Source organism: Pseudomonas sp. PH1b (genome assembly GCF_000633395.1).
Classification (GTDB): Bacteria; Pseudomonadota; Gammaproteobacteria; order Pseudomonadales; family Pseudomonadaceae; genus Aquipseudomonas.
Window position 1 is genome coordinate 1 of record NZ_AYMU01000016.1, and the last position, 56,030, is coordinate 56,030.

The 56,030-nt window shown below is 65.8% G+C and carries 51 protein-coding genes and 1 riboswitch (1 of these 52 running past the window's edge); of the genes, 23 read left to right on the forward strand and 28 right to left on the reverse strand.

Annotation, left to right across the window (positions count from 1 at the left end):
* Positions 1-295: 295 nt before the first annotated feature.
* From U873_RS0123805 to U873_RS0123825, 6 genes are all read left to right on the forward strand, one after another.
* Positions 296-1,816: an aldehyde dehydrogenase family protein gene (locus tag U873_RS0123805; protein ID WP_025130629.1), complete on the forward strand. Its 1,521-nt coding sequence runs from the start codon at positions 296-298 to the stop codon at positions 1,814-1,816.
* Positions 1,817-2,418: 602 nt separating this feature from the next.
* Positions 2,419-2,490, forward strand: a complete 72-nt coding sequence (gene pqqA / locus U873_RS35410) for a pyrroloquinoline quinone precursor peptide PqqA (RefSeq protein ID WP_011060521.1) — start codon at positions 2,419-2,421, stop codon at positions 2,488-2,490.
* 61 nt (positions 2,491-2,551) lie between these two features.
* Positions 2,552-3,466 (forward strand): pyrroloquinoline quinone biosynthesis protein PqqB, encoded by a 915-nt coding sequence (gene pqqB, locus U873_RS0123810; protein ID WP_025130630.1) that lies wholly within the window; start codon positions 2,552-2,554, stop codon positions 3,464-3,466.
* Between the two features lie 195 nt (positions 3,467-3,661).
* Positions 3,662-4,825, forward strand: coding sequence for an alcohol dehydrogenase-like regulatory protein ErcA (gene ercA, locus U873_RS0123815; RefSeq protein ID WP_025130631.1), 1,164 nt, complete (start codon positions 3,662-3,664; stop codon positions 4,823-4,825).
* Entirely contained in the window at positions 4,809-6,536 is a 1,728-nt protein-coding gene (locus U873_RS0123820; RefSeq protein WP_025130632.1) for a NahK/ErcS family hybrid sensor histidine kinase/response regulator, read from the forward strand. The genes ercA and U873_RS0123820 overlap by 17 nt, the downstream gene beginning before the upstream one ends.
* Before the next feature lie 88 nt (positions 6,537-6,624).
* A complete protein-coding gene (locus U873_RS0123825; protein ID WP_025130633.1) occupies positions 6,625-7,476 on the forward strand; it encodes a VanW family protein in 852 nt (283 codons plus the stop codon).
* Here the strand turns inward: U873_RS0123825 and U873_RS0123830 are convergent.
* Positions 7,450-7,998 carry a YniB family protein gene (locus tag U873_RS0123830; protein WP_025130634.1) on the reverse strand — a complete coding sequence of 183 codons (549 nt, stop codon included), beginning with the start codon at positions 7,996-7,998 and terminating at the stop codon, positions 7,450-7,452. The genes U873_RS0123825 and U873_RS0123830 overlap by 27 nt on opposite strands.
* Before the next feature lie 184 nt (positions 7,999-8,182).
* On the opposite strand from U873_RS0123830, the gene U873_RS0123835 reads away from it, so the two are divergent.
* The 4 genes from U873_RS0123835 (at position 8,183) to U873_RS0123850 (ending at position 13,107) form a co-directional block, all read left to right on the forward strand.
* Entirely contained in the window at positions 8,183-8,851 is a 669-nt protein-coding gene (locus U873_RS0123835) for an ABC transporter ATP-binding protein (protein WP_025130635.1), read from the forward strand.
* Positions 8,851-11,331: an FtsX-like permease family protein gene (locus U873_RS0123840; protein WP_025130636.1), complete on the forward strand. Its 2,481-nt coding sequence runs from the start codon at positions 8,851-8,853 to the stop codon at positions 11,329-11,331. The genes U873_RS0123835 and U873_RS0123840 overlap by 1 nt, the downstream gene beginning before the upstream one ends.
* Positions 11,321-12,406 (forward strand): lipocalin-like domain-containing protein, encoded by a 1,086-nt coding sequence (locus U873_RS0123845; protein WP_025130637.1) that lies wholly within the window; start codon positions 11,321-11,323, stop codon positions 12,404-12,406. The genes U873_RS0123840 and U873_RS0123845 overlap by 11 nt, the downstream gene beginning before the upstream one ends.
* A gap of 113 nt (positions 12,407-12,519) precedes the next feature.
* Positions 12,520-13,107, forward strand: coding sequence for a hypothetical protein (locus tag U873_RS0123850; protein WP_025130638.1), 588 nt, complete (start codon positions 12,520-12,522; stop codon positions 13,105-13,107).
* Between the two features lie 293 nt (positions 13,108-13,400).
* Here U873_RS0123850 and U873_RS0123855 read toward each other — a convergent pair whose 3' ends face one another.
* Positions 13,401-13,787: a hypothetical protein gene (locus U873_RS0123855; protein WP_025130639.1), complete on the reverse strand. Its 387-nt coding sequence runs from the start codon at positions 13,785-13,787 to the stop codon at positions 13,401-13,403.
* Positions 13,788-13,998: 211 nt separating this feature from the next.
* On the opposite strand from U873_RS0123855, the gene U873_RS0123860 reads away from it, so the two are divergent.
* The gene (locus U873_RS0123860; RefSeq protein ID WP_025130640.1) at positions 13,999-14,364 is read left to right on the forward strand and encodes a hypothetical protein; all 366 of its coding nucleotides are present in this window, start codon (positions 13,999-14,001) and stop codon (positions 14,362-14,364) included.
* 103 nt (positions 14,365-14,467) lie between these two features.
* On the opposite strand, the gene U873_RS0123865 is transcribed toward U873_RS0123860, so the two are convergent.
* Both U873_RS0123865 and U873_RS0123870 read right to left on the reverse strand, forming a co-directional pair.
* The gene (locus tag U873_RS0123865; RefSeq protein ID WP_025130641.1) at positions 14,468-15,886 is read right to left on the reverse strand and encodes an FAD-binding oxidoreductase; all 1,419 of its coding nucleotides are present in this window, start codon (positions 15,884-15,886) and stop codon (positions 14,468-14,470) included.
* 131 nt (positions 15,887-16,017) lie between these two features.
* Positions 16,018-17,412 carry a VOC family protein gene (locus tag U873_RS0123870; RefSeq protein ID WP_025130642.1) on the reverse strand — a complete coding sequence of 465 codons (1,395 nt, stop codon included), beginning with the start codon at positions 17,410-17,412 and terminating at the stop codon, positions 16,018-16,020.
* 275 nt (positions 17,413-17,687) lie between these two features.
* On the opposite strand from U873_RS0123870, the gene U873_RS0123875 reads away from it, so the two are divergent.
* Positions 17,688-18,770: a diguanylate cyclase gene (locus U873_RS0123875; RefSeq protein ID WP_029978603.1), complete on the forward strand. Its 1,083-nt coding sequence runs from the start codon at positions 17,688-17,690 to the stop codon at positions 18,768-18,770.
* 275 nt (positions 18,771-19,045) lie between these two features.
* Here U873_RS0123875 and U873_RS0123880 read toward each other — a convergent pair whose 3' ends face one another.
* The 16 genes from U873_RS0123880 to U873_RS0123955 all read right to left on the reverse strand — a co-directional run bounded on the left by U873_RS0123880 (position 19,046) and on the right by U873_RS0123955 (position 37,651).
* A complete protein-coding gene (locus U873_RS0123880; RefSeq protein ID WP_025130644.1) occupies positions 19,046-19,960 on the reverse strand; it encodes an ABC transporter substrate-binding protein in 915 nt (304 codons plus the stop codon).
* Positions 19,953-20,705: a ferredoxin gene (locus U873_RS0123885; RefSeq protein ID WP_025130645.1), complete on the reverse strand. Its 753-nt coding sequence runs from the start codon at positions 20,703-20,705 to the stop codon at positions 19,953-19,955. Before U873_RS0123885 ends, U873_RS0123880 begins: the two co-directional genes overlap by 8 nt.
* An 11-nt stretch (positions 20,706-20,716) precedes the next feature.
* Positions 20,717-22,693, reverse strand: a complete 1,977-nt coding sequence (locus U873_RS0123890) for a TonB-dependent siderophore receptor (protein ID WP_029978604.1) — start codon at positions 22,691-22,693, stop codon at positions 20,717-20,719.
* Between the two features lie 97 nt (positions 22,694-22,790).
* Positions 22,791-22,992, reverse strand: a riboswitch (cobalamin riboswitch).
* Between the two features lie 235 nt (positions 22,993-23,227).
* A complete protein-coding gene (locus U873_RS0123895) occupies positions 23,228-24,340 on the reverse strand; it encodes an arginine N-succinyltransferase (RefSeq protein ID WP_025130647.1) in 1,113 nt (370 codons plus the stop codon).
* 61 nt (positions 24,341-24,401) lie between these two features.
* Entirely contained in the window at positions 24,402-25,418 is a 1,017-nt protein-coding gene (locus U873_RS0123900; RefSeq protein WP_025130648.1) for an arginine N-succinyltransferase, read from the reverse strand.
* A gap of 172 nt (positions 25,419-25,590) precedes the next feature.
* On the reverse strand, positions 25,591-26,940 hold the full coding sequence (locus U873_RS0123905) for an APC family permease (protein ID WP_025130649.1): 1,350 nt from the start codon (positions 26,938-26,940) through the stop codon (positions 25,591-25,593).
* 216 nt (positions 26,941-27,156) lie between these two features.
* Positions 27,157-27,909 carry an N-formylglutamate amidohydrolase gene (locus tag U873_RS0123910; RefSeq protein ID WP_025130650.1) on the reverse strand — a complete coding sequence of 251 codons (753 nt, stop codon included), beginning with the start codon at positions 27,907-27,909 and terminating at the stop codon, positions 27,157-27,159.
* Complete coding sequence (locus tag U873_RS0123915) at positions 27,893-29,248, reverse strand: glutamine synthetase family protein (protein ID WP_029978607.1); 1,356 nt, start codon at positions 29,246-29,248, stop codon at positions 27,893-27,895. The genes U873_RS0123910 and U873_RS0123915 overlap by 17 nt, the downstream gene beginning before the upstream one ends.
* A complete protein-coding gene (locus U873_RS0123920; RefSeq protein WP_025130652.1) occupies positions 29,245-29,889 on the reverse strand; it encodes an isochorismatase family cysteine hydrolase in 645 nt (214 codons plus the stop codon). The genes U873_RS0123915 and U873_RS0123920 overlap by 4 nt, the downstream gene beginning before the upstream one ends.
* A gap of 2 nt (positions 29,890-29,891) precedes the next feature.
* Positions 29,892-30,746 carry a MurR/RpiR family transcriptional regulator gene (locus U873_RS0123925; RefSeq protein ID WP_025130653.1) on the reverse strand — a complete coding sequence of 285 codons (855 nt, stop codon included), beginning with the start codon at positions 30,744-30,746 and terminating at the stop codon, positions 29,892-29,894.
* A gap of 420 nt (positions 30,747-31,166) precedes the next feature.
* Positions 31,167-31,994, reverse strand: a complete 828-nt coding sequence (locus U873_RS0123930) for a transporter substrate-binding domain-containing protein (protein WP_025130654.1) — start codon at positions 31,992-31,994, stop codon at positions 31,167-31,169.
* A gap of 50 nt (positions 31,995-32,044) precedes the next feature.
* A complete protein-coding gene (locus U873_RS0123935; RefSeq protein ID WP_025130655.1) occupies positions 32,045-32,707 on the reverse strand; it encodes an amino acid ABC transporter permease in 663 nt (220 codons plus the stop codon).
* Positions 32,704-33,345, reverse strand: a complete 642-nt coding sequence (locus tag U873_RS0123940; RefSeq protein ID WP_025130656.1) for an amino acid ABC transporter permease — start codon at positions 33,343-33,345, stop codon at positions 32,704-32,706. Before U873_RS0123940 ends, U873_RS0123935 begins: the two co-directional genes overlap by 4 nt.
* Positions 33,345-34,145 carry an amino acid ABC transporter ATP-binding protein gene (locus U873_RS0123945; RefSeq protein ID WP_025130657.1) on the reverse strand — a complete coding sequence of 267 codons (801 nt, stop codon included), beginning with the start codon at positions 34,143-34,145 and terminating at the stop codon, positions 33,345-33,347. Before U873_RS0123945 ends, U873_RS0123940 begins: the two co-directional genes overlap by 1 nt.
* 64 nt (positions 34,146-34,209) lie before the next feature.
* Positions 34,210-35,505 (reverse strand): Xaa-Pro peptidase family protein, encoded by a 1,296-nt coding sequence (locus U873_RS0123950; protein ID WP_025130658.1) that lies wholly within the window; start codon positions 35,503-35,505, stop codon positions 34,210-34,212.
* 109 nt (positions 35,506-35,614) lie between these two features.
* Positions 35,615-37,651, reverse strand: a complete 2,037-nt coding sequence (locus U873_RS0123955) for an NADH:flavin oxidoreductase (protein ID WP_025130659.1) — start codon at positions 37,649-37,651, stop codon at positions 35,615-35,617.
* Between the two features lie 127 nt (positions 37,652-37,778).
* On the opposite strand from U873_RS0123955, the gene U873_RS0123960 reads away from it, so the two are divergent.
* Positions 37,779-38,441, forward strand: coding sequence for a TetR/AcrR family transcriptional regulator (locus U873_RS0123960; protein WP_025130660.1), 663 nt, complete (start codon positions 37,779-37,781; stop codon positions 38,439-38,441).
* Positions 38,442-38,444: 3 nt separating this feature from the next.
* Here the strand turns inward: U873_RS0123960 and U873_RS0123965 are convergent, their stop codons facing one another.
* Positions 38,445-39,311, reverse strand: a complete 867-nt coding sequence (locus U873_RS0123965; protein ID WP_025130661.1) for a LysR family transcriptional regulator — start codon at positions 39,309-39,311, stop codon at positions 38,445-38,447.
* A 95-nt stretch (positions 39,312-39,406) separates the two neighbouring features.
* Here U873_RS0123965 and U873_RS0123970 point away from each other — a divergent pair, with 95 nt between their 5' ends.
* Entirely contained in the window at positions 39,407-39,973 is a 567-nt protein-coding gene (locus U873_RS0123970; RefSeq protein ID WP_025130662.1) for a DUF4865 family protein, read from the forward strand.
* 400 nt (positions 39,974-40,373) lie between these two features.
* Positions 40,374-40,937, forward strand: a complete 564-nt coding sequence (locus U873_RS0123975; RefSeq protein WP_025130663.1) for a histidine phosphatase family protein — start codon at positions 40,374-40,376, stop codon at positions 40,935-40,937.
* 76 nt (positions 40,938-41,013) lie between these two features.
* Here U873_RS0123975 and U873_RS0123980 read toward each other — a convergent pair whose 3' ends face one another.
* Positions 41,014-42,990, reverse strand: coding sequence for a GGDEF domain-containing protein (locus U873_RS0123980; RefSeq protein ID WP_081818703.1), 1,977 nt, complete (start codon positions 42,988-42,990; stop codon positions 41,014-41,016).
* A gap of 367 nt (positions 42,991-43,357) precedes the next feature.
* Here U873_RS0123980 and cobF point away from each other — a divergent pair, with 367 nt between their 5' ends.
* Entirely contained in the window at positions 43,358-44,119 is a 762-nt protein-coding gene (gene cobF, locus U873_RS0123985; protein ID WP_025130665.1) for a precorrin-6A synthase (deacetylating), read from the forward strand.
* Between the two features lie 39 nt (positions 44,120-44,158).
* On the opposite strand, the gene ftrA is transcribed toward cobF, so the two are convergent.
* Positions 44,159-45,142 (reverse strand): transcriptional regulator FtrA, encoded by a 984-nt coding sequence (ftrA, locus tag U873_RS0123990; RefSeq protein ID WP_025130666.1) that lies wholly within the window; start codon positions 45,140-45,142, stop codon positions 44,159-44,161.
* Between the two features lie 102 nt (positions 45,143-45,244).
* Between ftrA and U873_RS0123995 the strand changes: the two genes are divergently transcribed.
* The 4 genes from U873_RS0123995 (at position 45,245) to U873_RS0124010 (ending at position 48,403) form a co-directional block, all read left to right on the forward strand.
* Positions 45,245-45,679 carry a rhodanese-like domain-containing protein gene (locus tag U873_RS0123995; protein WP_025130667.1) on the forward strand — a complete coding sequence of 145 codons (435 nt, stop codon included), beginning with the start codon at positions 45,245-45,247 and terminating at the stop codon, positions 45,677-45,679.
* Between the two features lie 274 nt (positions 45,680-45,953).
* A complete protein-coding gene (locus U873_RS0124000; RefSeq protein ID WP_025130668.1) occupies positions 45,954-46,733 on the forward strand; it encodes an ABC transporter substrate-binding protein in 780 nt (259 codons plus the stop codon).
* A gap of 102 nt (positions 46,734-46,835) precedes the next feature.
* Complete coding sequence (locus tag U873_RS0124005) at positions 46,836-47,948, forward strand: M14 family metallopeptidase (protein ID WP_025130669.1); 1,113 nt, start codon at positions 46,836-46,838, stop codon at positions 47,946-47,948.
* Positions 47,949-48,022: 74 nt separating this feature from the next.
* Positions 48,023-48,403, forward strand: coding sequence for a hypothetical protein (locus U873_RS0124010; RefSeq protein ID WP_025130670.1), 381 nt, complete (start codon positions 48,023-48,025; stop codon positions 48,401-48,403).
* A gap of 10 nt (positions 48,404-48,413) precedes the next feature.
* On the opposite strand, the gene U873_RS34830 is transcribed toward U873_RS0124010, so the two are convergent.
* Complete coding sequence (locus U873_RS34830) at positions 48,414-49,208, reverse strand: hypothetical protein (protein ID WP_157838121.1); 795 nt, start codon at positions 49,206-49,208, stop codon at positions 48,414-48,416.
* 132 nt (positions 49,209-49,340) lie between these two features.
* Between U873_RS34830 and U873_RS0124020 the strand changes: the two genes are divergently transcribed.
* Complete coding sequence (locus tag U873_RS0124020) at positions 49,341-50,057, forward strand: alpha/beta hydrolase (protein ID WP_025130672.1); 717 nt, start codon at positions 49,341-49,343, stop codon at positions 50,055-50,057.
* A 13-nt stretch (positions 50,058-50,070) separates the two neighbouring features.
* Here U873_RS0124020 and U873_RS0124025 read toward each other — a convergent pair whose 3' ends face one another.
* A complete protein-coding gene (locus U873_RS0124025; RefSeq protein WP_025130673.1) occupies positions 50,071-50,649 on the reverse strand; it encodes a hypothetical protein in 579 nt (192 codons plus the stop codon).
* Positions 50,650-50,907: 258 nt separating this feature from the next.
* Positions 50,908-51,681, reverse strand: coding sequence for a hypothetical protein (locus U873_RS0124030; protein ID WP_025130674.1), 774 nt, complete (start codon positions 51,679-51,681; stop codon positions 50,908-50,910).
* 307 nt (positions 51,682-51,988) lie between these two features.
* Between U873_RS0124030 and U873_RS0124035 the strand changes: the two genes are divergently transcribed.
* Positions 51,989-52,516 carry a chalcone isomerase family protein gene (locus U873_RS0124035; protein WP_025130675.1) on the forward strand — a complete coding sequence of 176 codons (528 nt, stop codon included), beginning with the start codon at positions 51,989-51,991 and terminating at the stop codon, positions 52,514-52,516.
* A gap of 10 nt (positions 52,517-52,526) precedes the next feature.
* On the opposite strand, the gene U873_RS0124040 is transcribed toward U873_RS0124035, so the two are convergent.
* Positions 52,527-52,994, reverse strand: coding sequence for a thiol-disulfide oxidoreductase DCC family protein (locus U873_RS0124040; protein WP_025130676.1), 468 nt, complete (start codon positions 52,992-52,994; stop codon positions 52,527-52,529).
* A 154-nt stretch (positions 52,995-53,148) separates the two neighbouring features.
* On the opposite strand from U873_RS0124040, the gene U873_RS0124045 reads away from it, so the two are divergent.
* Positions 53,149-54,468: an Nramp family divalent metal transporter gene (locus U873_RS0124045; RefSeq protein WP_025130677.1), complete on the forward strand. Its 1,320-nt coding sequence runs from the start codon at positions 53,149-53,151 to the stop codon at positions 54,466-54,468.
* A gap of 680 nt (positions 54,469-55,148) precedes the next feature.
* On the opposite strand, the gene U873_RS36770 is transcribed toward U873_RS0124045, so the two are convergent.
* Positions 55,149-56,030: the 3' portion of a hypothetical protein gene (locus tag U873_RS36770; RefSeq protein WP_157838122.1), read on the reverse strand. Its footprint extends 357 nt past the window's final position; 882 of the gene's 1,239 nt are visible here — the last part of the coding sequence; its start codon lies beyond the right edge, outside the window — the gene reads right to left on this strand; its stop codon occupies positions 55,149-55,151.

The window sequence follows — 56,030 nt, forward strand, 5'->3', positions numbered from 1 at the left end:
GGCTTGCCAGCGAAGGGGCCCACCAAACCGCCATCGCCGGCAAGCCGGCTCCTACAGAACTCACACCCTCTCATTGCCAGCCGTAGGAGCTGGCTTGCCAGCGAAGGGGCCCGCCAGACCGCCATCACCGGCCAGCCAGCTCCCACACACCAGGGCGCAGCATGGACGCAGGCATTCAACCTACGACCAAATGACGAGGGCCCCCCTGCCAACGATGCATTCGTCGGCGCTGCGGGGCTCTCTACCATCGAGCCATCGCCTGTCGTGGACAGGCATCGACCAGCAGAGGCCCAGCATGATCTACGCACAACCCGGAACCCCAGGCGCCGTCGTGTCCTTCAAGCCACGCTACGGCAATTTCATCGGTGGCCAGTTCGTGCCGCCGGTGGACGGCCAGTACTTCAGCAACACTTCGCCGGTCAACGGTGAGGTGATCGCCGAATTCCCGCGCTCCACTGCCGCCGATATCGACCAGGCCCTGGACGCCGCCCATGCCGCCGCCGAGGCCTGGGGCAAGACCAGCGCCCAGGAGCGCTCGTTGGTGCTGCTGAAGATTGCCGACCGCATCGAGCAGAACCTGGAGATCCTCGCGGTCAGCGAAACCTGGGACAACGGCAAGGCCGTGCGCGAAACCCTCAACGCCGACGTGCCCCTGGCCGCCGACCACTTCCGCTACTTCGCCGGTTGCATCCGTGCCCAGGAAGGCGGCGCCGCGGAAATCAACGAACTGACCACCGCCTACCATTTCCACGAACCCCTGGGCGTGGTCGGGCAGATCATCCCGTGGAACTTCCCGTTGCTGATGGCCGCCTGGAAGCTGGCCCCGGCCCTGGCTGCCGGCAACTGCGTGGTGCTCAAGCCCGCCGAGCAGACCCCGCTGTCGATCATGGTCTTCGCCGAACTGATCGCCGACCTGCTTCCGGCCGGGGTGCTGAACATCGTCCAGGGCTTTGGCCGCGAAGCCGGCGAGGCCCTGGCCACCAGCAAGCGCATCGCCAAGATCGCCTTCACCGGCTCGACCCCGGTGGGCTCGCACATCATGAAATGCGCCGCTGAAAACATCATTCCCTCCACCGTGGAGCTGGGCGGCAAGTCGCCGAACATCTTCTTCGAAGACATCATGCAGGCCGAGCCCAAATTCATCGAAAAGGCTGCCGAAGGCCTGGTGCTGGCGTTCTTCAACCAGGGTGAAGTCTGCACCTGCCCATCCCGGGCCCTGGTCCAGGAGTCGATCTACGAGCCGTTCATGGCCGAGGTGATGAAGAAGATCGTCAAGATCAAGCGCGGCAACCCGCTGGACACCGAGACCATGGTCGGCGCCCAGGCATCGCAGCAGCAGTACGAGAAGATCCTCTCCTACCTGCAGATCGCCCAGGAGGAGGGCGCCGAGCTGCTCACCGGCGGCGCTGCCGAGCGCCTGGAGGGCGACCTTGCCAGCGGCTATTACATCCAGCCGACGCTGCTCAAGGGCCACAACAAGATGCGCGTGTTCCAGGAAGAAATCTTCGGCCCGGTGGTGGGCGTGACCACCTTCAAGGACGAAGCCGAAGCCCTGGCGATCGCCAACGACAGCGAGTTCGGCCTGGGCGCCGGGTTGTGGACCCGCGACATCAACCGCGCCTACCGCATGGGCCGGGCGATCCAGGCCGGGCGCGTGTGGACCAACTGCTACCACTTGTACCCGGCGCACGCCGCGTTCGGTGGCTACAAGAAATCCGGGGTGGGCCGCGAGACCCACAAGATGATGCTCGACCACTACCAGCAGACCAAGAACCTGCTGGTGAGCTACGACATCAACCCCCTGGGCTTCTTCTAAGGGGCGGGAACAGGCGCGGTGGTTGGGTGCCGCCGCGCGTGTGCAGGACGGACACGGGGAGGGCTCATGGGTGGGCACCTCCCCGTGTGCGTTGTGGGCCCAGCACGCGATACACAGCCCCCTGTAGGAGCCAGCTTGCTGGCGAAGGGAGCCGCAAGATCGCTTTCGCCGGCAAGCCGGCTCCTACCGGGGCAAGCCCCACCACCGCCAGCCATGTAGGAGCCAGCTTGCTGGCGAAGAGGGCCGCAAGATCGCCTTCGCCGGCAAGCCGGCTCCTACCGGGGCACGCCCCACCACCGCCATCCGTGTAGGAGCCAGCTTGCTGGCGAAGGGGGCCGCAAGATCGCCTTCGCCGGCAAGCCGGCTCCTACAGGGGCAAGCCCCCACCACCGCCATCCGTGTAGGAGCCAGCTTGCTGGCGAAGGGGGCCGCAAGATCGCTTTCGCCGGCAAGCCGGCTCCTACAGGGGCAAGCCACCCACCACCAATCTCCCCCTACCAACGCACCCCGCCGGTTCGTCCCAAAGTAGCATTCGGCCCCTGCGCTCCCCGTGCATTAATGCCTCTACCGGAATCCCCCGGCACAACAAGAGGCTTGACCCCATGTGGCATAAACCCGCGTACACCGACCTGCGTATCGGCTTTGAAGTGACCATGTACTTCGCCAACCGCTGAGCCGTCCCGCTTCGGCCGGTGCTGGTGTCGGCCGGAGCCTTTTGCCCTTCAGGAGCACGCCATGCACATTCGCATTCTCGGTTCCGCGGCGGGGGGCGGTTTTCCCCAGTGGAACTGCAACTGCCGCAACTGCGCCGGCGTGCGCAACGGCACCCTGCGGGCGCGGCGCCGCAGCCAGTCGTCCATCGCCCTGAGCGACCACGGCAGCGAGTGGATCCTGTGCAACGCCTCCCCGGACATCCGCCAGCAACTGGAATCCTTCCCGGTGCTGCAGCCGGGCCGACAACTGCGGGACACGGCCCTGGCTGGGGTGATCCTGCTGGACAGCCAGATCGACCATTGCACCGGCCTGCTCAGCCTGCGCGAAGGTTGCCCGCATCAGGTCTGGTGCACCGAGATGGTCCACCAGGACCTGAGCAGCGGCTTCCCCCTGTTCAACATGCTCAGTCACTGGAGCGGCGGCTTGCAGTGGCAGCCCATCCACCTCGATGGCCGCGAGTTCAGCCTGCCGGCCTGCCCGGATATCGCCCTGCGGGCCATAGCCCTGCGCAGCAGCGCGCCGCCGTATTCGCCCCATCGCGGCAACCCGCACCCGGGGGACAATATCGGCCTGTTCATAGAGGACCGGCGCAGCGGCGCCAGCCTGTTCTATGCCCCGGGGCTGGGGCAGGTGGACCGGCCCTTGCTGGAATGGATGGCGCGCGCCGACTGCCTACTGGTGGACGGCACCTTGTGGCGCGATGACGAGATGCGCTTGTGTGAAGTGGGCGACAAACTGGGCAGCGAGATGGGCCACCTGGCCCAGAGCGGCCCTGGCGGCATGCTCGACGTGCTGCAGCGTTTCCCCCGTGCGCGCAAGGTGCTGATCCACATCAACAACACCAACCCGATCCTCGACGAGGACTCCGCCGAACGCGCGGAACTGACCCGCCGCGGCATCGAAGTGGCGTACGACGGCATGGACATTCACCTCTGACCCGTACACCGCACACCGTAGGAGCCAGCTTGCTGGCGAAGGCGCCCGCAAGACCGCCTTCGCCGGCAAGCCGGCTCCTGCAGGGGCAGAGGCAGGCAGGGCGCATACCACCACCCAATGGTCGGATTGCTTTCATCGCGGGATGCTTTAGGCTGGCGTTCTTCTCCAGAACAATAAGAAAACAGGCTTCCCCCCATGGGCCAGAATCTCAGTCTGCTGCGCAAGTTCGTCTCTCCGGAAATCATCTTTGGCGCCGGTTGCCGGCACAACGTCGGCAACTATGCGAAGACCTTCGGGGCGCGCAAGGTGCTGGTGGTCACCGACCCCGGGGTGATCGCCGCCGGCTGGGTCGCCGATGTCGAGGCCAGCCTGCTGGCCCAGGGCGTGGAGTACTGCCTGTACAGCGCGGTGTCGCCCAACCCGCGGGTGGAGGAGGTGATGCACGGCGCGCAGATCTACCGGGAAAACGCTTGCGATGTGATCGTCGCGGTCGGTGGCGGCAGCCCCATGGATTGCGGCAAGGGCATCGGCATCGTCGCCGCCCACGGGCGCAGCATCCTCGAGTTCGAGGGGGTGGACACCATCCGTATGCCCAGCCCGCCGCTGATCATGATCCCTACCACCGCCGGCACCTCGGCGGATGTCTCGCAGTTCGTGATCATCTCCAACCAGCAGGAACAGATGAAGTTCTCCATCGTCAGCAAGGCGGTGGTCCCGGATGTGTCGCTGATCGACCCGGAAACCACCCTGGGCATGGACCCCTTCCTCTCCGCCTGCACCGGTATCGACGCCCTGGTACACGCCATCGAGGCCTTCGTTTCCACCGGCCACGGGCCGCTCACCGATCCCCACGCCCTGGAGGCCATGCGCCTGATCAACGGCAACCTGGTGCAGATGATCGCCAACCCTGCGGACATCGCCCTGCGCGAGAAGATCATGCTCGGCAGCATGCAGGCCGGGCTGGCGTTCTCCAATGCCATCCTCGGTGCGGTGCACGCCATGTCCCACAGCCTGGGGGGCTTTCTCGACCTGCCCCACGGGCTGTGCAACGCGGTGCTGGTGGAGCATGTGGTGGCCTTCAACTACAACTCGGCGCCGGAGCGTTTCAAGGTGATCGCCGAGACCTTCGGCATCGATTGCCGCGGCCTCAACCAGCGGCAGATCTGCGGGCGCCTGGTGGAGCACCTGATTGCCCTCAAGCACGCCATCGGCTTTCACGAAACCCTGGGCCTGCACGGGGTCAGCAGCAGCGATATCCCGTTCCTCTCGCAGCACGCGATGGGTGACCCGTGCATCCTCACCAACCCTCGCGAATCCAGCCAGCGCGATGTCGAGGTGGTCTATGGCGAGGCCCTCTGAGGAGCAGCAACGGGCCCTGGCCGGGCTGCTGGGGCTGGGCAACCACTCGGCGCGCAAGAGCCACTACCCGGAGCTGGCGGCGCGCCTGGACGACCTGGAAACCGAACGCAACCGCTACAAGTGGCTGTTCGAGCATGCGGTGCACGGGATCTTCCAGGCCAGCCTGCAAGCCGGCATGCGCGCGGCCAACCCGGCCCTGGCGCGAATGCTGGGTTACCAGGACCCCCAGGAGGTGCTGTTCTCCCTGGCGGACTTGGCGGGCAATCTGTTTGTCGGTGGCGTCGAGGAGCTGACGGCGATCGCTGAGCAGTTGCACAACCAACGTAGCCTCCTGGGTTATGAGACCCAGCTGCGGCGCAAGGACGGCAGCAGCCTCGATGTGCTGATGAACCTGCTGCTCAAGCCGGATCAGGACGGCCTGGTGGAAGGCTTTGTCGCCGACATCACCGAGCGCAAGCTGGCCCAGCAGCACCTGGAACAGCTCAACGATCAGTTGGAGCAACGGGTGGCGGCGCGCACCGATGAGCTGCTGGACGCCAACCGCAACCTGCAGCAGCAGATTGCCCGCCGCGAGCGCATCGAGCGCGACCTGCGCGAGGCCAGGGACGCCGCCGAGGCCGCCAACCGCAGCAAGGACAAGTACCTGGCCGCCGCCAGCCACGACCTGCTGCAACCCTTGAATGCTGCGCGGCTGCTGATTTCCACCCTGCGCGAGCGCCACCTGCCGGCCCCCGAGCAGTTGCTGGTGGAGCGTACCCACCAGGCCCTGGAAGGCGCCGAGGACTTGCTCACCGACCTGCTGGATATTTCCAAGCTGGACCAGGCGGCGGTGAAGCCGGACCTGGCCACCTACCGCCTGGATGAAATGCTCGCGCCGCTGATTTCGGAGTTCCAGTCGGTGGCCGAGGCGGCGGGGCTGGGGTTGCGGGTGCGCTTTGGTGATTTTGCCCTGTTCACCGACCTGCGGCTGATGACCCGGATCCTGCGCAACTTCCTCAGCAATGCCTGCCGCTACACCGAGCACGGCAGCATCCTGCTGGCGGCCCGGCGCCGGGGCGACTGCCTGCGCCTGGAGGTGTGGGACACCGGACGTGGCATCGCCGCCGACCGTTTGCAGTCGATCTTCCTTGAATTCAACCAGCTGGATGTGGGACGCGCCGCCGATCGCAAGGGCGTGGGCCTGGGGCTGGCGATCGTCGAGCGGATTGCGAAAATCCTCGGCTACCGGGTGCAGGTGGATTCGCGCCCCGGGTGCGGTTCGCGGTTCAGCATCGACGTGCCTCTGGCCGCCCGGGTGCCCTTGCCCCTGGCCCAGCAGGCGCCGCAGCCGGGTACCGGCAACCCGCTGCCGGGGCGGCGCCTGCTGGTGCTGGACAATGAGTTGAGCATTCTCGAAAGCATGGCCGCGCTGCTGGGCCAGTGGGGCTGCGAGGTGGTCACTGCCACCGATCAGGCCGCGGCCCTGGAGGTCTTGCAGGGGCGGGCACCGGAGCTGATCCTCGCGGACTTTCACCTGGACCACGGGGTGACCGGCTGCGAGGTGGTTGCACAGTTGCGCGAACATTTCCGGCAGCCATTGCCGGCAGTGATCATCACTGCCGACCGCAGCGACCAGTGCCGCCGGGCCTTGCAGCAGCTGGGGGCGCCGCTGCTCAACAAACCGCTGAAGCCGGGCAAGCTGCGGGCCGTGCTGAGCCAGTTGCTGGGCTAGGGGGCGGCGGCTAGTGAAGGTGCCAGGCAGCGGCTAAGATGCCGCTGTTTTTTCCTTCAAGGACCCACGGCACGCCGTGAATGAATCGATGAAACCCCTGTCGTCGTATCACCCTGCGCTGTACTGGCTGCGGGTTCGCCAAAGGCGCCTGGCGCGCCACCTGGCCTGGCGTTTCTCCGGGCGCCGCTATGCCCGGCCCGAAGCCGGCAGCCCGCGCTTGCCCCATCGCTTCATCAAGCACACCTCGAAACTGATCCGCACCCTGGGGGATTCCGACCTGGCGTTGCAGCACAACAAGGTGATCAACCTGAAGCTCGCGGTGGCCTGCATCGATGGCGTACGCATTGCGCCCGGGGAGTATTTTTCCTTCTGCAAACTGGTGGGCCGGCCCAGCCGCGAGCGGGGTTTTGTCGAGGGCATGGAGCTGTCCTTCGGCGAGGCCCGCAGTGGCATCGGCGGTGGCATCTGCCAACTGAGCAACCTGATCCACTGGATGGCGATCCACTCGCCGCTGCAGGTGGTGGAGCGGGCCAATCACAGTTTTGACCCGTTCCCCGACCAGGGTCGGGTGCTGCCCTTCGGGTCCGGGGCGGCGATCTTCTACAACTACATCGATCTGGTGTTGTACAACCCCGGGCCCCAGACCTTGCAGCTCAAGCTGCAGGTCGGCGCGCAACAGCTGGAGGGCGAGCTGCTCTGCGAGCGACCCAGCGAGCATCGCTATCACGTCTATCAGCGGGCTCATCGCTTTGTTCGCGAGGGCGCCCGGGTGTACCGCGAGAACCAGATCTGGCGCGACATCAGCACCAAGGGCCAGAACCCCGAGCTGCTGCGCCGCGAATGCCTGTATCGCAACCGGGTGGTGGTCAAGTACCCGGTGGCCGACGCGCTGATCGATCCGCCGCCAGCGGGATCAGAGGATGCCCAGCATCCACAGTAGGCCGAGGTACAGCGCGGCGAAGAACAGCGGCCGCACACAGAGCCAGTGGGTCTGGGACAGGAAGCTGACGCCGGGCTCCACCGGGGTCGTGTCTTCCAGTTGCTGCAGGGTCATGGCCGCTACGCCTTCCTCGGCCGGGGTATTGAGCCGGGCCTGGATCAGCGGCTCGACTTCCTCGACCTTGCGCATCAGGCTCCGGCCCCAGCCATACAGCGCCGCGCCAACGAAGATCAGCAGGTAGATCACCAAAAATTTCCAGTGGGACGGGTAGCTCAGGTCGATGAAGCTGGGGAGCGGGCTGTTGTCCCAGAACCAGTTCAGCGGCTGGGTGTAGGCGTTGACCTGGTACACGAAATACTTGATCGGCTGGTTGATCACCGAGGCCATGGTGGTGTAGCTGTCCAGGCGCCAATAGAGCATTTTCAGGGTCGAGATACAGGTCGAGATCAGCGCCCCGCTGAACAGCAATGCGCCTGCGGCGATGGCGAGGCGGTATCTCAACTGGGCCTGGGTGTAGTTCATCGGTGCTTCCTGCAATGGGGGGAAAAGGGGCGCAATACTATATTTCGTGGCGCCGGGCCGATAGGGGCACGCCACGGTTGGCCGGCCCCTGGTGCATCGCCTGCCCGGGGCCTTGAAGGTTTGCCCCGGCCAGGGCACGACACGGGTTATTCTTGGGGCCTTCTTCAGTCGGACGAGCCTGCCCATGCTGCACGTACAAGGAGTGTTCAAGAGCTACGCCACGCCCCAGGGGCCGCTGGCGGTGCTGCAGGGGGTCGACCTGCAGCTGGGGCAGGGCAGCAGCCTGGCGCTGATGGGCGAATCGGGCAGTGGCAAGAGCACCTTGCTGCACCTGGTGGCCGGCCTGGACAAGGTTGACCGCGGCAGTATCCGCATCGGCCAGCAGCAGCTGGAGCAGATGAGCGAACAGCAGTTGGCCAACTGGCGCCGTACCGAGGTGGGCCTGGTGTTCCAGCAGTTCAACCTGATCGGCAGCCTGCGGGTCGCAGACAACCTGGCCTTCCAGGCGCGGCTGGCAGGGCGTTTCGATCCTGTCTGGCAGGCGCAACTGGTGGAGCGCCTGGGGCTCGGTGAGCTGCTGCGGCGCTACCCCGAGCAGCTCTCCGGCGGCCAGCAGCAGCGGGTTGCCCTGGGCCGGGCCCTGGCGTCCAGGCCCGGGCTGTTGCTGGCGGACGAGCCCACCGGCAGCCTCGACGAAACCACCAGTGACGAGGTCTTGCAGCTGTTGCTGGAGTTGCTGGCGGACAGCCCCACCAGCCTGCTGATGGTCACCCACAGCCAGCGCGTGGCCAGCCGCTTGCAACAGGTGGTGGTGCTGCAACGAGGCCGCCTGGCCGGATCGGGTGCGGCTTGATGGCGGTCATGGGCACCACGCTGCAGGCGCTGCTGAGCCACTGGCGCCAGCACCCGGTGCAGTTCTTCAGTGTGCTGACCGGACTGTGGCTGGCCACCAGCCTGCTGACCGGGGTCCTGGCCCTCAACAGCCAGGCTCGCGACAGCTATGCCCGGGCCAGCCAGTTGATCGGTGGCGAGCCCCAGGCCAGCCTGGCCCGTGCCGACGGGGCGAATTTTTCCCAGGCACTGTTCGTGACCTTGCGCCGCGCCGGCTGGCCGGTGTCGCCGGTGCTCCAGGGCCGGGTCCAGCTCAAGGAACATGAAGATCAGCGCCTGCAACTGATGGGCATCGAGCCGCTGTCGCTGCCCACAGGTTCCGCGGTGGCCGGAGAGGCCCTGGGGTTGCAGCAGGTCATCGAGTTCTTCAGCCCGCCGGGGATGACCTGGGTGGCGCCGCAGACCCTGGCCAGCCTGGGCTGGCGAGCAGGGCAACAGCTTGAGGCAAGCAACGGCCAGCGCCTGCCGCCCTTGCAGGTGCGGGCGGACATGGCCCCGGGGCTGCTGTTGATGGACATCGGCTTTGCCCAGCAGGTGCTCGGCCTGCCCGGGCAGGTGACACGCCTGTTGCTGCCCAGGGACGTGGCTGCCGACGCGCCAGCCTTGCCCGAGCAACTGAACGGGCAACTGGTGCTGCAGCCGGGCGAGTCGCAGAACAACCTGGCGCGCCTGACCGAGAGCTTTCATTTGAATCTGGATGCCTTGGGTTTCCTGTCCTTCGTGGTGGGCCTGTTCATTGTCCATGCCGCCATCGGCCTGGCCCTGGAGCAGCGTCGCGGGCTGCTGCGCACCTTGCGCGCCTGTGGCGTCAGCGCGCGCATGCTGCTGGCCTGCCTGACCCTGGAACTGGGTGGGCTGGCGCTGCTGGGCGGGGTGGCGGGGGTGACCAGCGGCTACCTGCTGGCCGGGGTGCTGCTGCCGGATGTGGCCGCCAGCCTGCACGGGTTGTACGGCGCGCAAGTGGCCGGGCAGTTGCACCTGAGCCCCGGCTGGTGGCTCGGCGGAATCGGCCTCAGCCTGTTGGGCGCGCTGCTGGCCGGAGCGTCCAGCCTGTTGCGCGCGGCGCGTCTGCCGCTTCTGGCCCTGGCCAATCCCCAGGCCTGGCACCAGGCCCACGCTCGCTGGCTTCGGCGCCAGGGCTGGGTAGCGACGCTGGCCTTGCTGGTGGCCCTGGCGGCCTGGCAATGGGGAGATAGCCTGGCCAGCGGTTTTGTGCTGATGGCGGCCTTGCTGCTGGGCGCGGCCCTGGGCTTGCCGGTGCTGCTCAATGCGCTGCTGGGGGCGTTGCTGGGGCGCAGCCGTGGGGTGCTGGGGCAGTGGTTCTTGGCGGACTGCCGGCAGCAGTTGCCGGCCCTGAGCCTGGCGCTGATGGCGTTGCTTCTGGCCCTGGCGGCGAACATCGGCGCCGGCAGCATGACCGCAGGCTTTCGCCAGACCTTCAACGACTGGCTGGAGCAGCGCCTGTCCGCCGAGCTCTACGTCAATCCGCAAAGCCCGGAGCAGGCCCGGCAGTTGCTGGACTGGCTGCCGCGCCAGCCCCAGGTGACGGCGGTGCTGCCCAGCTGGCAGGTGCCGATGCAGGTGCAGGGTTGGCCGGCAGACCTGTACGGGGTGATCGACCATCCGTTCTACCTTCAGCATTGGCCGTTGCTGGAAAGCCTCGGCGATGATCCCTGGCAGCAATTGGCGGCGGCGGACACGCTGATGCTCAGCGAGCAACTGGCCCGGCGCCTCAAGGTCCACCCGGGGGACCGGCTCAGCCTGCCGGTGCCGACGGGGCAATGGACGCCCCAGGTGGTGGCGATCTACGCCGACTACGGCAACCCCAAGGGCCACTTGCTGGTGAATGCCCGGCACCTGCTGGAGCATTGGCCGCAGCTGACCCCCAACCGGTTCAACCTGCGCCTGGAGCCGGGAGCCATGGCGCCGCTGCTCAGCACGCTGCAGCAGCATTTCCAGCTGGACGACAGCCGGATCATCGATCAGGCCCGGCTCAAGGGCTGGTCGCTGCAGGTCTTCGAACGCACCTTCGCCGCCACTGCGGCCCTCAACAGCCTGACCCTGGGCGTGTCCGGGGTGGCGCTGTTCATCAGCCTGCTGACCCAGAGCCAGAGCCGCCTGGGCCAGTTGGCGCCGCTCTGGGCCCTGGGCGTGGGGCGGCGCCAGTTGATGCTGCTGAACCTCGGGCAGACCTGGCTGCTGGCCTCGCTGACCCTGGTCCTGGCGCTGCCCCTGGGCATTCTCCTGGCCTGGTGCCTGGACAGCGTGATCAACGTCCAGGCCTTTGGCTGGCGCCTGCCGCTGCGGGTGTTCCCGGGGCAACTGCTGCAGCTGCTGGGGCTGGCATTGCTGGCGACCCTGCTGGCGTCGGCCTGGCCGCTGTGGCAGCTGCAGCGGGCGCAGCCGGCGGATCTGCTGAGGACCTTTGCCCATGAAGATTGAGCGCCTGTACCGCTGCTGCCTGGCCCTGGCGGCGCTGCTGCTCAGTGGCTGCGACCAGCCTGGCGAGGCGCCCCAGGGGTTCGCCGGGCTGGGCAACCAGGCCGCGACCTTCAGCCCGGTGGTGCCGGGGCGGGCGTTCAGCTTTCCTGCCGACCATGGCGCCCATGATGGGTTTCGCATCGAGTGGTGGTACCTCACCGCCGACTTGAGCGACGCCCAGGGCCGGCATTTCGGCGTGCAGTGGACGCTGTTTCGCAGCGCTCTGCGCGCCGCTCCCGAGCAACCGGGCTGGAGTGCGCCCCTGGTCTGGCTGGGGCATGCGGCGGCGACCTCCGCTACCCGCCACTACGCGGCCGAGCGCCATGCCCGGGGCGGTGTCGGGCAGGCCGGGGTGATTGCCCAGCCGTTCCAGGCGTGGATCGATGACTGGCAACTGCGCAGCCTGGCGCCGGGCCAGGATCCCCTGGCGCGAATGCAGGTGCAGGCCAGTGGCAAGGGCTTCGCCTATCAGCTGCAACTCACCAGCAGCCGGCCCCTGGTGCTCCAGGGCGAGGGTGGCTACAGCCGCAAGTCCGACCAGGGCCAGGCGTCCTATTACTACAGCCAGCCATTCTTCCAGGCTTCAGGGCAGTTGCAGATCGATGGCCAGGACTATCAGGTCAGCGGGCCGGCCTGGCTCGACCGCGAGTGGAGCAGCCAGCCCCTGGCCGCCGGCCAGACCGGCTGGGACTGGTTTTCCCTGCACCTGGACAGTGGCGAGCGGCTGATGCTGTTCCGGGTCCGCGACAGCACGCAGGGGCCCTACATCACCGGCACCTGGATCGATGCCCAGGGCCAGGCCCGGAGCCTGAACCGCGAGCAGATCCAGTTGACCCCCCTGGCGTACAGCGAGGTGGCCGGGCGACGGATCCCCACGCGCTGGGGCCTGAAGATCCCGGACAAGGGCCTGGACATCACCACCCGCGCCCTGAACCCCCAGGCCTGGATGAACCTGAGCATTCCCTACTGGGAAGGGCCGGTGACACTGGGCGGCAGCCATACCGGCAGCGGTTATCTGGAAATGACCGGTTACTGAAGCACTGCGACCGGTGGGCGCAGCGGTCGGGTGCAGGCGCAGGGGCGGTCTATGCTCAGTCCCTTGACCTGAACCGTCGGACAGGTTTTTTCACCACTAAGGAAGGTAGAACCATGAAAACCCTCAATACCCTGACCCGCGCCATTGCCCTGGCCACTGTGCTCGGCGCCGCCAGCCTCAGCGCCCAGGCGGCGGATATCCCGCTGTCGGGAAGCATTGAAGCCGACCAACTGGTGACCAAGGTCATTTCGGTGGATGCCGCCAAGCACCAGGTGGTGCTCGAAGGTGCCGGGGGCAAGCCGGTGCATGTGCAACTCAGTGACCAGGCCAAGGACCTGGCCAACCTCAAGAGCGGCGACCAGGTCAAGGTCACCGTCACCCACTCGGTGGTCGCGATGCTGGACACCGATGTGCTCAAGGGCAAGCCCGACGCCAGTGAAACCAGCGGCGTGGTGCGTGCCACCGCAGACAATCCCAACCCCGGTGGCGCGGCGTACCGCCAGGTGCAATTGCAGCTGAAGATCAGCGCCATCGACTTGAAGAAAAACCAGCTGACCTTCGAAGGCCCGGCGGGCAACAAGAAGGTGGTGAGCGTGGAGAAGCCTGAGGTCCAGGAGCGTCTCAAGGACCTCAAGGTGGGCCAGAGCGTGCTGGTGACCTACACCGATATTCTGCAGGTCACCACGGCTCACGAGGGCTGACGGGGCAGGGCAGAATCGTTTCCAGGCCATGGATTTTGCGGATAGTGGCGCTGTTCAGTTTTATTCAGATTCTGTCCTCGGACTTTCCCATTCAGTTGCACTAGAATGCCAACCGTTCGCCCGGTGCAAGGGCTCTTTACCGGTGCAAGGATTGCCAAGGCCAGAGCACTGGGCGAACACCCTCCCTGGGTTGCATTGCGCGACCGTCACGCCTTGCCAACGGCGTTTTACTCCTTGTACTGAAGTCCTTCGTGGTTGTTTGCAGTGGATCGGCTGCCGCTCGACCTGAGCGCTCAGAGATCGATTGGCCGCAGGCTGACCTGACACGCCCGCAGCTTGACGCACTGTGGCGTACACGCCGGGCCGCCCTGCAACGACAGCAGGATGATCGAGCGATCGACGGCCAGGGCCGCCGTCCCATCCGCTTCGACCTGCAGCAGCTGTCCGCTGACCTGCAACGCACCTCGCTGCCAGTGCAGGCGTGCCGGACCCTGGGCCGCCGCGCTGATGTTGGCATTCCAGTGGAATTCGTCCTCCAGGCTCAGCTCCACTTCATAGTCCAGTGCAACCTGGGGCAGGGGGCCCAGCCACTGGCCCCGGCCGTCGCCGCAGGCGCTGCTGAAACTGACCTGCAGAGGGTGTGGCGGGTCGAGGTGCAGCTCGGTCAGGGTGATACGCATGCCAGGATTTTCCGATGTGCAGGGGGAACAGGAGCGGCCATTTTGCCATTGACGCCAGGTCCCCGCAGCAGCCCCGGACAAGGCGCAAGGGCAGGCCATTGCCTGGCACGTGTGCAGCGGTTTTTATTGCGTAGCACCAGGGCCTTCAACAGAATGCGCGCTGGCCCCACCACCCTGGTCGCGGGCCATGGAATGCAGTGGAGATCCTGGAATGATCTGGTTCAAGCGTTTTCTCATGTCGGTGGGTGTCCTGGCGTTACTGGCACTTTCACTGGTGGTTGTCTTCATGGACTATTCCAATCCTGTGGTACCTGTGTTGCCCGAGCATCCTGCCGCTCACTGGCAAGGCGCTGCGGACGGTGGGCACTTTATCGAAATAACCCGTTCCGAGCCGCCTTACTACTTCGTTCAGGTTCGTTATGAAAGCGGCGACCTGTGGAGTGAAGGCTGGCTCAAATATGAGGGGGATAACGGCGTGGCCTTGAGTGCCAACGAAGTCATTGCCTTCGACGGAGACCGGGTTATCTACCTGCAACAGCGCAAAGTGCTCGCGGCGGATCAGCAACTGGCCCGATAAGCCAGGCCCCAGGGTATGCCGCCCCGGCCAGGCACAGCGTTCGCCGGCCGCCCCCGGCAGCAACGATTCTCCTGGCGCTGGCTCATGCTCGAAGGGAGGCGCCTCATGGCTGCGTCCCGTTCTCCCCGGCAGCAACCCCATACGCATCCCACAACTTATTGCGGAACTTGTTCTGCGGATCGACCCGGGCCTTCAACGCGAGAAACTCCCCGGCCCGTGGATAGGCGGCACGAAACTGCTGCGGCGTGGCGTGGATCTGGTAGGGCAGGTAATAGCTGCCACCGTGCTTGATGGCGCTGTCCACCAGGGCGCGGGTCCACTGCCCGACTTCATTGCGCGCGGCTTGCGTGGTGCTCTGCTGGTAGTACAGCACCAGGGCGAAGACCTCGGTCTTGGCCCAGGCCAGCAGCGTGCCGGGGTCGGCCTTGGCGTGGCGGATCGACAGGTTGATCACGTTGACCTTGTGCGCCCGCAGGGTCGTGCCCATCTCCTGGATGAAGCTTTCCAACTGGTCGGGGGGCACGAAGTATTCCTGCAGCACGTAGGTGCGCTTGGCCCTGGAGTCGGGTTCCAGTTCGCGTACGTCGAGGCTGGCTTCGTGGTTGCGCCAGGACACTTGCGGCTTCTTCAGCACCAGAGGGTCGATCACCTCCTGGCGCAGGGTCTTGCCGCCGGGCCACTGGCTCACCACTTTCATGGCTTTGTGTTCTTTCCAGTAGTTCTGGTTCAGGGGCGTGAGGCGCTCCTGGACCGTGAGCGGCAGTTCGGTGCGGCGGTAGGAAACCGCGCGCAGGGTCTGGTACTGGTCGGGGTAGAGCACGGCGTTGTGCAGGATGACCTGCGGGTTGTGCTCGATCTGCGCGGCGAAGTAGTCGCGGTAGTCAGCCAGGGGCATTTCTTCGAAGGTGCGCAGCAAGCGCACGTTGTCGCTCAGGTGCAGGGTGGCTTCGACTATCACCCCCAGGCCGCCGTAGCCGCCGATGGCGCCGTAGAACAATTCGGCGTTGAGCTGCGGGCTGGCCTCCACCACTTGGCCGTCGGCCAGCACCAGCTTGATGGATTTCACCGAACTCACCAGCGGGCCGTAGCCAATGTAACGGCCGTGGGCGTTGACGCTCAGGGCGCCGCCGACGGTGAAGTTGGCGTAGCTCTGCATAATGCTCACGGACAGGTCGTAAGGGTCGATGAAGTCTTGCAGGGCGCGCCAGGTAATGCCGGGCTGGAGCGTGATTTCCTTGCGCTCCCGGGAAAACCCGAGGATCTGCTTGAAGCTGCGCATGTCGATCTGCAGGGCGTGCTCGGTGGCGGTCTGGCCGCCCATGCTGTAGCGGCCACCGCCGATGGCGATGGGGCCGGGGTGGGTGGCGACGAGCTCGACGATCTCTTCCAGGGTTTTGGGGTGTGCCACCCGGTCGACCACGATGGGGTTGAGCTGGGTGATGTCGTTGACGGTTTCTGCGGCGTGGGTAGTGAGTGCGCCGCCGAGTGCCGCGCATAAAAACAGGCCGATCGCGAATCTCATTCGCCGTGTCCATCCCTGGTGGTGAAGCGCCGCGGAACCTGGCGCAAGTGGCGAGAGAATAACCCTCTCGCCAGCTCCTGAACATGGGGCGAGCTCACTGCATCGGCTGGCTGGCGGCGCCGGGGAGGGGACTACAGCGCGGGCAGGCCGAGGGTGGCGGCGCACTGCTGCAGGGAGCGTTGCTGGGCCTGGGCGTAGAGTTGCAGCTCATCCAGGGTGCTGCGGCCCAGGGCGGTTTCGAAGGCCTGGCGGTTGGACTGCCCGGCGTAGTGGCTCTGGCTGTCATCCCCCAGGTTGGACTGGAAGATCCCGGCGGCGCTGACCGGCAGGAAGTCCTCGTACACCAGGGGCTCGAAGCCCAGGTGCCCGGCGGCCAGCAGGGCTTCCAGGGAGGTGGGGCGCGCGGGTTCGGCACGGGCCGCAAGCCCCGCCTCGCTGACGAAGTAGCGGAAATAGGCCAGGCCCTGTTCATGCATGGCGGCGTGGCTGTCGGGAAACGCGTCGAAGTGCTCTTGCATCAACTGCTCGTAGCGCTGCGCATTGGCCTCGCTGGGGAAGTCCCCGAGGGCATCGCGGGCGGCGTTCAACAGCTGGTCGTAGAGCGCCCGCCCCTTGGGCGTGAGGGCCGCGCCGCGCTGTTCGATCTCGCCGAAGCGGGCACTGTGGCTGCCCTGGTTGTGCTCCTGGTCGACAAAGGCCACGGCTTCCTCCAGGGCCTTGAAGCTGGTCTGGCGCAGCAGGATCGGGCAGGCCCGGCGTGGCGGACCTTCGATCACCGCCTTGGGGGTGATGCCGTGCGCAGGCATCAGCCGTTGCACGTCATCGATGTCCAGGGTGCGCGGGGTCAGGTGGTTGATGTGCGGGCCCTTGAAGGCCACCACATCGGCGATCAACCGGTGCTGGGCGCTCAGGGTGGCGTACTGGGCGGCGGTCACCGTGGCGTGGTGGTGCCAGCGGAAGGTCTCCAGGGCTTCCTGGATAAAGCACTGCGCGGCGTCCGCGTCGAGGCCGCCCTGGGCCTGAGCCTGGTCGATCAGCTCCAGTGCCTTGGGCGTGAAGATCGAACGTCGGGCCAGTACCTGTTCGGCAAATTGGCGCAGCTCGGGGTTGTCGATCAGTTCCAGGCGCAGCAGCGAGGTGAAGACCCGGAAGGGGCTGACCTGCAGGGCCTGTTCGTGCACCGCGCGAAAGGCCGTGGAGTGCACCGGCACCCCAGCCGGGGTCAGGTCGTAGTAGCCCACCGGCTGCATGCCCATCACCGCGAACAGCCGGGCCAGGGTCGCCAGTTCCTCGGCCGTGCCGACCCGGATCGCGCCGTGGCGCTCCAGGTCCAGGCGCTGCAGCTCACCGCTGTGCTGCAACTGCCGGGCAATGGCCGGCTGCTGTTCCAGGACCTGGGCATTGACCTGGGCCACCAGTTCCATCAGGGCGCCATAGAGGGGCACCTCCTCGCGGTACATGTCCGACATCGCCCGGGAAAATCCCTGGCGGATCAGGTCAGGACTGACGAAGCGCTGGTTGCTCATGGACAGGGTTCCCGTGGCAGTGGATCGAGGCGTGAGAGGAGCGGGTCGGTCTCGATTCTGCTGGGCCCGGGAGGGGCTGACAAACGAAAGTTCCTCTGAACTTCATTCTGCAAATGAATGCAGCGCAGGGGGCAGGGCGTTTCCGAGCAACGGTCGCGCGCAGAGGGCGCGGGGCATTTGCGGTGATGGCGCTTTGAATGAGGGCTGATAGACTTTCACCGGTTGATTCCTACCCATTCGATCCAACTTCTTTTCCAGCGCGGGACGGAGGCGACTTGGTTTCTGCGTCGTACACCGCAGGCAAGGGACTGTCACTGGCCAGGAGGCTCTACAAGTCACGAACCCTGGGCCTGGCCCTGGGGTTTCTCTGCGTTGGCGCGGGCATGCTGGCGCTGCAACCGGCCCCCTGGGTCTGGGGCCTGATGCTGTTCAATGCCTTCGTCTGGCCGCACCTGGCCTACCAATGGGCGCGTCTGGCGCGGGTGCCGTTTCGCGCCGAGCACCGCAACCTGCTGCTGGACTCGCTGATGGGGGGCTTCTGGGTGGCGGCCATGCACTTCAACCCGCTGCCGACCACCACCACCCTGGGCATGATGGCGATGCACAACATGGCGCTGGGCGGGGTGCGCTTCTTTTTCGCCGGCTGCGCGGCCCAGGCTCTGGGCATCGCTATCGCCCTGTGGCTGTTCGGCGTGTCATTCGTGACCCAGAGCAGCCCGATGCAGGTGTATGCCTGCCTGCCGATGCTGACCCTGTACCCGCTTTCCCTGGGCTATATCTGCTACCAGCAGGCGGTGACCCTGGGCCGGCACAAGCGCGAGCTGCTGGCCCTGAGCCGCACCGACAGCCTGACCGGGCTGCTCAACCACGGGGCCTGGAAGGATCAGCTGGAGATCGAGTTCCAGCGTTGCCGGCGCCAGGCCCAGGGCGGCGCCATTGCCCTGATCGACATCGATCACTTCAAGGCCATCAACGACACCTACGGCCATGTGGCGGGCGACGTGGTGCTGCGCCAGCTGAGCAGGATCCTCAGGCAGAACCTGCGGGCCAGCGATCAGGCCGGACGCTACGGTGGCGACGAGTTCTGCGTGATCCTGCCAGACGTGCCCCTGGAGCATGCCGCCGAACTGATGGAAGCCCTGCGCGGGCGTTTCGGCGCCCTGGGCTACGAGCAGAGTCCGGCGTTGCAGGTCAGCCTGAGCATCGGCCTGGCGGCGTTCAATCCCGAGCACGGGGACGCCATGGGCTGGCTGAACGACGCCGACCAGGCGCTGTACGCGGCCAAGACCGGCGGCCGCAACAACGTCACCTGCCATCCGCCGGAGTCGCCTTCGCGCCGAGTGTTGAACCCTCTGTAAGGCCTGCCCCTTGCCGGTGAAAGCATCTGTGAGGGGGGCCGTGGGATTGGCGGTGCTCCCTTTGCCGGCAAGCCGGCTCCTACGGACGGTGTGGTGGGTAGGAGCGGGCTTGCCCGCGAAGGCGTCGGTAGGGACGCCGTGGGATTGGCGGTGCTCCCTTCGCCGGCAAGCCGGCTCCTACGGACGGTGTGGTGGGTAGGAGCGGGCTTGCCCGCGAAGGCGTCGGGAGGGATGCCGTGGGATTGGCGGTGCTCCCTTCGCCGGCAAGCCGGCTCCTACAGGGCGGGGTGCAGGCGTCGGGCCAGTTCCAGGGCGGTGCGGCCGCTGGCGATGCCCGGCACCAGTCGGGTGAAGGGGATGTCGATCAGCCGCTCCTCGCGCACTGCCCGCAGCCGCGACAGCACCGGGTCAGTGTGCAGCAATTGGCGCTTGCGTGCGGCCGGCGACCACAGGGCGTCGGCCAGCAGCAGTACGTCAGGGTCCCTGGCCAACAGCGTCTCGCTGTCCACCACGAGGCGTGGGCGGTCGAGGTCGGCGAAGCGGTTGCGCGCGCCGGCGGCTTGCAGCAGCACCCCGACAAAGCCCCGCTGGCCCTGGCTGACGAGGCCATTGACTTCGCTGTCGAGGTAGAACACCGAGGGTGCCGTGCGGCCCTGGTAGAGGGTTGCCGCCGCGGCAAGGTCGGCATCCATCTGGGCGATCAGTTGCCGCGCGCGGTCTTCCTGGTGCAGCAAGCGGCCCAGGGTCGACAGGTCGCGGCGGATATGCCCGAAGTAATCCTGGTCATGCCCGGCGCAGGCCGACTCCAGCAGGTAGCTGCCGACGCCGATGGCCCCCAGGCGTTCCCGGGAGCTGAAGTTGTCGGGAAAGGCCGAGGCAAAACCGCCCACCACCAGATCCGGCTTCAAGCTGTAGAGCACCTCGGCCGAGGGGTACTGGCGTGAGATCACCGGCACCCCGTGGTACTGGCCCTGGCGCTGGGCCTGGCCATCGTCGTCGAGGTAGGCGACGCCGATCATCGAAGGGCCGGCGCCCAGGGCCAGCAGCAGGTCGGCGCTGTGCTGGTTGAGGGCGACGATGCGCTGCGGCGGCCGCTCGAGGTGCCAGCTCCGGCCACAGTTCTCATAGCTGTCCGCCAGGGCCGGCAGGCAGGCCAGCCAGAACAGGGCGCCGAGTATCGGTCTAGGCATCCGCAGCCCCGGCGTAGGGGGACGGGATCAGCAGGTCCGACACGGCTTCACCCTCCCGCAGATGGCCCTGCACCAGGCGCAGTACCTGGCTGTCGTCGCTGACCCGGTACCAGCAGCCGTCGGGGTGCACGGTCAGCACTGGCCCGAGGTTGCAGGGGAACTGGCAAGCGGTGCGGGTCAGCAGCACGCCGCCGGGTTTCTCCATGAGATCCAGGCGCAGCAGTTCGCGGCGCAGGGTCTTCCACAGCGCCAGTGCACCGCGTCGCACGCAGCGCGGGCCGGTGCAGAGAAACACCTGGCGGGCATGGGGCGGCACCCGGGACCAGTCCGGGTCGCTGGCCACCGCATTGACGTTGTCGCACGGCAGGTGCCGCTCGCGCTGGCCGATGCTGGCCCAGGCCTGCGCCGCGTCCAGCCCGCGACGCCCCAGGGCCTGGGCGGTGACCCACAGCTTGGGCGCCTGGGGGTGGGCCTGGGCCAGGCGCCCCAGTTCATCGCGCAGCCAGTCCAGGTAGGCGCTGTCGGACGTGGGTTCCAGGTCCACCACCAGCAGCGCCGCGCCGTTCCCGGGCAAGGGTTCGTCCAGGGCCGCCCAGAGGCTGTCGAAGCCGTCCAGGGTGTCGATCACCCGCGGGGCTTCGCCCTCGCCGCACAGGGCCTTGAGCGCCTTGCGAAAAGCCTCGCCCAAGGCCCCGCCTTGCAGGCCGGGGCCGACGAACAGCACCCGTTGATAGTCTTCATGCATGTCGGTCGGCCTCAGAAGCGGTAGGTGTAGCGCACTTCGGTGGTGAAGGGGCGCCCGAGGTTGTCCACCGCCGGCGAGGTGCTGGTCATGCTGGTGGCGTAGTCGCGGTCCAGCAGGTTCTCCACCAGCAGGCTCAGGCGATGTCGCTGGGGGCCATCGAGGTAGCGGTAGGCGTCGGCATCCACCACCGAGTAGTGGCCGTAGTCGACCTTCTTTGGGCTGTCGATCTGGCCGATGTAGCGGATCGCGCCGCCCACGCCCCACATCCGGTCCAGCGACTCGAAGCCCAGGCGCGAACGGGCGAAGAAACCGGGGATGTTGCTCAAGGTCACGCCGTTGCGCGACTCCACCAGGTTGCGGGTCAGGTCCGCCGAGAGGTTCCACTGCGGGCTGAACTGCCAGCGTCCGTCGGCTTCGATACCGCGGACCCTGACCTGTGCCTCGCCGTTGACGAAGTGAATCCCATCGAGGGCGATCAAGTCATCGATCTTGCGCCGGTAGGCGGTGACGCTGGCGTTGAACTCACCGGCCAGCAGGCTGCCCTTGTAGTCCAGGCCCAGCTCGGCATTGACGCTCTTTTCCGGCTTGAGGTCGGGGTTGCCCTTTTCGTCGTCCTCGTTGGCGTAGAGTTGCTCGGCGTTGGGCAGCTTGAAGGCGCTGCCGTACTGGCCGCGCAGTTGCCAGTTAGCGTTGAGCTCATACAACGACGTGAGCATGCCCACCGTGGCGCTCTCGCCGCCGCTGATCTTCTCGTGGCGCACGCCGAGGCTCGGGTGCCAGTCGGGCAGGGCCTCGAACACCGGGCGCAGCTGGGTGTACAGGGCGCTGGCCCGGGCCTGTTTGTCGTCGATCTTGAGCACATCGTCCTGGCCCTTGAACCACTGGTTGTCACTGCCGAACACCAGGACGTGGCCGCCGTCCAGTTCGGCCTTGCCCTCGGCCTGCAGGCCCCAGTCGGTGAAGCCCCAGTAGTCGTTGTGGTTGATCACCTTGGTGGCGCCGGTCTCGGTGCTGTTGATCCGCGTGTAGCGGGTGTCCCAGTCGTTGACATGGCCCTTGACGAAGTAGCTGAAGCGTTCGTCCAGGTGCTGTTCGAAGGTCGCGGTGGCGATCTGCTGGATACGGTCGTTGGTGGTCTTCTTGTTGTTCACCGCCCGCGCGAAATCCAGGTTGGCATCGCTGTACTGGTAGAACAGTTCCAGGCGCGAGTCGTCGGCAAAACCCTGGATCGCCTTGGCGCCGAAGGTGCTCACCTCATAGGCGCGTTTCTTGTCCCGGGTGCTGGCGCTGTAGGCGCTGTTGCGAAACGGCTGGTAGCCATCGGAGACGTTGTGGCTGACATAGGCCAAGAGACCCAGGTCGCCGAAGCCGTTGCTGACGATCCGTTCCACCCGGGCATCGCCGCTCCTGCCCATGAAGCTGTCCAGGCCCAGGTTGACCTCGCCCGAGGCTTCGCGGGTTTGCGGGCTGCGGGTGACGATGTTGATCACCCCGGCCACCGCCTGGGTGCCGAACAGCAGGCTCTGGCCGCCCTTGAGCACTTCGATGCGCTCGATGGCGTTGGCCGGCAGGGTGTCCAGGTACAGGCCGCCGTACAGGCGGTTGTTCAGGCGCACGCCGTCCAGCAGGATCAGGGTGTCGTCGTTGCGTCCGCCCAGCAGCGAGTAGGTGCCGTAGTCGAAGGGGCCGTTCTTGGGCGCCACGTACAGGCCCGGCACGTACATCTGCAGGACCCGGGTGATGTCGCTGCTGGGGCCGGCGCGCTCGATCTGCTGGCGCTCGATGATCTGCACCTTGCTGCCGAATTTCGCCATTTCGGCGACGGTGGTGGACTCCACCGATGGCGCGGAAACAAATTGCTGTTCAAGCCTGAGGGGACCGTCATCGGCCAGGAGCAGGGGGCTGAACAGGCAGCCGAGCAAGGCGCCACTCAGGGAGTGGCCAGGGGTGCGCCAGGTGCGCACAAGGGACGTATCGATTGTGGTCATTCTTGGTCTTCTCGAAGGTGACTTCGGGAAGCATGCAGGAGAAGGTATCGGCCACGCGCACGAGACCATACCGGCCCATGCCCGCCCACCGCAGGATTGCCAAACACAGGCTTCAGGCCGGTCTCCGGGCTCACGAGGCTCGCTGCATTCGCCTTCCCATACCCAAGTACAGTGGCCTGTTGAATGCAGCACTCGCTTACCGTTGCGGGGGCAGCACCGGACTTGCCGCAAAGGGCTCACCGGTTTCCCGTTTCACTTCATGCACGGCGGCATGAGGCACCTGAAACTGGGCGGCATCTGAACATTGCGCCACAGCTTCGTCAACGTTGCACTTGCATGCAGGTGTTGCCGGGGGCCGGGGATGAACGCCGGTCGGCTGCAAGCCGTTGTGGCTGGGGCTGGCGGATTGCGGCCGTGGCAATCCGGCGGCGCGCCTCGCGGAGCGGCTGCCCGGGGGACGCGGCGCCATGGCCCGTGAGAGCGCCGGGGTTGTTGGGCGCAGCCTGTGTCTGCGAGCGTGGCTCGAGCCCGGGGCTAGAGCAATGCCGGGTCCTGGACCAGGGCCGCGTTGCGGGTGGTCCAGCCTCTGGTGGCTGGCGTCAGGTGGAGCTGCGCCTGGGTCGCGTGGCGCGCAGGGCAGGCCAGCAGCGAAACCGCCCGCACCGTGTCCCCCGGTTGCAGTTGCAGGCGCTTGGCGGTCAGGCGGTCCACCAGCAGGCTGCCGGAGACCAGGCGCCCGGGGGCGGCGGTGATGCGGCAGTTTTCCAGGCGCCGGTTGTGAATCAGCCAGATCGGCGCCTGGTCGTCCGGGCTGCCTACCCGCAGGGGCAGGACCTGGCTTTCCCGCACGCTGCGGACCTTGGCCACTTCGGCTTCGATCAGCGGCCCACCGTCGAAAATGTCGATGCAGCCCTGATGGCTGAAACCTTCGTCACGCAGGATGTTCAGGGCCTGCTCGGTGCTGGCGTGGGCCTGGCCGATGGCGGCCTGGGCCTGGGGGCTGAGCAGGCAGGTGTAGAGCGGCTGGCGCGGCATCAGTTCGGCGATGAACGACTTGCTGCCCAGGCTCGACAGGCGACTGGCCTGCTGGAAACCCATCTTGAAGAAGTGCCGGCCCAGGCTGTCCCAGAACGGCGAGCGGCCCTGGTCATCGAGCTGGCCGCGCAGTTCGGCCACCAGTTTGTCGCCGAACAAGCCAGGGTACTCGGCGACGAACAGCAGGCGCGCAGTGGACAGCAGGCGGCCGGTGTAGCCCTGGCGCTGGTCGCGCCGCAGGTACAGCGAGCAGAGCTGGGATTGCCCGGTCATCTCGTTGCACAGGAACAGGGTCGGGATCTGTTTCTCGATGCCCAGCTCCGGGGCACTGCCATGGGTGGTGCCGACCCGGTAGTTGTAGCAGGGTTCGCGCAGGCCGATGGCGCCGCTCAGGCCACAGACCCCGATCACCTGCTGCTCGTCGTCCTCCATCACGAACAGGTAGTCGGCGTCGGCCCGCTCCACCTGGCCGGCGAACGCCCGTTGCGCCCAGCGCAGCCGATGGGCCAGGTGCTCGGGCTCGGAGGAGAGGTTGTTCAGCTCACGACAGCTGCCTTCCAGCAGGTTCAGGACCGCCGGCAGATCGGTGAGGCGGATCGGACGCACGATCATCGAACAACTCCTTGTCGCGTTCCCGGGCAGTGGCGACGCCGGGACGGTAGTGACCCGCGGTTCACAGGGCAACGCCCCGCACCGCTTCGCCCGGGGTCAGTTGCAGGGCCTGCAGCATCGATGCATCCAGGCCGACCACATCGCCGGGGGCTTCGTCGAGGGGGGCGACGATGGCACGAAACCCCTGCAACCGCTCATTGCTCAGCAACCAGTGCCGGCCCTGGCCACTCTGGGGGCTCAGGTGGCAGATCGCGACGCGGCTCTGGATGATCGAGCGTAGCTGGTTATTGCGCGCCTGCAGGGTCGGTCCGGCATCGAACAGGTCGACATACTGGGTCGGCGCAAACCCCTCGTCGACCAGGATGTCGCAGGCTTCCCGGGCATCGGGGTGAATCCGGCCGATGCAGTCCTGGGCCGGTTGCGCCAGCATCGGGATATACAGCGGGTACTGGGGCATCAGTTCGGCGAGAAAGCCACGGCCCTGCAAGGCGCACAGGCGTTCGGCCTCGACATAGGGCAGGTCGAAGAAGTGCTGGCCCACGGCTGCCCAGAACGGCGACTCGCCGGTGTCGTTGCTGTAGCCGACGATCTCGCTGATGCAGCTGTCGGCGAAGCGTTGGGGGTGGGCGGCGATGAACAGCAGGCGCGCCCGCGAGGTCAGTTGGGCCAGGGGCGTGCCCTCCAGCTCCGGGTCCACGTGGAAGCTGCGCAGCAGGGTCTGCTCGCTGAGGTCCTGGCACAGCGACAGGGTCGGCACCCCGTGCTGGATGTTCAGTTCCCGGGAGCTGCTGATGAAGGGCCGGTTGCGCAGGCTGTAGAAGGGGCTGGAGAACCCCGCGGTGGCGAGGATGTCCGAGCAGCCGCGCAGTTGGCCGCTGTGCGGGTCCTCGAGCACCAGGAAATAGTTTTCCGGGCCCTGGCTGGCCTCGGTCTTGGCAAAGGAGGCCTCGGAATCGAGGATCTTCTCTCGCAGGTAGGCTTCGTCGTCCACCAGCGAAGTCACGCCCAGCAGGCGTTCGCGGGCCAGACGCCGCAGTTGGGGCAAATCGGATAACGCCACGGGACGCAAGGCCAGCATGGGTGTACTCCTGTATCGAGGGCCGCTTTGCCCTTGGAGGCAAAGCGGCCAGACATCACTGTCGGTGACCACGCAGTTCCACGGCCGCGGCATCCTGCGGCCTGTTCCCGGGGCGGCTCTTGCTGGCCGCTTCCGGGGTGGCGCGGCGCCGTCGGGCGCCGCGCGGGTGCGACTATTGCTTGAGCGGATCGGGCAGGGCGGCGCCGCTGCCCAGCTTGTTCAGCAGGAACAGGTAGACCAGCCCGGCGAGAATCCAGATGGCCCCGAGTTTCTGCGCGTCCACGCCCATGTTGTACATGATGGCGCTGACGATCACGAAGCCGATCACCGGGCAGATCAGGTGACGCACCACCTGGCCGGATTTCTGCCGGCGCCAGTAGAAGTTGATCACGGTGATGTGCAGCAGCATGAAGCCGCTCAGGGCGCCGAAGTTGACCAGTGAGGTCAGGGTGTCCACCGAGTTGATGAACAGGTAGCAGATCAGCAGCGACAGCACCGCCACCAGGTAGATGCTGATGTGCGGGGTGTTGTGCTTGGGGTGGACCTTGGCCAGCACCTTGGGCAGCTTGCCGTCGCGGGCCATGCCGAACAGCAGGCGCGACACCGCGGCCTGCGAGGTGATGGCCACCGCCACGCCCCAGGCCAGTGCCGTGGCCACCCCGGTGAGGGTTGCCAGCCAGCTGCCGGCGGCCAGTTCGGCGATCTCGTAGAAGGCGGTGTCGGCGGACTTGAAGCCCATGCCGGCGGCCAGGTCAGTGGCGATCCAGGTCTGCACCACGAAGATCGCGCCCATCACCACCAGGGTGATCAGCGCGGCGCGGCCGACGCTGCGGCCCGGGTCGCCCTTGACCTCTTCGGCGAGCGTGGAGATGGCATCGAAGCCGAGGAACGACAGCACCGCGATCGACACACCCTGCATCAGCATGCCGAAGTGGAAATTCTCCGGGCTGTACAGCGGCGCCAGGGTCAGTTGGCCGTTGCCGGCGCCACCGTGCAGGGCATTCCAGGCGTAGAACAGGAAGATCCCCAGGACCACCAGTTGCGCCAGCAGGAACAGGATGTTCATCCGCGCGGTGAAGGTGATGCCCCGCAGGTTGACGAAGGTCGCGCTGACCAGGAACGCCAGGATGAAACCGACCTTGGGCACTTCCGGGTACAGGTGGTTGAGGGCCATGGCCGCGTAGACATAGAGCAGCGGCGGGATCAGCAGGTAGTCCAGGAGCATCAGCCAGCCGGCGAGAAAACCGACATGGGGGTTGAGGCCGCGCTGGGCATAGGAATAGACCGAACCGGCGATGGGGAAGGCCCGGGCCATGGCGCCATAGCTCAGGGCGGTGAAGACCATCGCCACCATGCCGATGATGTAGGCCAGGGGCACCATGCCCGGGGCTTCCTGGTTGACGTAGCCGTAGACCCCGAACGGGGCGATGGGGATCATGAAAATCATCCCGTAGACCACCAGGTCACGCAGGCTCAGCCCACGCTTGAGTTCCTGTTTGTAGCCGAATTCTTCAATCTCCATGAAGCTGTTCTCCTTGAGCCTGTGTTAGTGGGTAAAGGCGTGGCCTTGGGGGTCGTCATTGACACCGCGGGCCGCGCTTTCGTGTTTGAACCTGGCAGGGTTTAAAGACACACCACAGCGGTTTTTCTAGTTGTTGTACCGGTCCTGCAAACAGCTTTTCTGGCGCGCCGGGTGAGTCCTTCGGGGCGCGCCGGTGAAACCTTCCTGCACCAGCGGCTACAGCAGCGGCGCCAGTGTATCGCTCCAGTGCTGCACTGCCTCCTGGGTGCGCAGCAGATCGTTGCGTACCTCGATCAGCACCGACGCCAGGCCACGGGCATCACCGTGCACCGGCACGGTCATGTCGCTCAGCGGGTCGATCTCGTAGGGCTGGTTGCCGGCGACCTTGATCGGCAGGCTCCACAGCCCTTCGAGGATTCGCGCCGCGTAGTCGGTGGCGCTGCCATACAGCACGCCGACCTCCAGCGAACGCGGCTGGCCGTAGTAGATCGGGGTGAAGCTGTGGATCCCCACCACCCGCACTTCGCGGCCCTGGGCCAGGCGCCGGTCGATGATGCGTTGCAGGCGCTGGTGGAACGGGGTGAACAGCTGCTGGCGGCGGTACTCGCGGGTGGCCTCGTCCAGTTGCTGGTTGCCCGGCACCTGATAGATCTCGCTTTGCAGCGGGATGCTGTCGGGGGCATGCCGCGGGCGGTTGAGGTCGATCAGCAGGCGCGAGTAGTTGGCCGCGATCAGCGTCGCGCCCAGGGCCTGGGACAGGCTTTGGGCCAGTTCCAGGGCGCCCGGGTCCCAGGCGATGTGCTCGCGCGCCGCCACCGGGTCCAGGCCCAGGTCGTGCAGGGCCGGAGGAATGTAGTGGCTGGCGTGTTCGCACACCAGAATCAGCGGATGCTCGGAGTCTTCCCGGAACAGGCGATAGGCCGGCTCGGAATACAACCCCAGCTCGGCGGATTTAGTACAGGTGTCCATAGTGCTCACAGAGTTGGGCAGCGTTCAGGTGTTGGGTCAGGGACACTTCCTTTTGTTTGACGGCGAAATAAGTGGCCAGCAGCGCTGCCGGCAAGAGCTGCAGCAACTCCGTGTTGCTGCGCAGGCATTCCAGGGCCTGGGGCAGGGTCCCGGGCAGCGGCACGATGCCGCTGGCCCGGCGCTGTTCGGCGCTGAGCTCATCGGGGACCTTGTCGGTCACCGCGTTGAGCGCCAGCTTCTGCTCGATGCCCAGGCGTCCGGCCATCAGGATCACCGCCATGGCCAGGTGCGGCGAGGCGGTGGCGTCCAGGGCGCGGAACTCCAGGTTGTACTGCGGCGCCGCGGGCTTGCCACCGATGGTCACGGTGGGGCAGATGCGCAGCGAGGCTTCGCGGTTGCGCAGGCCCAGGCACGCGTAGGAGGCGCTCCAGTGATGGGGCTGCAGGCGCTGGTAGGAGATCGGCGTGGGCGCGGTGAAGGCGCACAGCGCCGGCAGGTGCTTGAGCACCCCGGCGGCCCAGTGCTGGCCGAGGTTCGACAGGTCGTCGCCGCTCACCGCGTGGGCGTCGTAGAGCAGCGGTTCGCCTTCCAGGTCCTGCAGGCTCAGGTGCAGGTGCACGCCGTTGCACACTGCGTTCTCGGCGGTCTTGGGCGCGAAGCTGACCCGGTGCCCGGCTTGCCGGGCGATTTCCCGGGTGATCTCGCGCACGTTCACCGCCCGATCGGCGGCGGCCAGGCCCTGGGTCGGCCGGCAGGTGATTTCGTACTGCTGCTTGCCGTACTCGGGGAGGAACATTTCCGGCTCGACCCCGGCGGCCCGCAAGGCGGCCAGCAGCCAGCCACCGAAGGCCGCGCCCTGGCGCTGGGCCTCCAGGGAAAAGGCCAGGTGTTCGGTTGGCTGGCTGCCGCTGTCGAGGTTGAATTCGTGTTCGAAGGCCGCAGTGACCTGGATCCCCAGCTCGCGGTAGCGCTCCACCTCGGCGCGCAGCAAGGTGCGCGGGCAGGCGGCCCAGGGCTGGCCATCGGTCTCGCAGATATCGGCGTGGATGAAGTCCAGCGCTGGCGCCGAGGCATCCGGGCCCGCGCCGACACTGACCCGGCTGTCGAGGTCGGGGATCAGCCGCAGGTCGCCATAGGCCCCCCAGGGGTTGTCCTCGGCGATCAGGTCCTGGGGGGTCAGGGCACTGTTGGCCGGCACCCAGCCGCAGCCGCCGAGCCGATAGCGCTCCAGCTCATCACTGGGAAACGAGCGCCCGCGGGTCACCCCGATCAGGTCGGTGGTGACAATGCTGGTCATCGCCACCGGTGTCAGGGCCTCGATGCCCTGGCCGCGGCTCACCCGCGGATCTCCCGCAGGCGGCCGAGCACGGTGGCGGTGTCGGTGATCCAGCAGTAGCCCTTGATGGCGTTGAGGCAGGCCTGGTGCCGGGTGTCGCCGTAGGTGGCGCAGGCATCTTCCACCAGGGTCACCAGGTAGCCCCGGTCGGCGGCGTCGCGCACCGCCATGTCCACGCACTGGTCGGTGACTATCCCGGCAATGATCAGGTGACGGGTTTCCAGGTTGCGCAGCACGTAGTCGATGTTGGTGGAGTTGAACACCCCTGACGAGGTCTTGGGCAGCACGATCTCGTTTTCCACCGGCGTCAGCTCATCGATGATCGCCGCCTGGGGGCTGCCCTTGGGCAAATGCATGTCCGACAGCTTGTGGTCCAGGGAGCGGTCGCGGCCGTCGGCGGTGAGGCTTTCGATCAGGGTGTGCAGCACGTTCTGCCGGGCTTCACGCACCGCCGCCAGGAGCTTTTGCTGATTGGGAATCACCACCTCCCGGGCGCGCTTGAGAAATGCCTCGCCCTCGGGGCCTTGCAGGTGCGGGTCGAACTGCGGTTCGAGCCAGGCGCGCTGCATGTCCACCAGCAGCAGCGCGGTGTGATCGACGACGAAGGGCAAGTCCCGGGGCGAACGATGGGGCAGGCTGAACATCCTTATTTTTCCTCCAGCACGTGGGTAGCGAATTCCGCCCGCAGGGCATCGACACCCTCCAGGCGCTGATCAAGATGGGTACTGCGCGGGGTCAGGCAGGCAATCAATGCCTCGACCTGGGCCAGCGCCGGCACCAGGGTGTCGAATGGCGACAGGGATTCCACCGGGGCACTGATGATCAGGTCCGCCAGTTCCCGCAGCGGCGAGGCGTAGATATCGGTGAAAAGCACCACCCGGGCATTGCGCGCCTTGACGGCGCTGGCCACCCGCAGGGCCTGGGACTGATAGCGGCGGTAGTCGAACAGCAGCACCACGTCCTGGCGTTGCACATCGAACAGGCGGTCCGGCAGTTGCGCGTTGTCTTCAAGGAAGAAACAGCCCGGGCGCATCAGCCGCAGGTGGTTAAGCAGGTAATGGGCGAGGAAGCTGCTGAAACGTCCGCCGAAGCAGTAGAGCTGATGGCGGCTGTCGAGCAGCCAGTCCATGAGCACGCGGATGTCTTCGGGCTGGGTCAGGGCCTGGGTGTCTTGCAGTGCGCGCTGGCTGTCGGCCAGGTAGCGGCCCCAGGTGTCGCCCTGGGCCACTTGGGCGCGGGGGTGCAACAGGGTGCTGGGGGACCGCAGGCGGTCGTCCATGTCACTGAGCAGGGCTTCCTGGAATTCGCCGTAGCCGCTGAACCCGAGCTTTTTCACCAGGCGGACGATGGTCGGGTCGCTGACCCCGGCGTGTTCTGCCAGGCGTGACATTGGGCCCAGGCCATTGCGTGGGTAATGGTCGAGCAGGGCGCGCACCACCTTGCGCTCGGAGGGCGTGAGCTCGAGGGCGGGGTCGGTGATCAGGTCTCGTAGAGAGGGCATCGGGGCGCCTTGGACACGGGATGTCGTTTTTATTTCATAAAATGTCTAAATGATATTTATGTAATGGATGCTACATGTCTAGTGAATTTTGCATTAGTGGCGAAATGCCTTGAGGTGGGGGCGTTTTTTGGCGGGAAAGGGGGGTAGAAGGTGTAGCGCGGGACTTGTGTTGGCTTGGCCTGCGTTCGGCCTCCTGCCGGGGCAAAGCGTTTTGCCTCGTTTGCGCTGTTCAACAGTGAGCCGCTGTAACAGCGCACCCCAAGTAGCCCTGACCGCAGCACCGGCCAAACCCCGCCCACCGGCCGCGAGATTCAGGTTCTAGCCACCGGTGCCTCGGCCAACCGAGCGGCAGGCAGCAATTTCCCGTGCCCGACCAGCAGGCGCCCCCGCCCCCAGAGCGCCGCCATTTGCTCCCTTGGCTCAAGGCACCAGGCGCGCCTCTCCCACCTGCGCTGCCTCGGCACTCAAGCCGAACTGCTGCAGAATCCGCGCAATCTCCCCCGATGCATGCAGGGCTTGGATATTGGCGCTCAAGGCCTCTCCCAGGGCGCTGTTGCGCTGGCTGTAGGGAAACGCCACCTGCCCCGGTTGCAAGGTCGCCTGGACCCGCGCATCGGCCTCGGCAACTTTCACCACCTGCCCGGGATAGGCGCCCTTGCCCTGGGAGGCCATCGCCACGGCGTAGCTGTCGACCGCCGCTTCGAGGCGCCCAGCCATCAGGTCCTGGGCCATGGCCACCGGGTTCGGGTAGAGCACCAACTGGCTGCCCAGGAGTTTCTGCAGGTCGGCCTGCCACAGGTAGCCCTGCACCGTGCCAACACGCTTGCCCTCCAGTTGCGCCGGGGTGCTCAGGCCCTGGGCCGAGATGATGCCCATCATGTCCAGGTACAGCGGCGCCGACAGCCCCAGCACCTTGTTGCGCGCTGCGGTGCGGTACCAGTCGCCGATGGCCACGTCGGCCCGCCGGGCGATCACCGACTGGATCACCGCCGCCGGGTCCACCACCGTGGCCTTGATCTGCAGGCATTCGCGGGCGGCAATCAGCTTGATGATCTCGCCATCGACCCCGCTGAGCTGGTTGTCAGGCCCGGGGATGGAGTAGGGCGGGAACACCCAGGCGGCCACGCTGAGCACGCCGGGGGTCAGGGTCTCGAAGCGGTGGGCGGGTTCGCAGGTGGCCGCCGAGGCGCCGTTGCCGATGAGCAGCAGGACGCAGAGTGCCAAGAACTGTTTGAGCGTGCGGGTCATGGTTTCACCTTGCCTGTCGTGGGTGGGAAAGTGCACGGCCAAAGGCCGCATCAGTGCTGCTGGTGGCGCACCAGCCGGCGCTCCAGGGCCGCCACCAGCAAGGTGGCGGGGGCGCAGACGGCGGCGTACATCAGCCCGGCCAGGGACAGCACCGGCATGTATTCGAAGGTCGTCGACCCTATGGACGAGGCCCGGCTCACCAGCTCCGGCAGGGCGATGGTGAAACACAGGGAGGTGGCCTGGAACATCATGATCGAGAAGCCCAGCAACGACGGCAGGGCGACTTTCAGGGCCTGGGGCAGGATCACGAAACGCAGGCTGTCCAAGGGCGTCAGGCCCATGACCCCGGCGGCTTCCAGTTGCCCCCGGGGCACCGCCTGCAGGCCGGCGCGGATAATCTCGCTGGTGTAGGCGCCGGTGCACCAGGCCAGGGCCAGCACCGCCGCCCAGTAGGAGCTGAGGGTCATTCCGGCCGAGGGCAGGCCGAAGTAGAAGAACTGCAAGAGGATCAGCGCCGGCGCCCCGCGGCCGATCTCCACCACCAGCAGCGCCGGGTAGCGCAGCAGCCGCGAGCGGCTCGAGACGCCGAGGGCCAGCACCAGGCCCAGGGCAATCCCCAGGCTCAGGCACAGGGCGGTGATCTGCAGTGACAGGACAAACCCCGGCCACAGTTCCGGCAGCCATTGCCGCCACATCTCCAGCACGGGATTCATGTCGCGCTCCGTTGCCGCAGGCGGCTATCCAGCCAGCGCGAGAACAGCGCCACCGGCAGGCTCAGGACCAGGTACACCAGGGCCGCGGTGGCGTACACCGCCAGCCCCGAGAAGCTTTTCTGGGACAGTGCGTAGGCCTGGAAGCTGACCTCGGCCACTCCCAGGGTCGAGGCCACGGCGGAGTCCTTGAGCAGGCCGATGGCGTAGGTGGCGGCGCTGGGAAGCGCCACTTTCACCAGTTGCGGCAGGATCACGTCGAAAAAGCGCTGGCGGCGGCTCAGGTTGAGCACCGTGGCCGCTTCGAACTGGCCGCGGGGGATCGCCAGCAGGGCGCCGCGATAGACCTCCGACATCTGCGCCGCGGTGATCAGCCCGAGGCCGAGCACTGCGGCGGCAAAGGGCGAGATCGGCAGCAGTTCGCTGCCCAGGCCGAAGAAGATGAAGAACAGCCAGACAATCGGCGGGATCGAACGCAGGGTGAGGATGATCAGCGCTGCGCACAGACTCACCAGCGGCAGGCGCGAAAGGCGCAGGGCGCACAGGGCGAACCCGAGGATCAGGCCCATGGCGAAGGCCGCGCCGGTCAGCGCCAGGGTCCAGGGCACGCCGCGCAGCATCAGCGACAGGTCGGTGAGCATCAGCGATTCCTCACGGCCTGGAGGAACTTCACCACCCGTTCGTTCTGCGGGTGGCGCATCACCGTCTGGCTGGCGCCCTGTTCGATGATCCGCCCCTCGGCCATTACCAGCACCCGGTCGGACACGGTTTCGGCGAAGTGCATCTCATGGGTCACGACAATCATCGACATACCGTCGCGGGCCAGTTCCTTCATCACCGCCAGCACCTCCAGGCCCAGTTCCGGGTCGAGGGCCGAGGTCGGTTCATCGAACAGCATCAGTTGCGGTTCCAGGGCCAGTGCCCGGGCAATGGCGATGCGCTGTTGCTGGCCACCGGAACAGCGCGCCGGGTAGTGGCCGGCCTTGTCCGCCAGGCCGACTCGCTCCAGCAGTTGCATGGACACCCGATCGGCTTCGGCGGGGCTGCGGCCCAGGGTGCGGACCTGCGCCAGGCTGACGTTACGCAGCACCGTCAGGTGCGGAAACAGATTGAACGACTGGAACACCATGCCGATCCGCCGCCGCAGTTGCACCAGCTCGGCGTGCTTGGGCGGGCGCTGGGCGTCGATCTGCAGGCCGGCCATGCTGATCCGCCCGCTGCTGGGCGGCTCCAGCTGGTTGATGCAGCGCAGCAGGGTGCTCTTGCCCGAGCCGCTGGGGCCGATAATGGCCAGCACCTGGCCTTGTTCCATCTCGAAGCTGACCTCGTGCAGGACCTGGTAGGGGCCGAAGTGCTTGCCGATGGCGTGCAGTTGCAGGAAGGGCGGCGCAGTCGCGGCGGCCACGGAAACAGCGGCGTGGGTCTGCAGGTTCAGGTTCATGGTGTTCTCCCATTTGGACCGGCCGGAACAAGGTCGACGACCGGGAACGGCGGGTGCGCCAGTGCTAGAGATCCAGCAGCGGCGTGCGGGAAAGGATCTCGGGCCCGCGGGCGGTGATCAGCACCTGTTCTTCCAGCTTGACCCCCTGGGCAGCGCCTTGCTCGCCGATGAAACTCTCCACCGAGACCACCATGTTTTCCTCGAAGTGGCCGTCGTAGCCCCACTCGGCGAAGTCCACGGCGTAGGCCACGCTGGGGTATTCGTCGACCAGGCCGACACCGTGCAGCATCATCATGTAGCGGTTGTGGCGGTAGCGTTCCGGCACTGCCCAGCAGTGCTCGGCGAACTCGCGGAACGAGCAGCCGGGGCGCAGCAGTTCGAGGTTGCGGCCGATCTGCTCGGCGGCGGTTTCCAGCAGCCGGCGCTGCTCGGCCGCCACCGCTTTGCCGGGGCAGACGAAGCTGCGGGAGATGTCCGAGAGGTAGCCGCCAGGGCCCACCATGTCGGTGTCGAAGCAGACCATCTCGCCGGCGTCGATGGGCTTGTCCGAGGCGTCCTGGAACCAGGGGTTGGTGCGCTGACCGGAGTTCAGCAGGCGGCTCTCGGCCCACTCGCCGCCATGGGCCACGTTGGTGCCGTGGAGGATGCTCCACAGCTGGTTCTCGGTGACCCCCGGCACCAGGCTGTGGCGCATGCGCGCGATGGCCAGGTCGCAGACCGCCATGGACACCCGGTGGCTGGCCACTTCCTCGCGGCACTTGAGCCGTCGTGCCTGTTCCATCAGGGGCTGGGCGTCGAACAGCTGCAAGCCGTGACCGATCAGCTTGGCACTGCCCAGGGGGTCGCAGCGGTCCACCGCCAGGCGGCGGTTGTGGCCAGCGTGTTGCTGCATCAGGGCGGCGATTTCACCGGCCCACTGGCTGGCCTTTTCCTCGACCCTTGGGCCGGCGAGAAAGTACAGCCAGGGAATCGCCGGGCGGATCTGGTCGATGGTCTCCACGGCCTCGCTGTTGTGCCGGCTGCTGCTGAACTCGAACAGCACCAGCGGGCCCTCGGTGGCGATGAACACATAGCGGCTGGGGGAGTGCATGACCCACAGGCCGAGGTTGTTGGTGTCGGTGGCGTAGCGGATGTTGATCGGGTCGGCCAGCAGCACCCCGGCGTAGTCGTGCTCGCGCAGTTGCTGGCGAATGCGCTCCAGGCGGTAGCGACGCAGGGCCACCCGGTCGATGGCGGCGTGGGCCTGGAGCAGGTCCGGGTCCACCGGGGCCAGGCGGTGGTCGGTGACGGCGCGGTCCTGGCGAAAGGCCGGCTGCGGGCGTGGGGGCACAGGCTGATGCAACGGTTGACGACTGTTCATGGCGCAACTCCGCAGGGGCCCGCAGCACCGGAATCCAGAGGTGCGGGTCGACAGTGAGGCAGTGAATCAGGTCATGGCCCGGCGCTCTGGTGGCGCCTGGGCCCCGGGTTCAGAGATCCTTGAGCAGCCGCAGGGCGTCGTAGATCGCTGCGTGGGTATTGCGCGACGACACCGCGTCGCCGATTCGGAACAGCTGGAATTCCCCCTCGGGGTTGTCCGCCACGCTCTGTGGCTGGCCGGCAATCAGTTGCCCGTAGTCCACCGCGCCCTGGTTGCGCGAGCGCGGCAGGAGCTGGAAATACAGCTCGTCCAGGGGCCGGGTGCCGTGGTTGACCACGATCTGGTCGAACTCCCGGTGTTTTTCCAGGGGCCCGTAGTCGCTGCCCAGGTGGGCGATCAGCGTTGTGCCCTGACGCTCCACGCGCTTGAGCCGGTAGGTCACGGTGAAGGTGGTGTCCAGGGTCTGCAGCGAGCGCATGAAGGGCACCAGGTTCATGCCCATCACCTCCGGCGCGAAGGCGCGGTCGGGGGTCATGATCTCGGTGCGGGCGCCGCTCAGGGCAATGACTTCCGCAGCCTGCAGGCCGGCGGCGTCGCCGGCGTCGTCATACACCAGCACATTGCGCCCGGGCTTGATGTCGCCGGAAAGAATGTCCCAGCTCGATACCAGCCACTGGTTGCCCGATTCCAGTACTTCGGTGTGGGGCAGGCCGCCGGTGGCGATGATCACCAGGTCGGGGCGGTGGGCCAGCACGGTGTCCGGCTCGGCCCAGGTGTTGAAGTGGAACTGCACGCCCAGGCGTGCGCACTGGGCCATGCGCCAGTCGATGATGCTGAGCATTTCCTTGCGCCGCGGCGAGCGGGCGGTGAGGCGGATCTGCCCGCCGGGCTGGTCGGCGGCTTCCAGCACCGTCACCTGGTGCCCGCGTTCGCCGGCCACCCGCGCCGCTTCCAGGCCTGCCGGGCCACTGCCGACAATCAGCACCTGGCGCTTGCGGGTGGCCTTGGGAATCTCGTGGGGCATGGTGGTTTCACGGCCGGTGGCGGCGTTGTGGATGCAGTAGGCGGCGCCACCGTGGTAGATGCGGTCCAGGCAATAGTTGGCGCCGACGCAGGGGCGGATGTCGGCCTCGCGGCCCTCGATGATCTTGCGCACCAGGTGCGGGTCGGTCATGTGCGCCCGGGTCATGCCTACCAGATCCACCAGCCCGCTGGCGATGGCATGGCGCGCGGTGGCCACGTCGGGAATCTTTGCCGCGTGCAGGGTCGGCATGCCGGTGTGGGCGCGCACTTCGCCGGCGAAATCCAGATGCGGGGCGTTGCGCATGCCCTGGATCGGAATCACGTCGGTGAGCCCGGCATCGGTTTCGATGTGGCCGCGGATCACGTTGAGAAAATCCACCATGCCGCACTCGCTGAGCAGCTGCGAGATGCGCAGGCCGTCGGCCTTGTCCAGGCCGCCGCTGATCACCTCGTCGGCGGTATAGCGCAGGCCGACGATGAAGCGGTTGCCGACCCGCTGGCGGATTGCCTTGAGCACGTCGAAGGTGAAGCGCAGGCGATTGTCCAGGGAGCCGCCGTAGGGGCCGTCGAGGTCGTTGGTCAGGGGCGACCAGAACTGGTCCATCAAGTGGCCGTAGGCTTGCAGTTCGATGCCGTCCAGGCCGGCCGCCTGCATGTGTTCGGCGGCGCTGGCGTAGTCGCTGATGATGCGTTCGATGTCCCAGTGTTCCAGGCGCTTGGGAAAGGCCCGGTGGGCCGGTTCGCGCTGGTGCGAGGGCGACACCACCGGCAGCCAGTCGCCCTTGTCCCAGCGGGTGCGGCGGCCCAGGTGGGTGAGCTGGATCATCACTGCGGCGCCGTGCTCGTGGCACTCGTCGGCCAGGGCCTTCATCCAGGGCACCACTTCTTCCTTGTAGGCCAGGATGTTGTTGAACACTGGCGGGCTGTCCCGGGAAATCGCCGCAGAACCTGCGGTCATGGTCATGGCCACGCCGGCCTTGGCCCGCTCCACGTGATAGGCCCGATACAACGCCTTGGGCATGCCGTCCTCGGGGTAGGCCGGCTCGTGGGAGGTGGTGATGATGCGGTTGCGCAGGGTCAGGTGCTTGAGCTGGAACGGTTGCAGAAGCGGGTCGTGGTTCATCTTCGTCCCTCAGCAGGTGTATCAGGCGAAATCAACATAGAACCCAATGTACACCTGTGTCAATTAAATCGACATGAGTGAACATTGCGCCTTGCGAGGGCCTGGGGGAGGGGCTAGGATGCCCTTCATGAAAAATACGACCTCCAGTTCCAAAAACGACAAAGGCTCGCTGCAGGCCTGGCTCGACGCCGCTTATGAAAGCCTCAAGGAGTCCGGGGTAGACGCGGTGCGGGTGATGCCCCTGGCGAAGAAACTCAACCTTTCGCGCACCAGCTTCTACTGGTATTTCGAGGACCGCGAAGCCTTGCTCGAAGCCCTGATCGGGCTGTGGAAGAGCAAGAACACCGACACCTTGCTGGCCCACTCCGAGGCCTATGCCGAGTCGATCACCGAGGCCATCCTGAATGTCTTCGACTGCTGGCTGAACCCCGCGCTGTTCGACTCGCAGTTCGAGTTCGCCATGCGCAGCTGGGCCCTGCAGTCGGCAGACGTGGCCCTGGAGCTGGAGAAGGCCGACGAGCAGCGGGTGCAGGCCTTCAAGCGCATGTTCCAGCGCTTCGGCATGGGCGAGGACGCGGCCTTTACCCGGGCCCGCTGCATCTACCTGACGCAGATCGGCTACATCAGCCTCAAGACCCAGGAAACCACCCTGCAGCGCATGCGCTACATCCCGGAGTACCTGCGCATCTTCACCGGCGAAGAACCCCAGCAGCGCGAGCTGGAACGTTTTTACCGGCGCAACGGCCTGTGCCTGGAGACCCTGCTGGAGCAGGCCCCGGCGCCGGTTTGAGGTTCAGCGCAGCAGGGCGCCGCGAAAGGCCGCGCTGAGGGCGCGCAAGGTGTCCGCGGAGCGTTCGTCGGTGGCGCGGGCGTGCAGCACCACCTCGCTCACCGGCAGCCGTGGCAGGCCCAGGCGTTCAGTCACGTCCTGGGCGCCTGCCGGGGCCACGCGCGAAGCCAGGGCGGCGACCCCGAGCCCAGCGCTCACCGCGGCCCCCACGGCCATCACCCCGCCACCGATGAACACCTCGACCCAGGGCCAGCCGGCCGCGTCCAGGGCCTGCACCGCCAGTTGGCGCACGCCGCAGGGCGCGGCCAGGGTCGCCAGGCGCAGGGGGCTGCCGTGGGTGTGCTGCCAGGTGGCGGCGGCGAACCAGGCAAAACTTTCCACCACCAGCACTTCGCCATCGTTGCGGGCGCCTTCGTTGCGCACGATCACCGCGTCCAGCTCAGCGCGATCGAAGCGCGCGGTCAGCTCCCGGGAGGAATCGATGTGCACCTCCAGCAGCAGCAGCGGGTCGTAGCTGGCAATGTGTTGCAGCAACTGCGGCAGGTCGGGGCCGGCCACATGGTCGCTGATGCCTACCTGCAAGCGCCGGGGGGCGCTGTTGTGCAACTCCCCCAGGGCCCGCTCGTGAGCCCGCAGCAGTTCCCGCGCGGCCTGGCTGAAACGCGCACCCGCCGGGGTCAGCCGCACATGGCGCGGGGTGCGTTCCAGCAGGCGCTGGCCGAGGCGCTCTTCAAGGCGCTTGAGCTTGAGGCTGATGGCCGCCTGGGAGGTGTCCAGGGCCTGGGCCGCCCGGGTGAAACTGGCGAAATCGGCGATCAGCACAAAGGCCTGCACGGTATCGATGTCCAGTGGCTTGCCCGGCTCTGACATATTCAATCCTTATCACAGATATATTCGACGATATCTTGTTGTAATCATTGGGCCTGCGCAAGCTGGCCACTCCTTAGCTCCCACGGAGTGTCGCCATGTTTGCCAAACAGTATTCCCATCGCTTGCCGGCCGATTACCCGATGCAGCTGATTCGCCAGCGTGCCGCCGAACGCGGGCCGCTGTGGGATCGGGTCGAGGGCCTGGTGTTCAAGGTGTTTGCCGGGCGCGAACGGGGTGTCCACGGGGCCACCGAAAACCTCTATGCCTCGATCTACCTGTGGCAGGACGCGGCCGGCGCCGGGAAGATGCTGATGGGCCCCGGTTTTCAAGGGGTGATCGACTCCTTTGGCCGCCCGCACATCGAATCCTGGCTGCCCCTGGATTGGCGTCGGGGCCCGGCCGGGCAAGCCCGGGCCCTGTACCGCGAGGTCCAGGCCATCGAGCCAGGGGCGCAGCGCGAGCAGTTGCTGGCCAGCGAGGTGCTGGGCAATCAACGACGGGCCCAGGAGCCAGACACCTTCGCCGTGGTCCTGGCCCTGGACCTGCAGGCTTGGCAACTGGTGCGCTTCACGCTTTCGGCGCAGCCACCTCGGCCACGCCCGGGAAGCGAGTGCTATGAGGTGCTGTACCTGGCGAGGCCCGGGGTGTGCGCAGAACACTGAGCTGCGGGGGAACAAGCCCGCCGAGGCGGGCTTGTCCGTATCAGCCCTTGCAGTGGGCGTCGTGGCTGCTGCGCGGCGAGCCAGGCGAAACCCAGGCCCAGGCTGTAGCTGAACATCAGGGCCAAGAGCCCGCCCAGGGCAGTGCTGGGCAGGGAAAGATCGGCCTGTGTGGTAGCGCTATCAGTGATTGAAACCTCCAGGGCTGACGCGCCGCGGTGCGGGTGACGAGCAGAGAAACGGGGCCTGGCGTACGGCGACAAGGCCGAATACAGTGGCGCGACCACGCCGGGCTGACAGCGGCTTGCCGTTTCGAAATGTCTGCCTGGTACATCTGCAATAAAATGCCATATCCGCCCCGGCAGGCTACGCCTCCCTGCCGATAACGCCAGAGTGATGCACTGTGCAGGCCACCCGTCTGACCCTGATCTGCCACGCCCGTACCGCCGCCCAGAAGCAGGCGTGCTTTCCCTTGGACGAACCCCTGGTACTCGACTGGCAGGCCCAGGCCCTGAGCCGCACCGCCGAGCTCAGGCGTTCGACGCGGGTGCTCTGCGGCCCGGAACTGCGCTGCCGGCAGACGGCCGGCCTGTTCAGCGCCGAAGCCGAGGTACAGGAGGCCTTGCGCGATTGCGCCTTCGGCACTTGGCAGGGCCTGTCCATCAGTGCGCTGCAACAACAGCAGCCCGAGGCTCTGCAGGCCTGGCTGGAGGACCCGCATCAGGCTCCACCGGGCGGCGAGTCGGTGGCCGGTCTGTGCCAGCGGGTGGCCCAGTGGCTGGAGCAGATGGCCGAGCGCCCGGGGCACTGGCTGGCGGTGACCCATCCCTTTGTCATCCGCGCGGTGATGCTCCAGGCGCTGCAAGCGCCCTTGGCCAGCTTCAACCTGATCGACATCGAGCCGTTGTCCAGGCTTGACCTGAGTCACGCCGGCCGCTGGCGCTTGCGCCTGCAGGGTCGTGATTGAACCCCGCGACGTCTGGCCCCGGGCCGCGGCTGCTACTTGCCGGGCCTGCCGGCTTCGCGGCAGCAGGCCGCCGGCTTCAGCCTGAACGATCACGGCTGCACTGCTCGGCGGCGAGCCCCAGTTCGGTCAGCTCGGCCAGGGGCACCGCCGGGGAGAAGAAGTAGCCCTGGGCGTAGCCGATGCCGATGGATGTGAGGATATCGATCTGTTCCTGGGTCTCGACCCCTTCGGCGGTCAGCGTCGCCTGGTACAGGCGCGCGCTTTCCTGGGCAATGGAGACCGCGGTGCGCATCCGTTCGTAATGCAGCAAGGAAATCATCGAGTGGTCGATCTTCACTTCGCCGAACGGGTACTTGGCCAGGATGCTCAGGGCCGAGTAGCCGGTGCCGAAGTCGTCCAGGGCCAGGGCGACCTTGTGCTCCTTGAGCAAAAGCATGTTGCGCGCCACTTGCCGGGTGTCCAGCAGCAAGGTGTTCTCGGTCAGTTCCAGGGCCAGGCGTTGGCCGGGCAGGCCGGCGCTGGCCAGGCGCTGGATCAGCCGCGTGGCAAAGTTCACGTCGCTCAGGGTGGTGGCCGAGACGTTCACCGCCAGGGGCCCCGGCAGGCCGGCCGCGCTGTAGAGGTGGGCATCGCGGATCACCGCTTCGATGGTTGCCCATTCAAAGGCCTGCAGCAGGTCCTGGTGACGCACCACATCGAGGACCAACAGTGGCGAGATCGCCTGGCCCTGGCTATCCCGGGCTCGCAGCAGGGCCTCGGCACCGACCACGGTGCGCCGTTCCAGGCAGAACTTGGGCTGGTAGTGCAAGGGCGGGTTATCGAGGCGCAGCCACTCCAGCAGTTGCAGGCGGATCTGCTCCTTGCTCTGGGCCCGTTCGATCAGCGACTGGCGCAGGTAGCGCACCGGCTGCCGGGAGTCCTGCAGGGCCAGGCTGATATTGCGCAGGGTGATGTTGGCGCTGGCACCGGCGCAGGCGTCGACCACGCAGAACTGCAGCTTCGGCGACAGGCCGCTGCCGTCCGTGAGAGGGTCCAGCAGGGCCGCCTGCAGGGTGGCGATCAAGCGGGATTCCTCAATGAAGTGGATCGAACGGTTGGGCAGGGCCACTACCAGGCTCAGGTCGGAGAACATGAACCGCCTGGGCACCGAGCAGGCGTGCAACACCTGGCCGGCGGCGCCAGTGTCGAGTGCCTCGGCCAGGCTGACCAGCAACTGGTCGGTCCAGTCGTGGCTGTGGATGGCCACCAGGTCCTTGAGATTGATGATCTTGATCACGATCAGGCTGTGGATGCCGGGACGCTGGCCGGTGCGCACCAGCAACTGGTCCAGGTAGCTGCCCAAGGCCCGGCGATTGGGCAGGCGGGTGATCGGGTCGGTCACCGCCAGTTGCAGCAGGCGGCGCTGGGCCTGTTGATAGCGCGCCTCGCGACGCAGCATGGCGAAGATCAGGATGAGCATCGGCAGCGACAGCAGGGTCGTGGCCAGGCGCAGGGACAGCAGTTGCGCAGTGATCACCGAACTGACGCTGCCCATCCAGTCGATTACCTGCATGGGCGCGATCGCGGCGCCCAGGCGTACCAGTAGCACCAGGGCCATGTCCTTGAAGGTCAGGTCGCCCAGGCGGCGTGATTCGAACCAGCGATGCAGCAGCACGCCTCCCAGGGTCATCAGGCTGAAACTGAACAGTGCCTCTTCGAACTGGCCGACGCCGCCAATGCAGAAACGTGCCAGTGCCACCAGCACCAGGCAGCTGATTCCGCCCCACCAGCCCCCGAGCAAACCGGCGAGAAACAGCATGTCGCTGCTCAGGAAGACCTTCACCGGCGTCTGCATGAACTGTGAGGCCAGGGCGATCAAGGCGGCGTTGCTGACGCCGAGGATCAAGCCCAGGAGTATCTTTTTCGACTGGATCAGGCGCTGGGCATCCTGGCGCAGCATCAGCAGGGTACTGAAGATTCCTACCAGGGCTACGTACTGCAGCAGGACGATGGGCAGGAGGGAGGCATTGATCGCAAGATCGAGAGACAGGAGCTCCCACATTTCGCTGTGCATGATTTGGGCGTCACCTGATTGAGTCGCTGCGTGAGAATGCTGCAGAGAATAAGGATGAGAATTTTTCCGGCCTATAAGGAGATTCTTGTTTTAAGGTCCTTTCAGGCATCCCGGCAGACTCACGCCGCGCTAGCGTCCTTGAGCGCTTGCCCTCGAGGCGGCCAGGAAAACGCCCCGGGGAGGGCCATGGCTGATCGGCATCGCCGCTGACGGGGCGCCGCCCAGCGCTTAGTCGGTAGCGGCGGCCAGGAGCGTTCTCGCCCGGCCAATCGCGAGGGGCTAGAACCCACCGTGGCCACTGCGGCTTTTCTCACCCCGCCAAGGCGGCCCATACTTGTCCGCTGAAACAGCAGCGAGAGCATGGCCCATGAAAAACCTCCTGGTGATCGGCATCGGCGCCGGCCACCCCGACTACATCACGATGCAGGCTGTCAAGGCGTTGAACCGCTGCGATGTGGTGTTCCTCATGGACAAGGGGCCGAGCAAGGACTCGCTGATCGACCTGCGCCGCGAGTTGTGCGAACGCTACATCACCGAGCGTCCCTATCGGTTCGTCGAGGCACAGACCCCGGAACGCCAGCGGGGCGAGGTGGACTACCGGAACAGCGTGCAGGCCCTCAACCAGGACAAGCAGCAGATCTTCGAGCGCCTGATCAACGAGGAGTTGGCCGAGGGCGAAACCGGGGCCTTCCTGGCCTGGGGCGACCCGGCCCTGTACGACAGCACCCTGCGCATCCTGCAGGCGATCCTGGCCAGCGGCGCGGCGCAGTTCGACTATCAGGTGATCCCCGGCATCACCAGCGTCCAGGCCCTGGCGGCGCAGCACAAGGTGCCGTTGAACCGCATCGGTCGTTCCGTGGAAATCACCACCGGGCGGCGCCTGGCGGCAGGCCAGGCGAGTGACGCCGACAGCCTGGTGGTGATGCTCGATGCCGAGGATTCCTACCGCCAGTTGCGTGATCAGGACCTGGAGATCTACTGGGGGGCCTACCTGGGCACGGCGGATGAAATCCTCATCAGTGGCCGCCTCGACGAGGTCGCCGACGAGATCCGCCGCGTGCGCCTGCAAGCGCGCCAGAGCCATGGCTGGATCATGGACACCTACCTGCTGCGCAAGCCTGGGGACTGAGCCGCCCCGCGACAGCCGGCCGGGGTGGTGTGGCCGGTTTCAGCCTGCCGGCCCCTGCAAGGGCGCGCCCCGGCCGAAGCGCTCACGGTACACCGAGGGCGCCAGGCCCACCCGACTGCGAAAGGCCACGCGGAAACTCTCCACCGAGTGATAGCCGCAGCGCAGGGCGATGGCCTCCGTGGTTTCGCTGCCGTTTTCCAGCAACTCCCGGGCCCGGGCCAGGCGCTCATGTTGCAGCCAGGCCTTGGGCGCTGCACCGGTGGCCTCGCTGAAGCGCCGCAGGAAGGTGCGTTCGCTCATCAGCGCCTGGGCTGCCAGTTCGCTGACCGTCAGTGGCTGGTGCAGGCGTTCCCGGGCCCATTGCATGACCCGCGACAGGTCGCTGCGCGGCGTGCGGCTGACCGGGGCCGGAATGAACTGCGCCTGGCCACCGGTGCGCTGCGGCGACATCACCAGGCGCCGGGCCACGCTGTTGGCCACCTGGGTGCCGAAGTCCCGGGCCACCAGGTGCAGGCAGGCGTCGATACCGGCGGCGCTGCCGGCGGAGGTGATCAGTTGCCCGGCGTCGACGTAGAGCACGTCCGGGTCCACCTGGATGTTCGGGAAGCGCTGCGCCAGCTCCGCGGCGTAGCGCCAGTGGGTGGTGGCGCCCAAACCGTCCAGCAGGCCGCTGGCCGCCAGGGCGAACACGCCAGAGCAGATCGACAACAACCGTGCGCCACGCTCATGGGCCCGGCGCAGGGCTTCCAGCAGCTCCTGCGGTGGCGCTTCGTCGCGGCTGCGCCAGCCGGGCACGATGATGGTTCGTGCCTGGTCCAGCAGCTCCAGGCCGCCGTCGGCCAGGACCTGGATACCGCCCATGGCACGCATCGGCCCCGGGTCCACGGCAACGATGCACTGGGTGTACCAGGGGAAGTCGAACTCCGGCCGGGCCAGGCCGAAGATCTCCACGGCGATGCCGAACTCGAAGGTGCAGAGGCCGTCGTAGGCCAGGATGGCCACCAGGCCGGGCTGATTGTTCATTTGGCGGAAAATTACCAGTCGCTGTCCGAGGCGCCACTGTAGCGCCCGGGGCCGGGTGGATACAGTGTTTCCCACCCCACCGTGACTTTTTGGAGCGTCCTCATGACCAGCCTGGTACGCAATACCGCCGCTGCCCCTTCGGCCATCGCCCTGATGCACTTTGCCAATCGCCTGAGCTTTGAAACCGATTGTTCCGACGTCTACGCCAGCCAGCAGGCCGGGGAGGTGGATTTTGTCCTGGTGGATGTGCGCAGCCCCGAGGCCTATGCCCGGGGGCATGTGCCGGGGGCGATCAATCTCCCGGGAAACCGCCTCGATGGGCAAACCCTGGCGGCCTATCCCCGGGACAGCCTGTTCGTGGTGTATTGCGCCGGGCCCCACTGCAACGGCGCGAACAAGGCGGCGCTGAAACTGGCGGCCCTGGAATACCCGGTCAAGGAGATGATCGGAGGCGTCACCGGCTGGCTGGACGAAGGCTTCCAGCTCAGTACCCAGGCGCCGCGGGCCGAGGGCCAGCCAATCGCCTGCGCCTGTTGACCGTGCCTGCCGCCGGCGTGCAGTGAGGCGGCTTTAGCAAGGACCGGGAGGACCTGGCGGCGGCACCATTGCAGGGCGTTGCCCGGGGTTTTTCGCCGAGCAGTGCACCACGCCCGAGCGGGGCTGAAAGGCCCCGCCCAGCGCTGTGTTTTTTCTATAAGTATTTGTCGCATAAAAACAATTTGCTTCCCGGGCGCCGCTCTAGACTGCTGGCCACTTCGATGTCACACAATCGAATTCTGCCAATAAAAGTCTCCGGCTCCTGGAGTTATAAATGAACAAGTTTGTGCTGTTCGGTGCCCTGGCACTGTCGCTGTTTTCCCTGACTGCTTCGGCCGACGAGGCCAAGCCGATCCGCATCGGTATCGAAGCCGGCTACCCGCCGTTCTCGATGAAGACCCCCGATGGCAAGCTCACCGGTTTCGACGTCGACCTGGGCGATGCCCTGTGCGAGCAGATGAAAGTCAAGTGCACCTGGGTCGAGCAAGAATTCGACGGCCTGATCCCGGCGCTGAAGGTGAAGAAGATCGACGCCATCCTGTCGTCCATGACCATCACCGACGACCGCAAGAAGAACGTCGATTTCACCATCAAGTACTACCACACCCCGGCGCGCTTCGTGATGAAGGCCGGGACCAGCATCAAGGACCCGCTGACCGAGCTCAAGGGCAAGAAGGTCGGTGTGCTGCGCGCCAGTACCCACGACCGCTTCGCCACTGAAGTGCTGGTGCCGGCGGGCATCGACCTGGTGCGCTACGGCTCCCAGCAAGAAGCCAACCTGGACATGGTTTCCGGCCGCGTCGACGCGCTGCTGGCGGACTCGGTCAACCTCAACGATGGCTTCCTCAAGACCGATGCCGGCAAGGGCTTTGCCTTCGTAGGCCCCGAGTACAACGATCCGAAGTACTTCGGCGGCGGTGCCGGCATTGCCGTGCGCAAGGGCGACAAGGCGCTGGCGGAGCAATTCAACACCGCCATCAGCGAGATCCGCGCCAATGGCAAGTACAAGCAGGTGCAGGACAAGTACTTCGACTTCGACGTCTACGGCGAGTAAGCCGCGGCACTGAAAAAAGGTGGCGGGCGTAATGCGCTCGCCACCTTTTTTGTGCGCGGCTGTTTTATCCTGCGCCACGCCTTTTCTGATCCCGGAGCCACCATGCAACGCATCGACCATTCCTTGCCCTGGGGCCACCTGGGCACTTCGCGCCAGCTCAGCGTGTTCCGCTTCGGCAATGGGCCGCGCAAGGTATACATCCAGGCCAGCCTGCACGCCGATGAACTGCCGGGCATGCGCACCGCCTGGGAATTGAAGCAGCGCCTGGCCGAACTGGAGGCCCGGGGCCAGTTGCAGGCTGTGATCGAGCTGGTGCCGGTGGCCAATCCCATCGGCCTGGACCAGCAGGTGCAGGGCAGCCACCTGGGGCGTTTCGAGCTGGGCAGCGGCAAGAACTTCAACCGCGCCTTCGTTGAACTCAGCGTTCCGGTGGGGAACCTGATCGGCGCGCAACTGGGGGAGGATGCCGCGGCCAACATCGCTCTGATTCGCCGCACCATGGTTCAGGTGCTGGAACAGCTGCCGGCGCCAGCCTCCCAGCTGGAAGCCCTGCATCGCCTGTTGCTGCGCCACGCCTGCGATGCCGATGTCACCCTCGATTTGCACTGCGACTTCGAGGCGGCGATCCATCTCTATGCCTTGCCCCAGCACTGGCCCCGCTGGCAATCCCTGGCGGCGCGCCTGAAGGCCGGGGTGGCGCTGCTGTGCGAAGACTCCGGCGGCAGTTCCTTCGACGAGTCCTGCTCGTCGCCCTGGCTGCGCCTGGCCCGGGATTTTCCTCGGGCGGCGATTCCTCCGGCCAACCTGGCCACCACCCTGGAGCTGGGCAGCATGGGCGATACCCGGGTGGAACAGGCCCGGGCCAACTGTGAAGCGATCCTCGGTTTTCTGGCCGAGCAGGGCTTTATCAGCGGCGACTGGCCGGCGGCGCCCGCCGCCTGTTGCGAAGGCATGCCCTTCGAGGGCACCGAATACCTGTTCGCCCCGCACCACGGGGTGGTCAGTTTTCTGCGTGAAGCCGGGGAGTGGGTGGAGCAGGGCGATGCCCTGTTCGAAGTGGTCGATCCCTTGAACGATCGGCTCAGCACCGTGCGGGCCGGCACCTCTGGCGTGCTCTTCGCCCTCGACCGCGGGCGCTACACCCAGCCGGGGATCTGGCTGGCCAAGGTAGCCGGGCGCGCGGCGATACGCGCGGGCAAGCTGATCAACGATTGAAAGCGCACGCCGGCGACCGGGTCTGGCGCGCAGCGCCGGCCTGTGACGAAAGCTCCTGCAATGAATGGACATCCATGGCCCGACCGTCCCTGTGCATCCGCCTGCTGTTCGCCCTGTGCCTGCTGGCGGCCAGCTTCAACCACCTGCACGCGGCCTTCGAGCACGGCCTGCTCTGGGACTATGGCTACGGCGACGATACGCCCCTGGCCAGCCGGGCTTTCTGGGGGGCGCTGACCCTGTTCGACCCCTTGGCCGTGCTGCTGTTGTGGCGGCGCCCGCGTTGGGGCCTGGGGCTGACCCTGGGGATCATCCTGGTGGATGTGCTGCACAACAGTTTCTATGTGGCCGCCCACCGCCAGTGGCTGGAAACCTTCTACCTGTCCCAGGTGGGGTTCCTGCTTGTGGTGCTCTTGCTGCTGCCCCTGGCCTGGCGCGGGCTGCCAGCCAGGGGGTGAGGCAGCGGGTTCAGGGGGCTTTTTTTGCCATGGCCTCGAACATGTTCCCCAGGCTGATGGGGTCGAGGCAGTTTGGAGCCAGGGCCCGGACTTTTTGGAAATAGCCTCGGGTCGCGGGTTTCTCGATATCGTCCTTGAGTGCCAACAGGTAGTAACCGTCGGCGCGGAACTGCTCCAGGCTCAACTGCACCGGGGTGTAGAGATTTTGCAGCGTGGCCAGCGGCCGCTCCGGCTCGATCTCGGGCATCTTGCTTGGCTTGAAGCAGAAGGAGTTGAGGGCCGGCAACGGGTAGTGCTCCCCATAGGGATCGGGTTGTTCCAGGGTCTTGAGCAGCTGTGCCCGCAGGCGCAGCAGTTCGGGGTCATCGAACTTGAAGCGCTGGAACGCCGTGTCACAGTCACGCAACAGCAGCACTGCGGCCGCCAGCAGCCCTTGGTCCGCAGCGTTTTGGTACAGCCCACAGGCCTTGGCGTGTTGCGCGCTGTAGTCCTTGCTGGCGAGGGTCTTGCGGCGTTCTTCGAGGTTCGCCAGCAGGTAGCTGGCGACCCCGTGCCCGCCATCGCTGGCCTGGCGCAACTGGCGCTCGTAGAGCTCAACGTTGTGCGTCACCTGCTGCATGACCTGGACCATTGCCTGGGTGTCCAACTGCTGTTCCTGCTCGATCATCCGCTCCAGCCGTTGCTGGTTGTCCTCGGCTATCTGCATGGCGTTCTGCAAGGCGCGCTCGGCCTCGGCACTGGGCGCAGCCTGCAGGGAAGTGCTCAGGCCAAGGCTGAACAGCAAGGGTAAAAGATGCCGCTTCAATGACGTTTCCTCCTTGAATGGCCGCGCAGGATACGGGGCGCAAAGGCAGGCGGCCAGTACCGCGCTGATGATCCTTCGGGCCGGGCAATGCTAGGCTTTGGCGATTCGGTTTTTCTCTTCAAGGAGCAGTACATGATCCGCTACCTGGCGTTGTTGGCGCTGTTGGCCGCACCTTGGGTCCAGGCCGGCAGCGCGCTGCACGACGACCTGCCCCTGAGCTATATGGAGCAGGCGCCTGCCGAGACCCGCAACCAGCCGCTGGTGATCTTCCTCCACGGCTACGGCAGCAACGAGGCCGATCTGTTCGGCCTGCGCGAGGGGTTGCCGGCGGGCTACACCTACCTCTCGGCCCGGGCGCCGCAGACCCTGGAAGAGGGCAGCTACCAGTGGTTCCACCGCAAGGGCCAGGGCGCCTATGACGGGGTGACCGAGGAACTGGCCGACAGTGCCAGCCTGATCGGCCAGTTTGTCCGGGCGGCGGTCGCCAAGTACCACACCCAGCCGGACAAAGTGGTGCTGGTGGGTTTCAGCCAGGGCGCGGTGATGGCCTATGAAGTGGGCCTGCGGCATCCGCAGTCGGTGCGCGGGATTGCCGCCCTGAGCGGGAAGATCCTGCCGGTGCTGGCCGCGCAGGTGAAAAACAACCCGGCCTTGCAGCGCCTGGGGATCTTTATCGGCCACGGCACCGCCGACCAGCGTTTGCCCTACAGCGATGGGATCGAGGCCAATCACCTGCTCCAGGGCCTGTCGCTGAAGCCGCAATTCCATGCCTACCCGGGCATGGGCCACAGCATCAGCGAGGTCGAGATCAACGACCTCAGCCACTGGTTGCAGGGGCTCTATCCCTGAACCGGCCGGGGCCTCACTGACCGAGGATCTGCTTCATCAAGGCGGCGTGGCCGGCCGGATCGGCGGCCCGGGAAATCACCTGGATCACCGCCATGCGGGTGCCGGACCCGGCGATCAGCGTCGAGTTCAGGGTCTGCCCGCCGCCCTGGGTGGCGGTGCTGTCGATCTGCCGTACACCCAGGCCCTTGAGGGTCATGCTCTTCTCGCTCTGCTTGCTGAAGTCCGGCAGCGCGGCGGCCTGTTGCGAAAGAAAGCCGCTCACCGCCTCATCGAGAAAGGCCGCGTCGTTGTCCTTGACCTGGGCGCCATTGGGAATGGTGTTCTGCGCGGCGATCACCACGCTGCGGGTGGTCGCGTTGGCGTACAGGGTGCCACTGGCGCCCTCGGTGCCATTGGTTTCGCTGCCTTGCGCCAGGGGAGAGGCGCTGAAGCCCTTGGGCAGGGTGAAGGCGAGCTTGCCGCCGAGCAGCGAGACCTTCTCCCCTGAGCCCTGCTTGGTCGTGGGTTGGCTCGCGGCAACGGCGTTCAGCGCCCCCAGGCTTGCCAGGGTGGCGAACACCAGGACCAGGGCTTTTGTTGCGAAGGATGACATGCACAATCTCCGGGCAGAGGATCAAAGGCGCGCATCATCCCACGGCCGTCACAGCCTGCTCCAGAGGGATTTCTTACGCCGGACCAATGGCCCAGGTCCTTACCGGCAAGGGCGGCAGGGAGCTGTTCGCCCGGGCTGGCTCCCCGGGCCAACCCCATGGACGCGCGGCGGCTGCTCGGCGGCGCCGGAGCCTATGGCCAGGGAAGGGCTCATCCCCTCAATCGCCGGGGGCCCAGTCACTCTTCAGGGGCTCCTCGGTCAGCGCCGCTCATCCCCGGCAGCGCTCGGTTGCAAGAGGTGCTTGCTCAAGGCCAGTACCAGCATCGACACCGCCACCCCCAGTACGAACGCTGCCAGTCCCAGCGCGGGCAAGGCCAGGGCCAATACCAGGCAGAAGGCGGCGAAGGAATACAGGCCCGTGCTCAGGGCGCGCAGCAGTAGCGTGGTAAAGGCTGCACCCTGGCTCTGATGGGAGAATACCGCCAGTACACTGCCCAGGACCGGGAACACCGCGAGCATGCCGCTCCAGCGCTCGCCGACGTGGTTGGCCAGCAGGGTCACGGCCAGGGTCAGCAGGGCGCCAGCGAGCATGCGGTAAGCCAGCCGGTCGGAGGTTGCCGCGGGCAGGGCAGGCCCCGAGCTGACCTTGGGGAAGGCGCGGGGCGCCAGCAGCAGGGCGCTGGCGGCGCAGAAGATGGAGAACCCCAGGGAGGTCGGAACCTGGGCGATGGCCGTGGCCAGCAGTGCCCAGACCAGTGTGGCAATCGCCAGGGCCCCGGGCCAGGCCAGGGTCTGCGCCGCATGGCTGTAGGCGACGCTGAAGGCAATCATGGCGAACACCGCCGACAGCGCGGCCACCGCGGCATGGGCGGCGAACGCCTGACCCTGCTCCAGGGCCAGGAACAGCAGGATCGGCCCCACCACCACCGGAAAACCGGCCAGCCAGCCGGCGACATTGGGCCCCCAGCGTTTTCCCGCCAGGGAGATCAGCAGCAGGAAGCCCGGAACCGTCAGCAGTTTCAACAGCAGCATGGGGGCACTCGGTGGATGAACGGTGCGACACGCTAGCATCCAAATGCGCCTTTGGCGCGTATCACTGGACAAGGGCGGCACAGACCGGCCGGCGCAAGGGCCGGTCGGCAGGGTTCAATGGGGCGGCGCGGCACCGCACGCCCGGGGAACGTCTCACGGGGCTGTGGCCGACCCCGCCGTTGCGGACCTGAGGTCAGGCCCTGATACAGGGCGTGCCAGCTGAGTGATTGGCGGCCTCGGGTCCTTTTCCGTTCTTCGGGCCAGCGCCTGCTGCCGGGCGCTGGCCCACTGCTGGAGGGCAGGGTGAATGAAAGACCGATTGCTGCACTGCATCCGTGGTGGCCTGTGGCTGTTGCTCCTGCTCGGCGCCACGGCCAATGCCGGTTGGCAGGAAGCCTTGCCCGATGCCCGCCTGGTGGGCAGCGGCGAGTTCAGCTGGTTCGGCTTCAAGGTCTACCGGGCGCGGCTCTGGAGCACGCTCACGCCCCTGGCCGCCGACCGCCCTTTTGCCCTGGAGTTGACCTACCGGCGTAACCTCAGCCGCGACGACCTGGTGCAGGCCAGCCTCGATGAGATCAAGCGTCTGTCTGGGGCCAGTATCAGCCCGGGGCAGCTCGAGGCGTGGCAGCGGCAGATGGAGCTGTCCTTTGTCGATGTCACGCCGGGCCGTACCCTCACCGGGGTGCGGCTGCCCGGTCGTGGGGTGCAGTTCTTCGTTGACCAGCGCCTGCAGCACGAGGTGGATGACGAGGCCTTTGCCCAGGCCTTCTTTGCGATCTGGCTCGATCCGCGCACGCGCAATCCGCACCTGCGTGAGCAACTCCTGGGGCCGTAGGCGCAAATGCTCAGGGGGAGGGGGCGTCGTCGAGAAACCGTCCCTGGTGATCCGGGCTGGGCAACAGGCAGACATCGTAGCGGCCGAACCAGCGGTAGCGGTTGCGGGCAATCCGATCGTAGACCCAGTCCCGCAGTGGCCGGGGCACCCCGCGCAGCAGGCGCACCCAGCGCCAGGGTGCGGGGAGCTGGGCCATCAGCCGGATAAAGGCCTCGGAGCGCTGGGACAGGCGCGAGCCCTCGATCAGCACCACGCTGTCGAAACACTCGGTGGGCAAGCCGAACCAGGCCAACAGCGCCTGGCCCTGGGGCGATTGCACCGAGGCCAGCTTGATCCGCCGTTCAGCGTCATGGCCGATGACAAAGCGCACCGAGGCATTGCACAGCTTGCACACGCCGTCGAACAGCAGCACCCGGTCGCCGGGTTGCAGAAAGGGCGGCAGGCGCTCGTCTGCTGAAGGTGTTTCGCAGCTGTTCACAGGGCACCCTGGAAATAAAGTCGATACCCGCAGCAGTTTTCTGCGGGGTGGAAGCTGCGCAGCATACTCCCCTCAAGACAGAAAATTCAGGCTTGGGCGCGCTCGCGCAAACGTCTAAGCTGGGCCCCTGCGCCAATCTGCCGTGGAAGCGTCCGTGAAATTCAGCCTGCCGAAATTAGCCACTGCCCCCTTTTGCCCGCCGGAAGTGGCGGGTTCCGTGTCCGTCGACCCCAGCGCTTCGCTGTGGCGGCGCCTGCTGCGCTTCGCCGGCCCCGGCTTGCTGGTTTCCATCGGCTACATGGACCCCGGCAATTGGGCCACGGCCATCGAGGCCGGCTCGCGCTACGGCTACAGCCTGCTGTTCGTGGTGCTGCTGGCGAGCCTGGCCGGGATGGCCGTGCAGTGCCTCTGCTCGCGCCTGGGGATTGCCACCGGCCGCGACCTGGCGCAGCTTTGCCGGGAGCGCTACAGCACCCGTTCGGCGCGCACCCAGTGGCTGCTGGCGGAGGTCTCGATCATCGCCACGGACCTCGCCGAAGTGCTGGGCTGCGCCCTGGCCTTCCACCTGTTGCTGGGGGTGTCCCTGAGCACCGGGATCGTCATTACCGCCTTCGATACCCTGCTGGTGCTGGCCTTGCAGAACCGCGGCTTTCGCCGGCTGGAGGCGATCATGCTGGCGCTGGTGGCGACCATCGGCGTGTGCTTCTTCATCGAGCTGCTGCTGATCAAACCCTATTGGCCGGAGGTGGCCCGGGGCTTCGTGCCGTCGTTGTCAGCCATCAGCGACGCCGCGCCGCTGTACCTGGCGATCGGCATCCTCGGCGCCACGGTGATGCCCCACAACCTCTACCTGCACACCTCCATCGTGCAGACCCGCCAGGTGGGCCAAGACCTGGCCAGCCGCCGGGAGGCGGTCAAGCTGGCGCGGATCGATACCATCGGTTCCCTGGCCCTGGCGCTGCTGGTCAACGCGGCGATCCTGATCCTTGCCGCTGCGGCCTTTCACAACACCGGCCACAGTGACGTGGTGGAGATCCAGGACGCCTACCACCTGCTCGACCCGCTGGTGGGCGGGGCCCTGGCCAGCGTACTGTTCGGCGTGGCCCTGCTGGCTTCGGGGCAGAGCTCGACCTTCACCGGGACCATTGCTGGCCAGGTGATCATGGAGGGTTACCTCAATCTGCGGATTCCCTGCTGGCAGCGGCGCCTGATCACCCGTGGGCTGGCCCTGATCCCGGCGTTCATCGGCGTCTGGCTGCTGGGCGATGGCGCCGTGGGCCAGTTGCTGGTGCTGAGCCAGGTGGTGCTCAGCCTGCAACTGCCGTTTGCCCTGTACCCGCTGATCCGCATGACCAACGACCGGCGCCTGATGGGCGAGTTCGTCAACCGCTGGCCGACCAAGGCCCTGGCCTGGAGCCTGTTCGCCATCATCAGCGCGGCCAATGCCTGGCTTTTGCTGGCGTTGATCATTTGAACGCGTATGCCCCCTCGGCTTGGGATTGAGAGGATGCTTCAAACGGTGCAGGTTGTAATTTTCTGATGGAGTTATTTTAAGTTGTCTCTCTTTTTATTTCTCAAGCGATCTGGCAGCGTTTGCAACTATAAAGTGAGAAAGTTTTAATGTGATAAGTGGGGTGTGGGGGCTAAAAAAGCTGAGGGGTAATCTATCCAGGCAATGATTTATAGGGGCTGGCTTCGTGCTTGTTAAAAGTTACTTGTATGATCTATTCGGCATTGCTGAATAGTAAAAAAACATCCTTGTCGTGTCTCAGGAAACTTTGGATGCTTGGCGATTTTGCTATGTTTTCTGCTTCGGAGTTTAGCCTGCATTTTCTTGTAAGTTCTTCGAGATGGGGTGGAGAGTTTCTATTTTTGAAGAGGTGCGAGTCATGTTCATGGTTTAAGCTATTATTCATGGGTCAAGTTGTAGTAAGGGACGTATTTGCCTCGATATCGCGATCATGCATAAGACTCAGTAGCAGTTGAGTGTTTGTCTTGCTGGCTCCAGAAAAGTTCGGGAGCTAGCATGAGGTTCTATTTTTATAAACTTGAATATCTGGGTGGGACTAATCTGTAGCTGCGGAATGGGAACATGTCTATATCGCAGTGATTGTCGTGTTGGGTTGGTTGTTAATGAATGCTTTTATTCTTTAGTTAGTTAGGGGCAGTATTTTTAGCGCAGAATGATATGTTGTTTGCCAACCAGTCAAAGTCGAAATAACTTGAGACTTGTGCTGCTTTGGACAAGGCTAAGCAGGGATCTAGGCTGTTGGTTACTCCGAGGGGGCCCAGGACTATCGAGCTGGCTATAAGGAAAATACATGTCTTCTTGTTACTGTGCAAAAATATACAGACATAATCTCTCAGTGAGGAATCTCTATACAGAAAAATAGAAATGGCAATAAAGATGTTGGTGATGGCCAACGACCACCATCTAAAGTGGTCACTTCCTAGGGGGTAAAGTGCTAGCGGAGACAGTGCTGCAAGCATAACCAGAAACATTGGTTTGCTAAGCTTGGGTTTGTTATTCGAATTTATAAATTTTCTTGCTAGGAAAATCATTGGTAATAAAATGAATGTAAATGCGATTAGGCTGTGAAGAATGTATTTGATTGATGCTCCGGCATGTGCTGTCCTGTTTATATTTTGGATAACTCCTCCCTTGTATAAAACATCTAGCGAGTCGCTGACAACCCAGTTCCCGTATTTTTCCCTAGAGAGTAGCAGGTCTTTTTCCAGGTTTTCATGGTTAAGTAACCCTTGTGTGGAAACAATGTAGGTAACTGCCAGTAAAGCTATGAGTGTCAGGAGTTTAATTGGTAGTTTTTTGGGGTCTGGCTCAATGTATATCCAGTAAGCAATAACCAATGGTACATACATGAAGAAAGAAGCTTCATGTGCGAGTATTGAAGTGCTCATCGAAATAAGTACAATCAATGCACCCAGTGGGCCACGGAATCTTGTTATAAAAAGCATTGAGGTTAAGGCGAGAGCTAAGCAGAAGGTATCAAATCTGCCTGGGTCGTAAATGAAATG

What these genes read in the sequence shown, in the direction of transcription:
- U873_RS0123805 (WP_025130629.1), top strand. Translation starts at nt 296, where the DNA reads ATGATCTACGCACAACCCGGAACCCCAGGCGCCGTCGTGTCCTTCAAG.
- pqqB (WP_025130630.1), top strand. Translation starts at nt 2,552, where the DNA reads ATGCACATTCGCATTCTCGGTTCCGCGGCGGGGGGCGGTTTTCCCCAG.
- ercA (WP_025130631.1), top strand. Translation starts at nt 3,662, where the DNA reads ATGGGCCAGAATCTCAGTCTGCTGCGCAAGTTCGTCTCTCCGGAAATC.
- U873_RS0123820 (WP_025130632.1), top strand. Translation starts at nt 4,809, where the DNA reads ATGGCGAGGCCCTCTGAGGAGCAGCAACGGGCCCTGGCCGGGCTGCTG.
- U873_RS0123825 (WP_025130633.1), top strand. Translation starts at nt 6,625, where the DNA reads ATGAAACCCCTGTCGTCGTATCACCCTGCGCTGTACTGGCTGCGGGTT.
- U873_RS0123830 (WP_025130634.1), bottom strand. Translation starts at nt 7,998, where the DNA reads ATGAACTACACCCAGGCCCAGTTGAGATACCGCCTCGCCATCGCCGCA.
- U873_RS0123835 (WP_025130635.1), top strand. Translation starts at nt 8,183, where the DNA reads ATGCTGCACGTACAAGGAGTGTTCAAGAGCTACGCCACGCCCCAGGGG.
- U873_RS0123840 (WP_025130636.1), top strand. Translation starts at nt 8,851, where the DNA reads ATGGCGGTCATGGGCACCACGCTGCAGGCGCTGCTGAGCCACTGGCGC.
- U873_RS0123845 (WP_025130637.1), top strand. Translation starts at nt 11,321, where the DNA reads ATGAAGATTGAGCGCCTGTACCGCTGCTGCCTGGCCCTGGCGGCGCTG.
- U873_RS0123850 (WP_025130638.1), top strand. Translation starts at nt 12,520, where the DNA reads ATGAAAACCCTCAATACCCTGACCCGCGCCATTGCCCTGGCCACTGTG.
- U873_RS0123855 (WP_025130639.1), bottom strand. Translation starts at nt 13,787, where the DNA reads ATGCGTATCACCCTGACCGAGCTGCACCTCGACCCGCCACACCCTCTG.
- U873_RS0123860 (WP_025130640.1), top strand. Translation starts at nt 13,999, where the DNA reads ATGATCTGGTTCAAGCGTTTTCTCATGTCGGTGGGTGTCCTGGCGTTA.
- U873_RS0123865 (WP_025130641.1), bottom strand. Translation starts at nt 15,886, where the DNA reads ATGAGATTCGCGATCGGCCTGTTTTTATGCGCGGCACTCGGCGGCGCA.
- U873_RS0123870 (WP_025130642.1), bottom strand. Translation starts at nt 17,412, where the DNA reads ATGAGCAACCAGCGCTTCGTCAGTCCTGACCTGATCCGCCAGGGATTT.
- U873_RS0123880 (WP_025130644.1), bottom strand. Translation starts at nt 19,960, where the DNA reads ATGCCTAGACCGATACTCGGCGCCCTGTTCTGGCTGGCCTGCCTGCCG.
- U873_RS0123885 (WP_025130645.1), bottom strand. Translation starts at nt 20,705, where the DNA reads ATGCATGAAGACTATCAACGGGTGCTGTTCGTCGGCCCCGGCCTGCAA.
- U873_RS0123890 (WP_029978604.1), bottom strand. Translation starts at nt 22,693, where the DNA reads ATGACCACAATCGATACGTCCCTTGTGCGCACCTGGCGCACCCCTGGC.
- U873_RS0123895 (WP_025130647.1), bottom strand. Translation starts at nt 24,340, where the DNA reads ATGATCGTGCGTCCGATCCGCCTCACCGATCTGCCGGCGGTCCTGAAC.
- U873_RS0123900 (WP_025130648.1), bottom strand. Translation starts at nt 25,418, where the DNA reads ATGCTGGCCTTGCGTCCCGTGGCGTTATCCGATTTGCCCCAACTGCGG.
- U873_RS0123905 (WP_025130649.1), bottom strand. Translation starts at nt 26,940, where the DNA reads ATGGAGATTGAAGAATTCGGCTACAAACAGGAACTCAAGCGTGGGCTG.
- U873_RS0123910 (WP_025130650.1), bottom strand. Translation starts at nt 27,909, where the DNA reads ATGGACACCTGTACTAAATCCGCCGAGCTGGGGTTGTATTCCGAGCCG.
- U873_RS0123920 (WP_025130652.1), bottom strand. Translation starts at nt 29,889, where the DNA reads ATGTTCAGCCTGCCCCATCGTTCGCCCCGGGACTTGCCCTTCGTCGTC.
- U873_RS0123925 (WP_025130653.1), bottom strand. Translation starts at nt 30,746, where the DNA reads ATGCCCTCTCTACGAGACCTGATCACCGACCCCGCCCTCGAGCTCACG.
- U873_RS0123930 (WP_025130654.1), bottom strand. Translation starts at nt 31,994, where the DNA reads ATGACCCGCACGCTCAAACAGTTCTTGGCACTCTGCGTCCTGCTGCTC.
- U873_RS0123935 (WP_025130655.1), bottom strand. Translation starts at nt 32,707, where the DNA reads ATGAATCCCGTGCTGGAGATGTGGCGGCAATGGCTGCCGGAACTGTGG.
- U873_RS0123940 (WP_025130656.1), bottom strand. Translation starts at nt 33,345, where the DNA reads ATGCTCACCGACCTGTCGCTGATGCTGCGCGGCGTGCCCTGGACCCTG.
- U873_RS0123945 (WP_025130657.1), bottom strand. Translation starts at nt 34,145, where the DNA reads ATGAACCTGAACCTGCAGACCCACGCCGCTGTTTCCGTGGCCGCCGCG.
- U873_RS0123950 (WP_025130658.1), bottom strand. Translation starts at nt 35,505, where the DNA reads ATGAACAGTCGTCAACCGTTGCATCAGCCTGTGCCCCCACGCCCGCAG.
- U873_RS0123955 (WP_025130659.1), bottom strand. Translation starts at nt 37,651, where the DNA reads ATGAACCACGACCCGCTTCTGCAACCGTTCCAGCTCAAGCACCTGACC.
- U873_RS0123960 (WP_025130660.1), top strand. Translation starts at nt 37,779, where the DNA reads ATGAAAAATACGACCTCCAGTTCCAAAAACGACAAAGGCTCGCTGCAG.
- U873_RS0123965 (WP_025130661.1), bottom strand. Translation starts at nt 39,311, where the DNA reads ATGTCAGAGCCGGGCAAGCCACTGGACATCGATACCGTGCAGGCCTTT.
- U873_RS0123970 (WP_025130662.1), top strand. Translation starts at nt 39,407, where the DNA reads ATGTTTGCCAAACAGTATTCCCATCGCTTGCCGGCCGATTACCCGATG.
- U873_RS0123980 (WP_081818703.1), bottom strand. Translation starts at nt 42,990, where the DNA reads ATGCACAGCGAAATGTGGGAGCTCCTGTCTCTCGATCTTGCGATCAAT.
- cobF (WP_025130665.1), top strand. Translation starts at nt 43,358, where the DNA reads ATGAAAAACCTCCTGGTGATCGGCATCGGCGCCGGCCACCCCGACTAC.
- ftrA (WP_025130666.1), bottom strand. Translation starts at nt 45,142, where the DNA reads ATGAACAATCAGCCCGGCCTGGTGGCCATCCTGGCCTACGACGGCCTC.
- U873_RS0123995 (WP_025130667.1), top strand. Translation starts at nt 45,245, where the DNA reads ATGACCAGCCTGGTACGCAATACCGCCGCTGCCCCTTCGGCCATCGCC.
- U873_RS0124000 (WP_025130668.1), top strand. Translation starts at nt 45,954, where the DNA reads ATGAACAAGTTTGTGCTGTTCGGTGCCCTGGCACTGTCGCTGTTTTCC.
- U873_RS0124005 (WP_025130669.1), top strand. Translation starts at nt 46,836, where the DNA reads ATGCAACGCATCGACCATTCCTTGCCCTGGGGCCACCTGGGCACTTCG.
- U873_RS0124010 (WP_025130670.1), top strand. Translation starts at nt 48,023, where the DNA reads ATGGCCCGACCGTCCCTGTGCATCCGCCTGCTGTTCGCCCTGTGCCTG.
- U873_RS0124020 (WP_025130672.1), top strand. Translation starts at nt 49,341, where the DNA reads ATGATCCGCTACCTGGCGTTGTTGGCGCTGTTGGCCGCACCTTGGGTC.
- U873_RS0124025 (WP_025130673.1), bottom strand. Translation starts at nt 50,649, where the DNA reads ATGTCATCCTTCGCAACAAAAGCCCTGGTCCTGGTGTTCGCCACCCTG.
- U873_RS0124030 (WP_025130674.1), bottom strand. Translation starts at nt 51,681, where the DNA reads ATGCTGCTGTTGAAACTGCTGACGGTTCCGGGCTTCCTGCTGCTGATC.
- U873_RS0124035 (WP_025130675.1), top strand. Translation starts at nt 51,989, where the DNA reads ATGAAAGACCGATTGCTGCACTGCATCCGTGGTGGCCTGTGGCTGTTG.